Genomic DNA, 55129 nt, shown 5'->3' on the forward strand with positions numbered 1-55129 from the left:
GTGCATGTGCTGGATCTTGCATTGGGTGGGACTGGGGTGATCCCAGTTCTCGTAGTCGCCTTGTTCCCAGCGACGGTGCGGTACGATGAACACCGGCAGGTCGAGGGCGCGGACCGTGCGGTCGAGGGTGCGCAGGTTGTCGAGCAGGCCGACCTGCTGGGCGACCGGCTCGAGCAGCGGGAAGATCTTGCCGCCTTCGGACAGAAAATCGTTGTAGGGATCGACCAGCAGGTAGGCGGTTCGAGCCAGAGGGTAGGTGGTGTTGGACATGACGAATGCTCCAGTGAAATGGGCTGAGCGATGCCATCGGCTTGCCTTGGCAGTGTGTAGATATGATAATCATAGTTACTTGAAAAGAGGCAAGCCCGTATGGCGTTAAAAAAGACTAGCCCTGAAACCTTGTGTCCGATTGCCCGGGCCGAGGACATCGTCGGCGATCGCTGGACCGTGCTGGTGTTGCGCGAATTGTTCATGCGCAATCATCGCTACGATGAAATCCAGGCGCAGACGGGCGGCACCCCACAGATGGTCGCGGCACGCCTGAAAAGCCTGGAGGCTGACGGGATGGTCGAGCGCCGCGCCTACAGCGAGCGGCCGCCACGCTACGAGTACCACCTCACGGCCAAAGGGCAGGCGTTCTATTCCGTGGTCCTGGCCTTGCGTGCCTGGGGTGAAACCTGGTGCAAGTCGCCGCAAGAGGGCCTGGCCGTGCGCTATACCCACCAGCGTTGCGGGCAGCCCGCCGGGCTGGGACCGCTGTGCGATCATTGCGGTGAGCTGTTGCGTCGGGATGAACTGGCCAGCGAGCCGAGCGCGGCCTATGCCCTGGAGCGCCAGGAACGACGCGAGGCCTTCAAGCGCGGGCCGGTCGGCAAATCCGCGCAGTGAAGTCGGCGTCTTTTACTATTCGTTGCACTGATAGTGATCATCATCCATCACAAGTTCTGTTGTGGCCGGCAAACAGGGAACATGGCGTGCATTGAAAACGCTTATCCGGAACCCTGTGATGAAGATGTTGACTCGACTGGCGCTGGTCGCCCCCTTGCTGCTCTCGGGGTGTGCCTCTGCCCCCAATGACCCGACACTGACGCTGCAGACGAAAAAGGCACCGGCGGATTACGCCCACTGTGTCTTGCCGAAACTGCAGGAAGACGCGTTGAGCGCAACGATCTCGCAAACCCAGCGCAGCTATCGAATCGTCGTTTCGAGCAAAGTCGCCGCCGACGATGTGCTCGAGGCGTACAAGGCCTCGAACGGCGGCAAGGTGTTCCTGTACGAACGCACGTTACTGGCCTCGACGTTCGGGCCATCGCGCCTCGAACGTGCGGCCCAGGCGTGCCTTTAAGCAAGCCCCTGCATCTGGCCTCTTCCCCCCCGCATCGGCGCGCTGCAATAGCGCGCCGAAGCTGTCTGGCATTGGGTTTCCCCCGGGTTTTTTTCCAACTGATCGAACGTTCAATTGTGTTGCATCGGGCACGTTCGTCTCGATATAGTGGCCAAATAATATCAACTATAAACAAGCCGTCAGCACAGCTGTGGCACGCTGTGCTGGCTGACGTACCGCTCATTCGAGAATGCTCATGCCTAATCGCTCCCTGCACTTCAAGCTGTTCTGGACCGCGTTGATCGGCACCGTCGTCGTCATGGCGCTGCTCCTGGGTTCCATTGCCTATATCGCCTATGGCAACTCCGTCAAGGAAACCTCTGCCCTGGTCGAGACCATCGTCAAGGCCAATGCCAAGGAAGTGGAAGTCGAACTCGGTGCCGGGTTTACCGTGGCCGAGTCGCTGGCCAGTGTCGCCACGGCGATGCAGCAGCAACAAGTCGACCGCAAGACCGCCGATGCCCTGACCCGGCAACTGTTCGAAGCCAACCCCAGGCTGGCGGGGCTCGGCCAGTATTGGGAAGCCAATGCCTTCGATGGCAAGGACAGTGAATTTGCCAACCAGCCGCACCACGACGCCTCGGGCCGTTACCTGACCTACTGGAACCGTGCAGGAGGCACGGTGAAAGCCGAGGCATTGAGCGGCTACGTGCCGGAAAACGCCGACAACCAGTATTACTACCGGCCGCTGCACACGCGTCAGCCCTGGGCTTCCGAACCCTTTGCCTACAGCGGCGGCAGTGGTCAATCGGTGATGATGGTATCGATCATGGTGCCGCTGTTGCAGGGCGGCAAGGCGCTGGGTGTGGCCGGGGTGGACATTCCGCTGGAAAGCATCAACCGCCAGCTCTCGACCATCGATGCCTTCAAGGGCTATGGCGCCCTGGTTTCCAGCGACGGCCTGTATGCCAGCCATCCCGACGCCAAGCGCCTGAGCAAGCCGGCCGACGAGTTGCCGAGCGCCGCCAGGGACGCGATCAAGGCGGGCCGCTCCTACAGTTTCCAACGCGATGGCTGGGGCTATGTGCTGCAACCGGTGCGGATCGGCAAGGCGCCGAACAACTGGGCGTTGATGGTTGCCTATCCGCTGGCCGAAGCCATGGCCGGCATCAATCACTTCCTCTACACCGCGGTGGTCATCGGTCTGGTGGCGTTGCTGGTGCTGGCCATTGTGCTGTGGCATCTGTTGGCGTGGCAGATTCGGCCGTTATCGGGCCTGACGGTCGGCATCCAGGCCTGGGGCGGCGAGCTGGGCCTGCGTTTCCAGCAGCGCAGCGGCGATGAAACCGGCAAGCTGGCGGGGGCGTTCAACCAGTTCATCCAGCGCCTGGGGGACCTGGTGGGATCGATCCGCCAGAGCAGCACCACCTTGATGCAGATTTCCAATCACCTGGGCGACACGACCCAGGCCGTCGCCGAACGGGCAACCTCGCAACACACCGCCACCGAGGAGATGGCCAGCGGCGTCACGGCGTTGGCGCATTCGGTGACCGAGATGTCCCAGCAAGCCGAAGACGTGGAGCAACTGGCGCGCAACACCGAAGTACTGACCACCAACATTTCCGGGGAGATGAGCCAGACCCTGGCCGGCATTACCCACATCGACCAGACCATGGACGTGGTGGCCGGCGCGGTGGGCGACCTGGAAAAACGCTCACAACAGATTGCCGGGATCATCGCGGTGATACGCAGCATCGCCGACCAGACCAATCTGCTGGCCCTGAACGCCGCGATTGAAGCGGCGCGAGCCGGGGAGCAGGGACGTGGGTTCGCCGTGGTGGCGGACGAGGTGCGGCAACTGGCGGAACGTACCAGCCGCTCGACCGGTGAAATCGGCGAGATGATCGGCGCCATCGGTTCGGATGTGCGCAACACCGTGGCCAATGTGCAGCAGGTCGGCGAAGCGGTGCGCCAGGGCGTGGTGCAATTGACTACTTCGGCCCAGGGTGTCGACCAGATCCGTCAGCATGCCCAGGACATTCTCACGCGCATCAGCGAAGTGGCGCGCCAGACCCAAAGCCAGGCGGCGACGGGCGAGCAACTGTCGGTGGCGATCCAGGGCGTCAGCCGGATCTCCGAGCAGAACGACCACGCGATCCGCAGCCTGCTCGAACAGTCGGTGCAACTGCGCGATCAGGCCGGGTCGCTGAGCCAGCAACTTACGCAATTCCGCGATTGAAAAAGACCTGAATTTTACGGCTGCACTTGTACCCCTGTAGGAGCGAGCATGCTCGCGAAGAACGTCCGGACAACGCGTCCATTCAGACAGCACGCGTTATCATTGACGTCCATCGCTAGCATGCTCGCTCCTACAGCGGGCTGCCGTGCTGCTACGCAGCGTCAACTCAAACGGCAACACCACATGCCGCTGAGCCAGCGGTTTCTTTTCGATCAGCGCAATCAACATCTCGACGGCTTTCTGGCCGAAGACTTCGGCAGGTTGCGCGATGGTCGTCAGCGGTGGGTCGCAGTACGCCGCGAAAGGAATGTCGTCAAAACCTACCAGCGAAATGTCCTCGGGCACCCGCAAACCCTGTTGCTTGATGCGTTTCAATGCGCCGATAGCCATTTCATCGTTTTCGCAAAACAGTGCAGTGGGGCGCTCGGGAAGCTGCAGCATCGTGGCTGCGCCGTCATCACCGGCCTTCAGACTGAAATCACCGTGACAGATCAGCGCCGGGTCGCTATCGATGCCGGCCTGACGCAAGGCATCCTGATAACCGGCCACGCGATCGCGGGTCAGCGGGCTGCTTTTCGGGCCTTTGATCAGGCCGATGCGGCGGTGGCCCAGTTCGATCAGGTGTTCGGTCATGGCCTTGGCGGCCGCGCGATTGTCCAGGCTGATGGACGGATGTCGGCCGCCTTGAATCACCTCGCAGGCGTTAACGATGGGCGGCAACTCGGCGTTGGGGAAGGGCGCTTCGAAGGGGTCGTAGGCGCGCAATTGAATCACGCCGTCGGCCTGATGGTTGTACACCAGCTCGGCGAATTCCCGTTCGATCTCCTCGCGGCCCTGGGTGTCGCACAGCAGCAGACGATAATTGGCCGCCTGGGCCGCCTGTTGCGCGCCGCTGATGACCCGGGCGAAAAAAGTGTTGGCGATGGCCGGCACCAGAATCACCAGGTTGCCGGTGCGCCGGGAGCGAAACTGCACCGCCATCAGGTTCGGCCTGTAGCCGGCCTTTTCCACAGCCGCGTTAACCTTGTCCCGCGTTTCGGGCAGCACACGCTCAGGCGATTTCAGGGTTCTGGACACCGTGGCCACCGAGACGCCGGCCAGCCTGGCTACTTCACGGATATTGGACAAAGTCACCTCGTTATCGAACCGCGCGGCCGGCGAGCTTAACGCAGTTGGCCATGGGGCGGAATGTTCATCGATTCTAATCCCGGGTTTGACAGGCGCCCAAACTGAGCCTAAATTTCCGCCACGATGTAACCGGTTACATCATGACCGGATTGTCCGATCAAGACAGAGATAATTGCGATGAGCGCTGCAGTGCCAAAAATAAGAATGGGATTCGTCGGGGGCGGCGAGGGCGCCTTCATCGCTCAAGCCCACCGTCAGGCCGCCGGGCTCGATGGCCGTTTTGAGCTGGTGTGCGGCGCTTTCAGCCGCGACCCGCAAAACAACCGGAACACCGGCGCGGTACTGGGCTTGCCGGCCTCGCGCTGCTACAGCGACTGGCAACAGATGATCGAGGCCGAGCGTGCGTTGCCCGCCGAGCAGCGCATGGAGCTGGTGGTGATCGTCACGCCCAACCACTTGCATGCACCGGTTGCCAGCCAGGCGCTGAGCGCGGGCTTTCATGTGTTCAGTGAAAAACCGGCGGCACTGAACCTGGCCGAATTGCTCGCGCTCAAGGACGTGGTCGAGCGCAGCAACCGCCTGTACGGCCTGGCCCACACTTATCTGGGTTATCCGATGGTCTGGCAGGCGCGCGACATGGTGCGCAGCGGCGTGATCGGCAAGGTGCGCAAGGTCATTGTCGAATATCCCCAGGGCTGGCTCAGCCAGGATGTGGCCGGGCAGGGCAACAGGCAGGCGCAATGGCGTGACCGACCCGAACAGTCCGGTTTGGGCGGCTGCATCGGTGACATCGGCACCCATGCCTTTTCCCTGGCCGAGTTTGTCGCCGATCAACCGATCCAGCAGCTGTGCGCGATGTTGGGTGTGCACATCGCGGGCCGTCAGCTGGACGATGACGCCTCGATGCTGTTCAAGATGGCTGGCGGCGCCAGCGGCGTGTTGATCGCCAGTCAGGTCTGCGCAGGCGAGGAAAACCCGCTGAAGATCCGCGTCTATGGCGACAAGGGGGGGCTGCAATGGCGGCAGGAAGAACCCGCGAGCCTGATCCACCGCGCCCTCGATCAACCCATGCGCATCTTGCGTTCCGGCGTCGGCCAGCCGTGGCTATGCCAAGCCGCCAGCCAGCGCATGCGCTTGCCGGCCGGGCATCCCGAAGGCTACCTCGAGGCCATGGCCAATCTCTACGGCGACCTTGCCCGCGCCATCCGTGGCGAGGTTGCGGGGCACGATGCACCGGGGGTACCCGGGATCGACATCGGCCTGCGCGGCATGGCGTTCATCGAAACCGTGATCGCCAACCACCGTGGCGACGCCAAGTGGACCGAACTGGTCTGCACCCCATGACTCTGGAGACTGCCGTGACTGACACTGCCCCAACCGGCCTGCGTGGCCCGGGGATTTTCCTCGCGCAATTCATGTCCACCGAAGCGCCCTTCGATACCTTGGCCAACATCGCCCGGTGGGCGGCATTCCAGGGTTACAAGGCCATTCAATTGCCGACGCTGGGCACACAATTCATTGACCTTGCGCGCGCCGCCGAAGACCAGGGCTACTGCGACGAATTGCAGGCGGTGTGCGCCCAGGCAGGCGTCGAAATCAGCGAGCTATCGACGCATCTGCAAGGCCAGCTGGTGGCGGTGCATCCGGCGTTCGACACGCTGTTCGATGACTTCGCACCGGCACATTTGCGCGGCCAGCCCCAGGCACGCACCGACTGGGCCATCGATCAATTGAAGCTGGCGGCACGTGCCAGCCAGCGCCTGGGCCTGAAAGCCCACGCGACCTTTTCCGGCGCGCTGCTCTGGCCCTACATCTACCCATGGCCGCAGCGGCCGAGTGGCCTGGTCGAGCAAGGTTTTGCCGAATTGGCCAAGCGCTGGTTGCCGATCCTGGACTGTTTCGAAGAGGCCGGCGTCGACCTTTGCTACGAGATTCACCCCGGCGAAGACCTGCACGACGGCGCTTCATTCGAGCGCTTCCTGGAGGCGGTCGATCACCATCCCCGCGCGGCGATCCTGTATGACCCGAGCCACCTGCTGCTGCAGCAAATGGATTACCTGGGCTTCATCGATCGCTACCACGAGCGCATCCGCATGTTCCACGTCAAGGACGCCGAGTTCCGGCCCGATGCCCGTTCCGGTGTCTACGGCGGCTATCAGGGCTGGGTCGAGCGGCCGGGGCGTTTCCGCTCACTGGGCGATGGCCAGATCGACTTCAAGTCGATCTTCAGCAAGCTGACCCAATACGATTTTGCCGGGTGGGCCGTGCTGGAGTGGGAATGTTGCCTGAAGGACTCCGCGCAGGGCGCCGCAGAAGGAGCGGCGTTCATCGAGCGACACATGATCAGCAAGACCCGGAAGGCGTTCGACGATTTCGCCAGTGTGTCCTCCGACGCGGCGTTCAATCGACGACTGTTGGGGCTACCTGACGCCTGAACACCTTCTCTCGCACAAAAACAACAATAAGACGGAGACTTTCATGACCACGATGACCACGATGACCGCGCGGCTAAGCGCAATGATGTTCCTGCAGTTCTTTATCTGGGGTGGCTGGTTCGTCACCCTCGGGACCTTTCTCGCCAGTAACCTGGGCGCCACCGGCGGGCAGATCGGCATGGCGTTTTCGACCCAGTCATGGGGGGCGATCATCGCGCCGTTCGTGATCGGTTTGATCGCCGACCGCTTCTTCAACGCCGAGCGCATTCTGGCGGTGTTGCACCTGGTGGGCGCGGTGTTGCTGTATCAATTGTATCGGGCGCCGGACTTCAGCACCTTCTATCCGTACGTGCTGGCCTACATGATGATCTACATGCCGACCCTGGCCCTGGTCAATTCCGTCGCGTTCCGCCAGATGAGCGACCCGGCACTGGAGTTTTCGCGCATCCGCGTGTGGGGCACCCTCGGCTGGATCGTCGCCGGCGTGGTGATCAGCTTTGTGTTTGCCTGGGACTCGCAAGCGGCGATTTCGTCAGGCGGGTTGCGCAACACCTTCCTGATGTCGGCGATTGCGTCACTGCTGCTGGGCCTCTACAGCTTCACCTTGCCGCGCACCGCACCGCTCAAAGGTGAATCGACCGGCGGCCTCAAGCAGATGCTCGGGCTCGAGGCCCTGGGTTTGCTCAAGGATCGCAGCTATCTGGTGTTCTTCATCGCCTCCATCCTGATCTGCATTCCGCTGGCGTTCTACTACCAGAATGCCAACCCGTTCCTGGCCGAGATCGGCGTGACCAACCCCACGGCGAAAATGGCCATCGGGCAGGTCTCCGAAGTCTTGTTCATGCTGCTTCTGCCGCTGTTCATCCAGCGCTTCGGGATCAAGATTGCGCTGCTGGTGGGGATGCTGGCGTGGGCCTTGCGCTACCTGTTGTTCGCCTACGGCAACAACGGCGACCTGGCTTTCATGCTGTTCACCGGCATCGCCTTGCACGGCATCTGCTATGACTTCTTCTTCGTTTCCGGACAGATCTACACCGACGCCAAGGCTTCGCAACGCTTCAGGAGTTCGGCCCAGGGTTTGATTACCCTGGCGACCTACGGCCTGGGCATGCTGATCGGTTTCTGGGTGGCGGGGCAGGTGACCGACCACTACGCCGCGACGGCGGGCGGCCATGACTGGAAAAACATCTGGCTGTTCCCGGCCGGGTTTGCCTTGGCGATCTTTGTGTGTTTTGCCCTGGCGTTCAAGGGACGACAGGCGGTGGCGGTGCAAACGACGATCTGACCCGTTGGAGCCATCGCAGGCCCAGGTTCTCACGATGGCTTCTTTCTCGCTGTTGGGTCAGCTGGGTACAGGGTCTCGATACTGGACGACTATTGGTTGGTGGATCCGCAGACGGGGGCAGTGCACTACCACTACATGCTGACATCGCAATGACAGCTGATTGGACGCCCAAATTAAACCGACGCAAATCCATGTAGGAGCAGCCTGGGGCAGTTCAGGATAGAACGGCGAATAGTACGCACAAACGCCGAGGTGCCTTGAGCGGTTACTCCGGCAGTCCGGCCAGCCGCAGGCCATCGGCGAGCCGGGCGAAATCCTCGGGCCGCTGGATCGGTAGCCAGTCCTTGAGGTTGGAGACACGCAACGAGGGGTCCAGTTCGTGCAGGCGTTGCATCGCCAGTCTGGCCTTGTCGGTGTGACCGTTCAGGGCATGACTGGCCGCCACCAGGACTGCTGGTGGGAGCAGGCTGGGCAGGTTGCCCAGGGCTTTTTCCGCCCAGTCTGCAGCCGCATCGAAGTGCCCGGCAAAGAAGTGCGCCAGCGCCATGCCGACCTGCATCCTGAACATTTCCGGGTCCAGCGGACTCAATCGAAGGGCATGGTTCAAGTCCTTGATCGCGGCGTCTGTTTCGCCGTGCAGCGCGCGCAGGATGCCGCCCAGGTACCAGGCGGGGGCGAGGTTGGGGTTGAGCAGGCGCGCCCTGTCGAGCAACGCAATGCCGCCGTCGACTTCACCGGCCAGATGGGCCAGTGCATGTCCGCCCCGAGTCAAGGCGACCGCATCGTCGCGGCCGAGCGATACCGCCAGACGCGCCAGCCGTATGCCCTCGGCGATCTCGGCCGGGCGATCGCCCATCCAGCCATTGAGCTTGCGCCAGAAGTGGCACCAGGCAGCCATGCCATAGGCCGAAGCAAATTCCGCATCGAGTTCGATAGCGGTGTAGAACATCGGCAGCGCGTCCTCGATGGCTTCCCGGCCGCCGCTGTGCAGCTTTGCCATGGCGCGCAGGTAGTAGTCGTAGGCGTCCAGGCTTTCCGTCGGCTTGCGTTTGGCGCGCTCGATTTCTGCCCGTTCAAGTTGCGGCGCGATGGCGCCGACGACGCTTTCGGCGATCTGGTCCTGCAACTCGAAGATATCGTCGAGTTGGCCTTCGAAGCGCTCGGCCCAGATATGCATGCCGCTCGTGGCGTCGATCAGTTGCCCGGTGATGCGCACCTTGTTCGCGCATTTGCGCACGCTGCCTTCGAGCACGTAGCGCACGCCAAGCGCCTGGCCGACTCCCCTGGCATCCACCGCCCGGCCCTTGTAGGTGAAGCTTGAATTGCGCGCGATGACGAACAGCCAGCGGATGCGCGACAGCGCGGCGATGATGTCTTCAACCACGCCGTCGGCGAAATACTCCTGTTCGGGGTCGCCGCTCAGGTTCTGGAAGGGCAGGACGGTGATCGAGGGTTTGTCAGGCAGAACCAGGGCGGGGGTTGGCGCTGGCGCTTGCTGCAGGGCCGTGGGCGAGAGCTGGCCTGTATCAGGTAGTCGCGCCGGTTCGCCAGTATCGACCTTGACCAAGCCGACGAAGCGGTAACCCTTGCGCGCGACCGTGCGTACCAGGCGCTGCTCCTCGCCGGTATCACCGATGGCCTTGCGCACCGCATTGATGTGGCTGGTGATCGTCGATTCAGAGACGATCCGGCCGTTCCACACCGCCTCTAGCAACTCGTCCTTGCTGAGGACGCGCTCGGGATTGCCGACGAACAGCAGCAATAGATCGAAGACCTGTGGCCCGACAGCCACGACCTGTCCGCACCGGGTCAGCTCCCGGCGTTGCGGATCGAGTACGTAGTCTTCAAACGAGAATGGCAAGATCTGCATCCCTTGATAAAGCGCCCCGACTCCGTGTCCCAGGCGAATGATGATGAGTACCCGATGCCGATGATACGGCAGCTCAACACCTGCTGCACCGTCTGCCCCAAGGGCGGCTGGACAGACAGCAGCTTCTATGGACGTAAATCCAAGGCAAACCCAAGCCCGGCCCAAGGACTTGTCTCACACGCGCGGGCAATCTCCCTCTACCGACGCAATGTTTGCAGTCGACAAGTGGAGAACGCCCATGAAGATCGTCGTCATCGGAGGCTCCGGCCTCATCGGATCGAAACTTGTGAATACCCTTGGCGAGCGCGGCCATGACGTGCTCGCTGCCAGCCCGAGCACGGGGGTGAACAGCATCACCCGCGAAGGCCTGGCCGAAGCGATGGATGGCGCCGATGTGGTGGTCGACGTCGCGAACGCGCCGTCCTGGGAGGACCAGGCCGTGCTGGATTTCTTCGAAACCTCGAGCCGCAACCTGCTGGCCGCCGAAGCCGCGGCCGGGGTTCGCCATCACGTGGCCCTGTCGATCGTGGGCAGTGAACGCCTGCCAGAGAACGGCTACTTCCGTGCCAAGGTCGCCCAGGAAAACCTGATCAAGGCCTCGGGCATTCCCTACACCTTGCTACGCGCCACGCAGTTCTTCGAGTTTGTCGGCGGCATCGTCCAGTCGTTCGCCGTCGGCGAGGAGATTCGCGTTTCGCCGGCGCTGATCCAGCCAATCGCCTCCGACGACGTGGTGGCGGCGCTGGCCGATGTGGTGCTGGCAGCGCCGGTCAATGGCACGGTCGAAGTCGCAGGGCCCGAGGTCATGCCGACCGACGACCTGGCCAGGCGCTTCATGCGGGCAACTCAGGACCACCGCAAGGTCATGCCGGACATCAACGCGCGCTATTTCGGCTCGGTGCTCGACGACCGATCGCTGACCGCCAGCAAGGACGCGCGCCTTGGCGCGATCCGCTTCGACGACTGGCTCGCCCAATCGACCAAGCGCTAACGGTTCGCGCCATCCCATCCCGACCCCACGAAGGAGCAATGCCATGTTTAGCCAATTTATATTCGCCGCGGTTTTCGCCGCACTTTCGATCAGCGCCGTGTCGGCCGCCGAGCCGCCCGCCGGCAAGGTGACAGTGGTGTTCGACCGGCCCATCCCCAACATACCTGGCAAGAGCATGAAGGGCGTGGTCGTCGAGTATGGGCCGGGCGCCGCCTCACCGGCCCACACCCATCCGCAAACGGCCTTCATCTATGCAACGGTACTGGAAGGTGCGTTTCGCATCAAAATCAAAGGCCAGCCGGAAAAAATCTACAAGGTTGGCGAAAACTTCGTAGAGGAGCCGGGCTCCGTGCACGAAGTCAGCGCCAACGCCAGCGCCACCGAACCTGCACGCCTGTTGGCCGTGTTCGTCCTCGACACCGATAAAACGCCGCTGGTCACACCCATCAAGAAGTGAGCCGGTCACCCGCTCACGCACCCTCGACAGCCAGGCGGCACAGCGCTGCCGCCCCGTGGCTGGCGCAGTTGCAGGCATAACACAGGAAATGAACATATGAACGCGCTCCAGGACAAGTCCGCCATCGCCGCCGGCGCAAGTACCGGGACCCCTGTCGTCGTGGCCCGGCGTAGCAAGCGCAAGGCGCTCGGTATCTTGTTGTGCGTGGGCGCCGTGGCGGTCGTGGCGGCCTGGGGCGCCCTGGCATTTTCCAGCGGCGTGACCTCGACCGACAACGCCTATGTCCGCGGCGACGTGACCTCGCTCGCCGCCAAGGTCGCCGGCTATGTCACGGCACTGGAGGTGGGGGACAACCAGGCCGTGCGCGCCGGTGACGTATTGTTCCGCATCGATGACCGCGACTATCGCGCCAAACTCGCGCAAGCAGTGGCCAATGTCAGCGCCGCCCAGGCGCGCCTGAGCCATGTCGACGCACAAATCCAGCTGCAACGGGCGTTAATTCGCCAGGCCGAAGCCCAGCGCCGTTCGGCCAGCGCCGACATGAACCTGGCCACCAAGACCCACGAGCGCAGCCGCAAGCTGATCGTCAGCAACGCGGTCAGCCAGGCCCTGGTGGATGAAACCGGTACCGCGCAATCCAGGGCCGCCGCATCGGTATCGGCCGCTGCGGCAACGGTCGAGGCGCAGCAGCAACACATCGCCGTGTTTGTCGCGCAAAGAGAGGCGGCGGTGGCGGCCGTGACCCAGGCGGAGGCAGCACGCGAGCTTGCCCGGATCGACCTTGAGCACTCCGTGGTGCGCGCGCCCGTGGATGGCGTGGTCGGTAACCGGCAGATCCGTCTCGGCCGCTTCGTGACGCCGGGGGTTTCCCTGCTCGATATCGTGCCAGTCAACGATGTGTGGGTCGTGGCCAACTTCAAGGAAACCCAGCTCGAACATATCCGCCCCGGCCAGCGCGTGCGCATTAGGGTCGATGGCTACCCCGACGCGGCACTGGACGGCGTGGTCGACAGCTTTGCACCGGGCAGTGGCGCGGCGTTCAGCTTGCTGCCGCCGGACAACGCCACCGGCAACTTTGTGCGCGTCGTGCAACGGGTTCCGGTGAAGATCCGCCTGGCCGGCAATCCACTGCCGGGGCGCATCGTGCCTGGCCTGTCGGCGCGGGTGGAGGTGGCGCAAGGGGAAGGTTCATGAATACCCTTGCCAAGGCCACTTTGAATAGCGGGACGTCCACCGGCGTGCTGCTCATGCTGGGCATCGTGCTGGCCGCGCTGACGGAGGCGATCGCCGGCACGGTGCTGGCGCTCGGGCGCAGCGATATTATCGGCGACACCTATGCCACGCCTGACGAGTTCGCCTGGCTGGATGTCGGCTACATTGCACTCAAGCTGATCGGGTTCATGACCGCGCCTTGGCTGATGCAGCGTTTTTCTGCGCGCCACGTGCTCATCGGCGCCACCCTGGCCATGGGCCTGGCGTGCTGCATGGCCGCCTGCATCGCTCAGCTGGAGCTGCTGATCGCGCTGCGCCTCATTCAAGGCTTCGCCGGTGGCGCCCTGTTGGTGGCGGGGCAGGCGATCATTTTCCGCGCTTATCCGCGTTCGCTGCAGCCGATACTGCAAGCGCTGTTCGCCATGGGCGCCGTGGTCGCGCCCGGCACCCTCGCACCGGCCCTGCAAGGGTGGATGATCGACAACCAGTCCTGGACCTGGATTTTTTTCAGCGTGGTGCCGCTGGCATTGGCGGCGAGCGGTATGTTGCTCATCGCCGCCCACCCCATGCCCGCCAAAGTGCGGCAACCGGGCTTTGACTGGCTGGGCTTGTGCCTGATCTCTGTGACCCTGTTGTGTTTCACCTACGTGCTCAGCCAGGGCAGCCGGTGGGACTGGCTCGAGGAGCCGCGCATCCAGTGGCTGACGGCCGTCGGCAGTGCTGCGCTGCTCGCCTTTCTCGGCCAGCAAGTGTTGGCCAAAGGCCGGGGGCTGTTCGATTTCACGGTGTTCAAGTCCAGCGATTTCACCTTTGCCTTTTTCGTCAGTTTCGTCGCCGGTGCCGCGTTGTTCGGCAGTGCGTACCTGATCCCGGCGTTCGCCCTGTCTGTGCTCGCGTTTACGCCGACCGATGCCGGCTTGCTGCTGTTGCCCAGTGGCGGTTTGTTTGTCGGCTCGCTGCTGATCGCAGCCATTGCCTTCAAATTCGCACGCGTTCCACCGGTTGCGACCGTGCCCTTTGGCATCCTGCTGATCATGGCGGCGATGTGGATGCTGTCCGGATCCACCAGCGAAAGCGGCAGCGACGACATGATGGCGGCCATCCTGCTACGCGGGCTGGGCCTGGGCTTGCTGTTCCTGTCGATCACCCTGATTGCGTTCAGTAACCTCAACAGCCGCAACCTTGCCGCGGGCATCGGCCTGTTCAATACGGGGAGGCAACTGGGTGGCTTGATGGGCGTCGCCGGGCTGCAGACCCTGATCGAGCACCACATCGTCAGCAATGTCGCGGTAATCGGCGCCAACGTCACCCCTGGGGGGAGCGCGCTGATCGAACGGCTGATCGCCAGCACGGCAATGCTGGCGGGCAAGGGCATGGATCAGCTGGCCGCCGCCCGGGGCGCGACCAGCCTGCTGGGCAAGGCGGTGTCGGGGCAGGCCACGGTGATTGCCTTCGATACAGCGTTTTTCACCGTTGCCCTGTTGTTTGTCGTGGCCGCGCCCATGCTGGTTGGCATCAAGATTGGCCTGGGCCACTACGACCGGCATCGCCGCTCAATTGAAGTGGGGGTTAGAACAGAATAAAAGCAGAGGCCGTTGTTTGATTCAGGTTGATATTATCGACTTCCAGTACTTCATATTCCGCGCGGACACCGATGTTGCGAAATACATCAACTTCAACGCCGGCACCGTAGGTCAGGTTGACGCCCGTATCGTCATCGGCGGCATTGCCGTCAGCATCCCAGGCATGCGCACCGACACTGCCAAAGATTCGCACCCGCTCTCCCAGCGGAATACCGAGATGGGCGCTGGCCTGGACAGATTTGCCGTCGAAGTCCAGATTCTTGTCCTTGAACTGGCCAAGATCCACGAAGGCGCCTTCAAAGGCCAGATAGCTGTTGAGACGATAACCTGCAAAAACCTTATAACTGTTGTCTTCATCGCTCAAATGGGTTTTGTCGGTTTCAATGTTACTGACGCCAGCGCCAAGGTATAAACCCTTGTCATCGGCGAGCGCCTGAAAAGACAGCAGCGAAAGCAGCGAAACGAAGCCAAGGTTTCGAAGTAGCATATGAGGTAGGGTCCTTACACAGGTTGTGGGTTATGAGATGTAGGGCGTTAATAAGCGTTAATCATCCAGGCTAAAGCGACACCCAATAGGTAGGCGGCAAGGCACAATATGATTTTCTGTTTGAGTGGCAGCGTATTAAACCGATAGCGCATGCTTTTCCCCTTGGGTAGACATAAACAATCCTGGCTGTTGCGCAAGTGAGCTGAAAGTCATTGATTGTTATTTATTGACCGCTGAAAGCTTGGGACTGTTACGCCTGGCCGTTTCCGAGGGTGTTTCACCATAGGCCTCCTGATACGCCTTTGAGAAGCGGCTCAGATGATGAAAATTCCAATACATTGCGGTTTCAGTGACCGTCGGCCAGGTATTGCGGATCAAGTCTCGGCGGACATGGGCGAGTCTGAGATTCCTGATGTAGGCGATCGGCGAAGTCCCGAATGTTTCAACGAAACCATGATGCAAGCTGCGAGTGGTGGTTTTCAGTTGTTTTACCAGCACCTTCATGTTCAGCGGTCTGTTGGTGTTTTGATGAATGTACTCAATGGCCTCCGTCGCGATCTTCCTTCTGGTCGGGGGCTTGAGTGCGCAGCGGCCAACCGGTGTCAGGGCCCGTAACAGTGCAACCAGCAATGCACCGTCAGCGGCTGATTGTTCATGGCGGCCGCGTTGTTTAAAATCTGGCTCATTAATGTCAATCAAATGAGCGTTGAGGACTTCAATGGCAGATTGCACTAATTTGAAATTGGCAACCTGAAAGTGGTGCGCCGTTCGATGTGCAAGTACGTCGATCAATGAATGGTTTTCCACGCATTGTGCGTAATGCTCTAACGTCGTGGTCAGGGTAAAAAGAGTTTCATTCGGCTCGCAGGTGTAGTGCACGGGCTCGCCGCTATACAACACGATGATTTCGTTAGGCCGCAATTGATGGTTGTTGACAGTGGGACGACCTACAGTAGTCCGGGAAATGGCCAATGTTATGCAGCCATGAGGAACAGAGCCGATCAGAGTTGCGGCTGAATCAAACTGCAGTCGACTGCATGGGCGCCTGCACCCATCAATGAGTTTTTGCTGGCGAAAGCTGGCTTCGTGCTTAGAGGGGGCGAGGCTCATCACGTCGATGACTCCCGCATGAGCTCCAGTGCCGCAGTAAAGACGTACGTGTCGCTCGTGGTTGAGTCCACCAGGCTCTGAAGTTTGCACGGCTCTATTTTCGAGCCAAAGATCGCTGTCTGGCTTGCCGAACCGAGGGCTGCGGCATCAAAGGCAAAAAAATCATCCACGCGATAATCGGTGCAAATCTTGTAACTGGATTGCTCTTCGGCCAGCTTGTTTTCGTTGCTTTCAATGTGCGTCAGGTCGGCGTTATAGAGTGCCTTGTCATCGGCCCAGGCCTTGAGTGAAAGCAATACACCAAAGGATACGCTTGCGAGGTTTTTAAGCAGCATTGAGGTGCTTTCCTTGTTGATGATTTTTCAGGCAGTGCAGTGTGTTAGCCGCATTACTGTCACGGCGTGGCCATCGGATAGTCCTGTGCTCACGAGGCTTGTTAAAGTCAAAAATCCATATTTTCAAACGGGAGTCAGCGAAAGCTCATCGCCCTCGTTGTTTTGTGGTGGGGGAGGCAGCGTGTTATCAAACGCTCCTTCACCTTCATTACGCTCATTCTCGGAATAGATTTTCAGGTGTTTCAATTTGATTTTTTCGTTCGGGCTGAGTTCTATCTCGTAGAGCTCGATTTCCGTGCTGCCAATGGCGTATTCATTGTGTGCCATTGAATGAAAAGGAATGGCGGCGAGAGAAAGGACTGCCAGGATCTTGGTCATCATTGAATTGACGGCTCGCGAACACTATAAAGGCGGGATCTTGATGGGGGAGGGTGCTTGATTCAAATCAGTAATTATTATTTTTATTGTTACGTGATTGGCTGCAGATTGTTCAGTGATTCATGCAGCGCAAACGGCCAATATCATGTACATAGAAGCACACGCTGTTTTTATTGGAGGTAGGGAGTAATTCGTAGTTCAGGATGGTGCCTTCCTGTAGAACGAATTGACGTCTGAAAAACAGATCCGGCGTTTTTTCAATGGCGAATAATTCGTTGTCCTGGCTAAGCTTGACGTTGTTGATTTTTATCTGCACATGATGATTGCTTTCCCGGATCACCTGCGCCGAAATGGTCGCGTTACGGATTTTACCGTTCAGGCTTTCCAGGGTGGTTTGTGTCAGTCGACCGTGCCCGATGGTCAGATACTCTTCAGTGTTGAGTTGGTTCGAATCCTCAAGCCATTGTCGGGTAATGGTTTGATAACTGATATTTTCCATGTAGTGAGAGGGCGCATACATCAAGGAAAAGACACAGGCGGCGTTGATGATTGCTAGTAGAACCCAGTGGGCAGTAGCAGATGTCATTGACTTCATAAGGTGGCTTCCAGACATTGCCGGATCATCAGTGCGAGTTCTTTTTGTTCGCTGTTCAATTGCAGGTTCGCAGTACTGAGGTCCGGACGAATGCACGAAACCGAGTAGTTTGATTTAAACAGGTTCAGCCAGACCTCGCCTTTAATGTTGGGCGGAAGTTGTTGAACCTGCGTCACCGAAAGATCCCTCAACGCCTCGGCCTCTGCCACGCTTTGGCCTACCGCATGGATGGCCAGTTCATGATGTTTTGCGCTGGACACTTCTATTTTCGTTGTGTCGAAGCCAGAGTGGAAACCGGTGAAGGCACACACTCCCAAGGTAACGACATAGCCGACCAACTGGGCTTTTGTAATATAAGTTGATGTTCTGGTTTTTTCTGCGGGTACTGGCAGAGTATTTATGCCCTGAGGTGCCAGCGCTTCAATGGGGGGCACAGGCGCCGCTTCATCTGAAGGCGTCGGCAAGTCTGAATGAGCATCCACTACATAGAGACGGTTGAAGCAATAGCCTCTGCGCGGAACCGTCATCACTATTTCGTGATCTCGACTGTCGTTGAGCAGGTTTCTAAGAGAGAAAACGGCCTGGTTCAAACTGCCGGAGGCAACGACACGATCATTCCAGGTGTAATCGATGATCTCCTCGCGGCTTTTGGTCTGGCCAGGCTCCATGAGCAGCAGGTCCAGTAGGCGCGATTCGGCTCTACCTATCGTAGTGCTTTGAACTTCTCCATGGGTCGTGGTGATGGTAAGCAAGGCGGTATCTGGATCGAAAAGGGCCATGGCACCATTTTTCAATGTGAAGGCGTAGCGCATGGGTATCCTCCGTTCAGGTGGTTCTGGCTGAGTATAGAGACGGTTTTGACTGGCCGGATTTGACCGGGTGCATGCTTTTCGGGAGTGAACGGCTATAAGCGGGGGCGGTGATGATGCGCGGATCGGGTGATCTGCGCTATCCGAAAACTGCAAGGCAGGGCGGTTAAAAGCCCAGCCTTGCAGGTCTTGGAACGGTGTCGATCAGCCCTGGCAGAAGCGGATCCGGTTGCCGAACGGATCATAGACTTCCAGGACTTGCCCCCAGCCCTGCTGGACAATATCCGGGCGTCCGTAGCCGTAGCGCTTGGCCAGTAACTCTTCGCGAAGCAGTTCGATATTGTTCATCGGGACAAACACTGTCGAACCCGGGCTGGCATCGCCATGGTGTTCGGAAAGGTGAAGTTGCAGGCCGTTGCGGCTGATGCCCAGGTACAACGGCAGATCGGCTTCGAACCGGTGCTCGAATTCGACGCTAAAGCCCAGGAAATCGAGATAGAACTCACGGGCCTTGGCTTCGTCGAACATCCGCAATATGGGAATGGGCTTGTCGAATGTAACCGTGGGCGTGGGCTGGGGGGCTGCCGGGTCAAGCATTGCAGATGCCGTGTTCCAATCCTTGTAGCCCAATTGCTGCGCGACCAGTTCCAGCGCGGTGGAGTGAGACAGGCTCTGATTGCGTTCTTCCAGCGAGGCGCGCAATTGTTTGGCCATCTGCTTGGCTTGTTCGATTGAAAACATCGTTGCTCCTGTAGCCGAGATGCCTTGGTGCTCGCGTTGCCAAACCTCGACCGTCAAGAGATACGACAGGGTTCGTTTGAGGAAGCGATGCTTTCACCTTTCCCATCAGGAGCGAGCGGCGGGCAGCATTGGCCCGGTGCCGATATTACATAGCAGGTACTGAGTCGGGAAGTCCTGCGGGGCATGTGTATCGCTGTGTATCCAGCCCCGCCGTTCGCAGACTGGCTTACAAATGCCCCGCCAACCGGATACATCCGGGATACACGGTTGCAGTCAAATAGCCCTGCCTTAGCGAGAAAGCAACCGCGCCTCGCACCACGGCTTATTGCCCTTGTGGCATAGACCTTCGCGGCTCGGCCGCACACAGTATCCGGAGAATCACCATGTCCCGTATGTCGAACAAATCCCGTATTGGCCTGATCGCTGTTGCACTGGCCGGCAGCCTCAACCTCGCTTCGAACGCCTTTGCCGCAGACGCGCTGCCCCAGGGCTACCAATTGGCCTCGGCGGAAAAAACCAGTGAAGGCAAGTGTGGCGAAGGCAAGTGTGGCGAAGGTAAGTGTGGCGCTGAAGAAGCCGGCGCCAAGGTGACCAAGGCTGGCGAAGGCAAGTGCGGTGAAGGCAAGTGCGGCGATGCATCGTTCGCCCGTACCGACACCGACGACGACGGCCGCGTTTCGCTCAAGGAACTGCTGACCGTAGCCCCGCAGGGCGGTGAAGAGTTCAAGGCCATGGACACCAACAACGACGGTTTCCTCTCCGAAGGCGAGGTCTACAAATTCCGCACCAATCAGTTCACTTCCAATGGCAAGAAAGTGCCTACGGAGTTGTTTACCCAGATGAGCAAGGCCAAGAGCTGATTACGCGATTAGCGGTGAACAACCTCCCTGGGATTTTCCCGGGGAGGTTTTTTTGTGTACACCTGAAAGACAATCATCGGCAGCGATGACGCCTTCGCCGGCAAGCCGGGCTCCTACAGATTTTGCACCCGCCACCAAGTCGAAACCACAAGTCTATGGCGTGACCTTCAGTCAAAGGCACTGCGGTAGGCAAACAGCCCAGGCATACCGCCAGTCATCACAAACAGCAGATTGCTGCCCGTCGGGTAATCACCCCGCCGTACAGCCGCGAGCAGTCCGGCGAAGGCCTTGCCGCCATAGACAGGGTCAGTGAGCAAACCTTCCCGGGACGCCAGCAGGCGCACTGCTTCGAGCATCGCTTGAGTCGGCGCGCCATAGGCATCGCCGCGTTGGCTGCCATCCACGCGAACCGGCGGGTCGGCCAGCGTTGTGGACGGGTCGAGCAGCTGTAAAACCTGGCGGGTTTTTTCCAGGGTCGTGGTCGTGGCCTGCTCCTCGGTTGCCAGCACCGAGTAGCCGAGGATTTGCGTCGATGCGCCAGCCAGGGTGACGCCGGCCAATAGCCCTGAGTGCGTGCCGGAGCTGCCATTGGGCACGATGATTTGCTCGAAATGCACGCCCAGCGCATCCGCCTGGCGCAGGATTTCGCCCGCGCAGGCGGCGTAACCCAGGCTGCCCCGGGGGCTGGACCCGCCGAGGGGCATCACAAAGGGTTTCCTGCCTTGGCCCTTGAGCGTGTCGACCAACTGCGCCGCATAGGTATCAGGCAAGACACCCCGAGCCAGTCGATGGACCTTCGCGCCAAACAGTGCATCCAGCAACACATTGCCGTTGTGGCAAAAATCGTCATCGGTGCGCACGGCCGAGGGCGTCAGGATCAGCTCGCAGGCCAGGCCATGACGGGCCGCCACGGCCGCGGTCAGCCGTGCATGGTTGGATTGAAATCCGCCCCAGGTCACCAGTGTGTCGGCACCTTCGGCCAAGGCTTCGCCGAGCAGGAACTCTAGTTTGCGCAGTTTGTTGCCACCGCCGCCGAGACCGGTCAGGTCGTCGCGTTTGACGAAGAGGTGGCAGCCATTGAGTTGAGGCAAGCCGCTCAAGCGGGACAGTTTCTGGATCGGGGTCGGGCCTTCGAGCAGGGCCACCCGTGGGTACGCGGCCAGCGCGGCATCAAGATGATTCAAGTCGTGGGGCATGAAGGTTCGCTCGTGGAGTGGAAGGTACTCGGTGGGCTTGGACGCCATCGGCCACTGTAAAAAGCGGCTGCTTGAAGATAAACCGCTGGCAAGGCATTACAGTTGATACATCATGTAATAAATTCAGGTATCTCTATTGCAGATGTCTGTGATCTTAATAATTCGTTATCTGAGATATCTTGCCGCGAGATAAGGTCTGCCCGACTGACATTCACCAGCGGAGCACGTGGCCTCATGAATTACGCCGACCGTAACCTTGCCTATTGGCGTCGCAACCTGGCTGTTTGTGTGTTCGGCTCGTTCACCACCCTGGTGAGCCTGAGCATGCTGCTGCCGTTCCTGCCGCTCTATGTGCAACAACTGGGCGTCACCGGGCAGGCCGATGTGGTGCAGTGGTCGGCCGTAGCGTTTGGCGCGACGTTTTTTGGCACGGCGATTACCGCGCCACTCTGGGGCCGGTTGGCGGATCGTTTCGGGCGTAAACCGATGCTGGTCCGCGCGGCCATTGGCATGGCCATTGTGATGTCGCTGATCGGGCTGGCGCGGGACGTTACCGATCTGGTGGTACTGCGCCTGATCGCCGGGCTCATCGGCGGTTATGCCTCGGCTTCGATCGTGATGATCGGCTCCCAGGTGCCACGGGAAAAAGCCGGTTGGGCGCTGGGGGTGCTGTCGACGGGGGCGTTGTCCGGCAACCTGATCGGGCCGTTGGTGGGGGGATTTCTGCCGCAGCTGGTGGGTATCCGCGGCACTTTTTTTGTGGGTGGCGCGATGATCGCGGTGGCGGCGATCACCACCATCGTGCTGATTCGCGAGGATTTCGATCGTAGTACGGACGGGGCCCGACGCGAGAAAAAGCTTTCGGTCGAGGGGGCCGGTTCTCGCTGGCCGATCATTGGCGCATTGCTGATGACGGCCATGATGGTGCTGCTGGCCAACATGTCGATCGAACCGATCATCACGGTCTACATCGGTCATTTGGGCGTTGCCTTTGATGATCAGGCGCGGATCGCCGGGGTGGTGATGGCCTGTTCGGCGCTGGGCAGCATCCTGACCGCCGCCAGGCTCGGTGCGCTGGCCGATCGTGTCGGCAGCTGGAACGTGATCATCGGTTGCCTGGTGCTGACCGGCATCGTCATGGTGCCCCAGGCATTCGTCACGCAATGGTGGCAACTGGCGGTGTTGCGGGGGCTGATGGGCATGACCATTGCCGGCCTGCTGCCCGCCATAGCCAAGCTGATCCGGCAATCGGTCGAGGATCACGACACTGGAAAAATCCTCGGCTATCTGCAATCGGCGCAATTCTCCGGGCAGGTGATCGGGCCCCTGATCGGTGGCCAGATCGGTGCGCATTTCGGGTTGCACCACGTGTTTCTGGTGACCGGTGCGCTGCTGGTGTTGTGCGCGGGGATCAACGGCTGGGTGAGAAGTCGCGCGGCAAATCCACGAACAGTGGATTCACCAAAAACGATCAACTAGATCATTATTGATCATTTTACATGATTGTGTGCCGGGCATAGGTTGAAGGGGCACAGATACCGCAGCCAGTGGCGGATCGAGTCTGAATCTGAGGCTGTGGAACAACAATAACGCTACCACTGCTACACGGAGTCAACGTGAACCATGCAACCGAATCAGCCAGAATCCGCAACCATCCCCGGTACAAGGAGCTCGTCTCGCGGCAGCGAACGTTCGTCGCCAGCCTGACCGCGGCAACCCTTGTCCCGTACTTCACGTTCATCCTCGTCGCCGCCTTCGCGCCCCAGCTGCTGGCGACCAAGCTTTACGCGACCAGCGTCATCAGCATCGGTTGGCCTTTAGGCGCCGTGTTCATCGTCGGGGCCTGGTTGTTCACCGGGCTCTACATCCATCGCGCCAATGGTGAGTTCGATGACCTGAGCGCACAAATCCGCGCGGGGGCCATCGTATGAAACGCCTCCTCATGAACCTCATCCTTCCCGTCCTGCTGTGCGTATTCGCGGCTCGCGCCATGGCCGGTGACGTCATCCAGAACGTCGAAAAACAACCGATCAACATCACCGCCATCAGCATGTTCCTGGTGTTCGTCGTGACGACCTTGGGCATCACGTACTGGGCCGCCTCGAAAACCCGATCCATGGACGATTTCTACACCGCCGGCGGTGGCATCAGCGGTTTCCAGAACGGTCTGGCACTGGCCGGCGACTACATGTCGGCGGCGGCGTTGCTGGGGGTCACCAGCATGATCTTCTTCAACGGCTTCGATGGCGTGCTGTACTCGATAAGTTTCTTTGTCGCCTGGCCCTTGCTGTTGTTTCTGTTCGCCGAGCGCATCCGTAATCTGGGGCGCATCACCATTTCCGATATCGCCTCTTTCCGCCTCGACCAGAACCGCATCCGCACGATGACGGCCTTCGGTTCGCTGACGGTGGTGTGCTTTTATCTGGTGGTGCAGATGGTGGGGGCAGGGCAGTTGATCCAGCTGCTGTTCGGTCTGCCCTACAATTATGCGGTGATTGCCGTGGGGCTGTTGATGGCGGTCTACGTCACCTTCGGCGGCATGGTCGCTACCACCTGGGTGCAGATCATCAAGGCCGGGCTGCTGCTGGTGGGCGGGACGCTTCTGGCGTTTCTGGCGTTGAGCAAATTCGGTTTTTCCTTCGACCTGTTGTTCGAAAAAGCCGTGGCCGCGCACCGCGATGGCGAGCGAATCCTGCTGCCGAGCAAACTGGTGGCCGACCCGCTGTCGCTGATCTCGTTGGCGCTGGGACTGGTGTTTGGCACCGCCGGCCTGCCGCACATTCTCATGCGCTTCTTCACCGTGCCGGACGCCAAGCAGGCGCGCAAATCGGTGTTCGTCGCCACCGGCTTCATCGGCTTTTTCTACCTCATCGTCGCAGTGCTGGGCCTGGCAGCCATCGTGATCGTCGGGCAAGACCCGGCCTTCTACGAGTCCGGCAATCTGGCGGGCACGTTGATCGGCGGCTCCAACATGCCGGTGATGCACCTGGCCAAAGCCGTGGGTGGCGACCTGCTGCTGGGCTTCATTTCCGCGGTGGCGTTCGCGACGATCCTGGCGGTGGTGTCGGGGCTGACCATGGCCGGCACATCGGCGATCTCCCACGACTTGTACGTGATGGTGGTCAGGAAGGGTAAAGCCCAGGCCAGGGACGAGCGCCGTGTATCGCGCATTGCTTCGGTGGGCATCGGCATCGTTGCGGTGGTGCTGGGGATTCTGTTCAAGGATCAGAACATTGCCTTCCTGGTCGCGCTGACCTTCGGCGTGGCCGCCTCGGTCAACTTCCCGATCCTGGTGCTCTCGATGTACTGGAAAGGGCTCACCACCCGGGGGGCGTTGATCGGCGGTGTCGCCGGGCTGGTAAGTGCGGTGGGGCTGGTCATTCTCTCGCCAGCGGTGTGGGTCAAGGTGCTGGGCAATGCCGAGGCGATCTTTCCCTATGACTACCCGGCGATCATCTCGATGAACGTGGCGTTCCTGTTCACCTGGCTGGGCTCGGTCACTGACCGCAGCCATGGCGCGGTGCTCGAGCGCGAGCGTTTCGATGATCAGTTGATCCGCGCCCAGACCGGGCTCGGCGCCGCGCAGGCGGTCAACCACTAAGACCTTCGCGGTCCATCCTTTCCTGATTTGCGCATTCTGCAAAAGGAGTCAGCCATGCAACTACGAGACAATGGCCTGAGATTTTCACCCATCACCGTCGCCCTGCACTGGGTCGTGGCTTTCGCGCTGCTGGCGATTTTCGGCCTGCAACTGTTGATCGGCCACGCCTCCAGCGAGGCGCAGCAACTGGCGCTTGGCAGGGTACAAAACCTGCTGGGGCTGATCCTGTTCCTCGTCTCGTCCTACCGGTTCTGGGCGCGGATCACCTCCTATCATCCGCTGCCGGTGGGCACGCCGAACCCTATCGAAGTGATCATCAGCCGCTCGGTGGCGGTGTCGCTGGCCCTGGCGATGGTGCTGTTGCCGATCGCGGTATGGGCTTCACGGGCCGCCGCTGGCGAGGTCGTCGAACTGCCCGGCGGATGGTGGATTCCGAGCATCCTGCCGGCCAACCAGACGTTGAAGCATGTGGTCGATGTGCTGTTCGACGTTGGTGCCTCGGCGTTCCTCGCCGGTCTGGCACTGCATGTTTTCGGCGCGGTGAAGAATCACTTTCTCCTGAAGAACAACACGCTCAAGCGGATGCTGGGCAAACATGTGGAGCTGTGAGTCATGAAACAGGACAAAACCGGTTTTTCGGGTAATGTCGTCACCCGACTCTGCGGCGTGAACTACCCGATATTCCTCGGCGGCATGGCCGCCATTTCCGGCCCGCAACTGGTGGGGGCCGTGGCCAACGCCGGGGGCATGGGCGTGCTCGGTGGCTTGCGCCTGCCACCCTTGGCCTTGCGTCGCTGGATTGAGCAAACACGGGCACTGACCGACCGCCCCTTCGGGGTGAACCTGGTGCCGCAGTTCGGCGGGCCGGATGTGTTCGAAGCGCAGTTCCAGGTGATCCTCAAGCAAAAGCCCAAGCTGCTGTCGCTGTTCTATGCCGAGAAATATGCCGCCGACATGATTCCCCGGGCCAAGGACGCCGGGCTGCTGGTAATGGTGCAAGCGGGGACGGTTGAACTGGCAAGGATCGCCATTGCCCAGGGCGCGGACATCATCATCGCCCAGGGCAGTGAAAGTGGCGGGCACCTCAATCGGGGCACGATCGGCATCATGCCGTTGTTGACGTCGATCCTGGCCGTCGCCGAGGGCAAGCCGGTGCTGGCCGCCGGTGGCATCACCCACGGCGACGATGTGCGCGCACTGATGTCGCTTGGTGCATCGGGGGTGGTGGTGGGCACGGCGTTCATTGCCACCGATGAGTCCAACGCCCATCCGCTGTACAAGCAGAAGATCGTCGAGGCGACTACCGATGACACCGAGTACCGCACCGGCTATTCCTTCGGCTGGACCTACGGCACGCCACACCGGGTGATCCCCAATCGGGACAAGTGGAACCTGCTGCGCTTGATCGGCGGGGGTGCCCGGGCGATCGACAAACCGCGAATGGCACAGAAGCTGTCGCTGTATGCAGGGCAGGGGGTGGGCAAGATCCACAGCGTCGTGCCGGCTGCCGAGCGGGTGGTGGAGCTGGCTCGTGGTCTGTCGCCGATCACCCGCCTGGCGTTCGGCGAAATCAGTCGTGCTACCGCGTTGGGCTGAATGACCGATGGCCCTTGTAGGAGCCAGCGATGCGGCGATCCGACTTGCCGGCGAAGAACGATATCGCGGTGTGGCAGATACACCGCAGCGCCCGGTTCGCGGGCAAGCCTCGCTCCTACAGGGCGGTCGCAGGCTTGGCGATCTGTTGTTGCGCCAAGCCGATGAATGCGCTCATCGCCGAGGTGATCATCGTATCGTTGCGGCGAATGAACACCGTGGAGACATTGGCGAACTCCGGCGGCAGGGTGTGCCAGCGGATGGCATGGCGCACGCTGCAATTTTCCGCGATGGCCTTGGGCAGCAAGGTCACGCCCATGCCCGCCGCCACGCACGAGAGGATGCCGTCGAGCGTGCCCAGTTCCATGATCTGGTTGGGCACCAGTCCCACCTGGTAGAACCAGTTTTCCAGGGTCGAGCGATAGAAGCAGCCGGTGCGGAACACCAGCACGGTCTGCTGGGGCATTTTCTCGATCAGTGCCGGCAGCGTTTCGAACTGGTTGCTGCTGACCAGCACCAACTCTTCGCAGAACACCTCTTCCTGGGCCAGCGCCGAGTTCTGGTGGAAGCCGCCGACGAAGGCGCCGTCGAGGCGATGAGATTCAATGGCCTTGATCAACTCGACCGTGGTGCCGGTCAGCAACGACAACTGCACGTCGGGATACTGCTCGCGGTAGCGAGTCAGCACTTGGGGCAAGCGAATGGCCGCGGTGGTTTCCATCGAGCCCAGGCGCAGCAGCCCCGTCGGGCTGCCGGTGTCCATCAGGGCGCTGCGGCTCTCGTCGGTGAGTTGCAGGATGCGCCGCGCGTAGCCGAGGAACGTCTCGCCCGCCGAGGTGAGTACCACCCCGGATTTCTTGCGCACGAACAGCTCGCGATTGAGTTCGGCTTCCAGTTCCTTGACGCGCATGGTGACGTTGGACTGCACGGTATTGACCTGCAACGCGGCGGCGGTGAAGCTGCCCAGTTCGGCCACGGCACAGAAAATCTTCAGTTGGCGCATTTCCATGATCGTCACCACCCATCAGAAAAAGTGATTCTTGACATGCTCAACGATCACTTTACGGTCTTTCCCGGTGATTAGTAAAGTGGCCGAAATCAGATAATGATCGCAGGTCTTCCCATGACACCGACTTCGAAAATCGACCAGGTATTCGCTGGAGGCCTGGGGGTGTTGCAGCCCGAAGGGCAGCGCACGGGCATCTTCAAGCAACCCCAGGCAGGCCCGGTGCGCGTGGAGTTGCACGGCATCGTCGGCGACCAGCACGGCGACACCCGGGTGCACGGCGGCCCGGAAAAGGCCGTGCATCAGTATGCGGCGCAAAACTACCAGCGTCTGGCACAGGCCTTTGCGCCCAGTGCCGCGCAATTGGTCGCGGGGAGTCTGGGGGAGAACATTTCCGCGTGTGGGCTTTCAGAGCTCAACGTGCACATCGGCGACGTGTTCCGCGTCGGCAGCAGCCTGTTGCAGGTCTCCCAGCCGCGCAGTCCCTGCTGGAAGATCAACCATCGTTTTGATGCCGAACACCTGTCGATGTTCGTCGCCCGGGAGCGGATCACCGGCTGGTACTACCGGGTGCTCGAGCCGGGCTTGCTGCAAGCGGGGGACCGCATTGAGTTGCTGGAACGGCACAACGAACGCTTTTCCATCGACCAGTTCTGGCAGGTGCAATTGTCGCACCGGCCGCTGATCGACGATTTGCTGGCGCTGGCGGCGACCCCTGGCCTGGCCGCGGACTGGAAGCGCCGGCTGGGCGAGCGGGCGAAGTGGCTGCTTCATAAAATATGATCCATAAGATCATTAATCATCATTTTACATGATTTGTCGGCGGGCCTACCTTGGCCATGTCGGGAGCGCTCAACAGCCCCCCGGCCTGACAACAACAAGAGATGGCTCTTATCCACCACCAGGGGACACCCGCCATGAGCACGCAGCCTGCAGACATCGCACACTACATTCACGGTCGCCTAACGCCAGGGACTTCCAGTCGCTCGCAGTCCGTCACCAACCCCGCCACCGGTTCAGTGATCGGCAAGGTGGCCCTGGCCAGCGCATCTGACGTCGACGCCGCGGTGCAGTCGGCCGCCGCCGCATTCCCGGCCTGGTCGGCGACGCCGCCACTGCGCCGCGCGCGCATTCTGTTCAAGTTCCTCGCGCTGCTCAACGAGCACCGTGACACCCTGGCCCGGATGATCACCACCGAACATGGCAAGGTCTTCACCGATGCCCAGGGCGAAGTGACGCGCGGCATCGAGGTGGTCGAGTTCGCCTGCGGCATCCCGCAACTGCTCAAGGGTGACTACACCGAGCAGGTCTCGACCAACATCGACAACTGGACCCTGCGCCAGTCCCTGGGCGTGGTGGCGGGTATCACGCCGTTCAACTTCCCGGTGATGGTACCGATGTGGATGTTCCCGGTGGCCATTACCTGTGGTAACACCTTCGTGCTCAAGCCGAGCCCGATCGATCCTTCGCCGGCGTTGCTGATCGCCGAACTGTTCAAGGAAGCCGGGTTGCCGGACGGTGTGTTCAATGTGGTGCAAGGGGATAAGGAAGCCGTGGATGCGCTGCTCGACCACCCTGAAGTCAAGGCTGTGAGCTTTGTCGGCTCGACGCCAATCGCCAACTACATCTACGAGACCGGTGCTCGCCACGGCAAGCGTGTGCAGGCGTTGGGCGGGGCGAAAAATCACATGGTGGTGATGCCCGATGCCGACGTCGAGCAGGTGGTCGATGCGCTGATCGGCGCGGCCTTCGGCTCTGCCGGCGAGCGCTGCATGGCGATCTCGGTGGCGGTGTTTGTCGGCGATGTGGCCGACAAGGTCATCCCCAAGCTGGTGGAGCGCACCCGAACGTTGAAGATCCTCGAGGGCATGAACCTGGCCGCCGAAATGGGCCCGATCGTTTCCCGAGTGGCGCACCAGCGCATCACCGGCTATATCGAGCAAGGCATCGCCGAAGGCGCCGAGATGCTGGTCGACGGCCGAGATTTTGATGGTTCACAGGCCGGTGCCGATTGCGCCAAGGGCTTCTGGCTCGGTGGCACGGTGTTCGACCATGTCACCCCCGAGATGAAGATCTACCAGGAGGAAATCTTCGGTCCGGTGCTGGCGTGCATGCGGGTCAAGGATTTTGCCGAGGCGGTCGATCTGGTCAATGCCCATGAATTCGGCAATGGCACCGCGTGCTACACCCGCGACGGCCACATCGCCCGTGAATTCGCGACCCGTATCCAGGTGGGCATGGTCGGCATCAACGTGCCGATTCCGGTGCCGATGGCGTGGCACGGTTTCGGTGGCTGGAAGCGCTCGCTGTTCGGTGACATGCACGCCTATGGCGAAGAGGGCGTGCGTTTCTACACCAAACAGAAGTCGGTCATGCAGCGCTGGCCGAACAGCATTGCCAAGGGCGCCGAGTTCGCCATGCCGACCTCCAAGTAGACCTTCACGCGTTTTCGGGTTGGAGGGCGTGCAAGCTCGGGCTTGCACGCTGTCCAGCGCAGAGTTCCAGCGTTCACTTTCATCCGTCAGGTCCAGGTGCTGCCATGTCCAATCCTCTGTTGTCCCTGTTGAGCATCCAATTGCCGATCATCCAATCGCCGATGGTGGGCGTCTCCACTCCCAGGCTCGCGGCGGCGGTGTCCGATGCTGGCGGGTTGGGTTCCATCGGCATTGGCGCGAGCAATGTCGAGCAGGCGCGGAAGATGCTGCGCGAGACGGCGGCGCAGACCGGCAAACCCTTCAACGTGAATGTGTTCTGCCACCAGCCCGCTGTCCGGGATGCCGAGCGGGAATCGCGGTGGCTGCAATTTCTGGCAGGGTTTTTCGCCGAATTTGGCGCTGAGCCACCCGTGTCGCTGCGGGAGATCTACACCTCGTTCGTTGAAGATGCCGAGATGCTGCAGATGCTGCTGGAGGAAAAGCCGGCGGTGGTCAGCTTCCATTTCGGCCTGCCTGCACAACCGGCCATCGATGCACTCAAGGCCGCCGGCATCCTGCTGCTGTGTTCGGTCACCAGCCTGGCCGAAGGGCTGGCGGCGCAGCACGCCGGGGTGCATGCACTGGTGGCCCAGGGTTACGAGGCCGGCGGGCATCGCGGGGTCTTCGATCCGCAGCAGGATTTGCAGATGGGCACCCTGGCTTTGGTGCGTGTATTGGTCGATGCCTGCCGGCTGCCGGTGATCGCTGCAGGCGGGATCATGGACGGCGCAGGCATTAATGCCGTCATGCAGTTGGGCGCCAGTGCCGCGCAGTTGGGCACAGCGTTCATTCTCTGCCCGGAATCGTCGGCGAACGGCGCCTATCGGGAAGCGCTCAAGGGGCCGCGCGCGCATCAGACGCGCGTCACCAGCGTCATCTCCGGCCGCCCGGCCCGGGGCATGGTCAATCGCAACTTCACCAGCCTCGAAGGGGCAGGCATCGCCTTGCCGGACTACCCGCTCACCTATGACGCCAACAAGGCGCTCAATGCCGCGGCGGCAGCCCGGGCCAATAGCGATTTCGCCGTGCAATGGGCCGGGCAGGGGGCACCGCTGGCGCGGGAATTGCCAGCCGCGGCGTTGGTGAAGCTGCTGGTGGCCGAGATGCAATACTGAGTGCAGCCCTGTCATGGTTTTGTTGTAACTTGGGCGCCAGGACTGAATCGGTTGGCAAGGAATGAACCATGACATTGACGACCCAAAGGTTGGTTGACATCGCGATGACCAACCCGATAAACGCGCTATTGGCCTCACGTTTGCCTGCGCTCGGCCTGGATCAATGCCTGCTCACGGCAGGCTGCCTGTTCCAGGCGGTATGGAATCAACAGGCGCAACGCGACCCTGCGTGGAGCATCAAGGATTACGATGTTTTCTACTTTGACACCGACCTGTCCTGGGAAGCCGAGAACGGGGTCATCCAGCGGGCCCGACATCTCTTCCAGGATCTCGGCGTCAACGTCGAGCTCAAGAACCAGGCGCGCGTGCACCTTTGGTATCGTCAGCGCTTTGGCGGGGCTTACCCAAGGCTTGAATCGGCCAGGGACGGGATTGATCGCTACCTGGTGGCAGGCACTTGCATCGGCCTGGATGTCGCCACCGGCGAGGTCTATGCCCCCTACGGGTTGGCGGATGTAGAGCAGGGCGTGCTACGCATCAATCCGGCAAACCCCAGGCCTGAGCTGTTTGAGCAGAAAGCGAAAAGTTATCAGGTTCGCTGGCCTTGGTTGAGGATTGTGTAAGGCGGGGGGCAGAGTTGCGGCGGGTGAATCGGCCACATGGGCAATCCGGATCTCACGATTTCTCAAAACAGTAAACGGTGCACGGCAACCCCTGGATCAACAGCCGGTGAACGGTGAATCGGTCTTGCGTGACCTCAGGTATCACGGCCGCCCAGAACAGCCGTGCCGGCTGGTTCGCCTCGACGTGGAAAATCTGCCATCGACCCGGGTGGCTGTTCAACAGGGTGGACACGATAAACCTGGCGACACCCTGGCCCCGAAAGCGCCGAGTGACGAACAGGTAACCGATGTTGTAGCGGGCATCGGGCACGTGGATTTCGTCATCCACGGTGACGAACCCGGCCAATTCCCCGTCGACCCGGATCAGAAATGCCTGGGTCGTGGGTTTTCGCCAGTAGTCCGAGAGCGGGGTGAGACTGTAGAAGCCATGCTCACCCAATGCCAACGGCAGCCACTCGCTGAAGTCATAGGTGTAGAACTGCATCAGGTTTTCAATGGTCTGCAGCTCATCGCGCAGGGCCGCGTGCAGTTCGATCGAGATCATCTGAAAGGTTCCCGCCAATGGCTGTGCAAGACAGGGTCAGTATGGCCCAGGCCTTTCAGTTTCGTGGACAAGGGGTGACGGTACCCACCTCAGATCGAACGCTGATTGAACCGGGCGATGAGCTGGTCGGCCGTCTCTTTGCGTTCAGAGTAGCGATCCACCAGGAACGCTTGACGGTCGCGCAGCAGCAGAGTGAATTTCACCAGTTCTTCCATCACGTCGACGACCCGGTCGTAGTACGCCGACGGCTTCATCCGGCCCGCCTCATCGAACTCCCTGCAGGCCTTCGCTACCGAGGACTGGTTGGGGATGGTGAACATGCGCATCCAGCGGCCCAGCACCCGCTGCCGTTTGCCCAACGCGCCACATGCAGGGCGGCCCATTTGAAGAAGCCGACTCCATCCAGCAGCAGACTGATAACGATGATGGCGATAAAGGTAGCGGTGGCGTTCCGGACGATGGCTCACACCGCGGGAATATCCTGCAGCGACACGGCCCCCACCGCTAACTCGATCAGCGCACCGGCAGAGGCACTCCAGCCGACGCCGAGCCCCTTGGGTTGCCAGATGACCAGTATGAGGGTGAAGACAAATACAGAAGCGGCGACCAGCATTGAAAACTCACTCGATCAGGGGGGCAGCAACAGGCAGCATCACGCACAGGACGTCCGTCCATGGCCTGCAGGCGCGAAGCATTGTTCTGCAGCCAATCGCAATTGGCCTGCAAGGTGACCTGCAAGACTTCATGCACCCAGGCGGGCAGGTCCGGATTGAGACGGTAATCAACCCACTGCCCCTGACGTCGATCGAGTAGCAGACCGCTGCTGCGCAGTTGCGCGAGATGGCGGCTGATCTTCGGCTGGCTGTCGTCCAGGGCGCACATCAGCTCGCAGACACAGCTCGCCCTGGTTGGCGATCAGCAGGGTGGCGCGGGCACGGGTCTCGTCAGCCAGGCTCTTGAATACCTCGGGAGGGGTGATCATTGCGGTTGTCTGTTATATATGGAAAAAAATATACGGATATCCATATGTGATGCGCAAATAAAGAATCGATCACCACTACGTCAAATGGCACATAACGACGTTCAACCTGCCGTCCCGGTCGAGGTGATAGCGCTGCAGATCCTGCGCCAGCAACAGCTTGCCGGTGTAGTGCGCTGCGGCTTCCTTGTAGATATCGTCGATGGACGGACTTCGCTCGAGATTGTCCTGGTAGCGTGCACTGAAGTGGGTCAGAACCAGATTGGGAATGCCTGCCAACTCGGCAAAGCGCGCGACGGCGGCGGCACTGCTGTGCCCGTAAGCCTCCTGATTGTGATCGATCAATGCCTGGGTGAAGGTTGCTTCATGTACCAGCACATCGGCACCGTCGGCCACCTCTGCCAACAGCTCGGGGGTATCGTTATCGCCGCAGATGATAATGCGTTGGGCAGGGCGCGCAGGGCGCAAATATTGTTCGGCGCGAAACACTCTTCCGGCGTACTCAACCTCATGCCCATGGGCCAACTCGCCCCACAGCGGCCCACGGGGAATCCCTTCGGCCTCCAGGCGTTGAGTATCCAGTCGCGGATGAGGATCGGATTCGGTAAAAACAAAGCCCCGGCTCGGAACGCGATGGGAGAGGGCTACGCTGTTGACCTGGACCGTTGCGTTTTGCCAGCCATCGAAGGTTTCGCTCGCATGCAGATGCAATTCAAAGGGCAGCCAGGACTTGCTGACGGTCAGGCTCAGGCGCAGCCAGGGATGGAGTGCAACCGGCATCACGATATCGAGTGGTTCGACACGTCCCGACATGCCGGCGCTGGCCAGCAAGCCCGGCAAGCCGAAGCAATGATCGCCATGTACATGAGTGATGAAGCACCCGCGCAGCTCTTGCAAGGACAGCGGGGTGCGCATCACCTGATGTTGCGTGGCTTCACCGCAATCCACCAGATACCAGCCCCTGCCGGAAGATTCCATGAGGGCGGTGCCACTCACATTTCGATTTCGGGTCGGAACGCCTGATGAAGTACCCAGAAATATCAGATCCATGGCCGACTCTGCATTCGACGGTTTTGATGAGGTGCGCCCGGTTCATCCACCGCTGACTTTCCAGTGTTTGACATCATCGGCGAACATCATTTGCTTCATCTCATGGGCGATGCCATAGGCCAGGGATTCGTGTGCAGCGATGACTTTTTCTTCCGCTGAAAGGCAATGGAAAATGTCCAGCTTGGTCTCTGCCTCCGCCGTTTCGAGGGTGAAAATCTTCACGTAGCGCGCAAGGTCGTTGTCGAGGCTCGACAGGTATTCACGCAGGCGCTGATGGTCGACCGATTTTTGGCTGAAGTACCAGTTCATCGGGTGAATCAAAAAGCGCGAGTGGGGCGAGGTGATACGCCGGCCTGCCGCCAGGAACATGATGATGCCCATTGACTCGATGTTGCCTGCGTTGATTGCGCACAGCGGTACCGGCAGTGACTTCAGGAAGGTGTAGAGGGTGAAGCCAAAGTTGGTGCTACCCCCACACGTCGACAGATTGAGGAGCAGGGAGGTGGCGCCTTGTTCGATGGCTTCGAGGCAACAGTCGCGGAAGCGCTCAGTCGTTCCCTGATCGATCTGGCAATGAAAATGCACGATGTGTTCAGTCATCGATTGATTACCTGTGAGGCATGCAAGACTTCTATGCGTTATCAAGTCTAGTAAACATCGGGCATCTGATCTTGAAACTGTTGCAGATGGCCCCGCCTCATGAGGCTCTCGCCGTCCATCGAATGCGCCCGTTTTCGATGGAACCAAATGCCCGAATCCACTCGTCGCGAGCCCGATATTTCCGTTCAAACTTTCTGTTTTGTGCGTCATCCGACGTATACGGGCCCAAGCTCGTGCCAACGATGTAGAGGTGAATGAAAATGGCCAATACAGGAAATAAAAATCCCGGCAGCGACTGGGACAAAACTAATGAAGCCGGTAAAAAAGGCGGTCAGGCTTCCGGAGGACAACCCTCTCGCGATAGCGATCGCATGTCCGGAGGCGGGCAAGGCAATCGCGGAGGCGAATTTGCCGACGATAAGGAAAACATGTCCAAACCAGGCCAAAGAGGCGGCCAGGCTTCAGGTGGACAACAAGCCAACAGGGCTGACCAATCGTCCAACACTGGGCAAGGAAGCGGACGCGACAGCAATCTTGATCGCGATCAATCCGACAAGGGACGCAATGACGGTGGGATGAGCGGAGGTGGAGGCCGCAAGCCCTGATGCGGTCTGACCCACCAAGCCCCGTACCCCTCGGGGCTTGGTTTTGATCGTGCCGAACGAGAATAATCGTTCGAGTCATGCATTCCTTTCAGGAATGCATGACATAAAATTAATGAATTTTTATTATTGTCGGGGTTTCTCAAGCCTGGTGCCCCGCTGATTGTCGCGGGCAATCAGTATGCGTATGCCAGGCAGCCGTTACTGCTTGCTGCCTGGGGACAACGTTACTTGATCTGCACAAGGACCGGGCCTTCCGTCACGATCGGCGGGTCCGCGTGGATATCCGATGCATTTTTCTGAATCCACTCACGTGCAACTTTCAAGCTCGCATCGCTGCCGGCCTTGTCCGTGCAAACAGTCACCGACGTACCACCATCACCGGTATTGAGCAGCGTGTAGCTTACGAGACCAGGCACTGTACGCAGGGCGGCTTCGACGTCGGTTTTGCGCTCCTCCAATCGCTCGAAAAGCCGCTTTGCTCCAGCACCCAGGTAGGTTCTTATCACCGCATACATGATCGCCTCCCTTGGGAGCACCCAGGTTTCAATTCCCCCCCGATTCATTAAGCTTAGCCACAGGCCGGCGGCAAGCGAGATACAACGACCACCGGCGGTTTAACCCGTCGAACCCGTTTCTTCACGTCTGATCCATCGTCTCAACCACCCCCTGGTCCTCACCCAGGAAGCCACCGCTTTGATGCTGCCAAAGCCGCGCGTAGGTGCCGTTTCTTCCCAGCAACTCAGCGTGAGTACCCTGTTCGATGATGCGTCCCTCGTCCATGACAATGAGTCGATCCATGGCCGCAATCGTCGACAGCCGATGGGCGATGGCGATGACGGTCTTGCCCTGCATCATTTCATCGAGGCTTTCCTGGATGGCGACTTCGACTTCCGAGTCCAGGGCACTGGTGGCCTCGTCGAGCAACAGGATGGGGGCGTTCTTGAGCATCACCCGGGCGATGGCGATGCGTTGACGCTGGCCGCCCGAAAGCTTGATGCCGCGCTCACCCACCAGGGTGTCATAGCCGGTATGGCCTTGCCGATCGCTCAGTTGGCTGATGAAACCGTCGGCCTGGGCATTGGCCGCTGCGCTACGCACCTGGGCGTCGGTCGCGTCCGGGCGGCCGTAGGCGATGTTGTCGCGAATGGAGCGGTGCAGCAGGGAAGTATCCTGAGTGACCATGCCGATAGCGGCACGCAAACTGTCTTGTGTCACCTGAGCGATGTCTTGCCCGTCGATGCGAATCACACCGCTGTTGACGTCATAGAAACGCAGCAGCAGGTTGATCAGGGTCGATTTTCCTGCACCGGAACGGCCCACCAGGCCAATTTTTTCGCCTGGGCGGATGTTCAGGCTCAAGCCGTCGAGCACCTGGCGTTCGCCGTTGTAGTTGAAGCTCACGTTGTCAAAGCTCACCGCGCCGCCAGAGGGCACGAGCACACCGGCGTTCGGCGCATCCTGCACCTTGGGGCCGCGGGTCAGGGTAGCCATGCCGTCCTGCACGGTGCCGATGTTTTCGAACAGCGAGGTCATTTGCCACATGATCCAGTGCGACATGCCATTGATACGCAACGCCATGGCAGTAATCGCCGCCACCGCCCCTGCGCCGACTTCGCCCTGGTGCCAGAGCCACAGGGCATAACCGCCGGCTGCCATGATCAACGCCACCACCAGTGCCTGGTTGACGATCTCGAACTGGCTGACCAGGCGCATCTGGCGAAAACCTGTTTGCTTGAAATCCTCCATCGCCGCGCGCGCGAAGTGCGCTTCACGATTGGAGTGCGAGAACAGTTTCACGGTAGTGATGTTGGTGTAGGCGTCTGAAACACGCCCCGTCATCGACGATCGCGCGTGGGCCTGCTCCTGCCCGACTTGCCCCAGGCGTGGCACAAAGTACAGCATGGCCAGGCCGAACAACGCGACCCAGGCAATAAAAGGCAGCATGAGTTTCAGGGCGAAGCCGCCGGCCAGTGCGATGATTGCAATGAAGTAGACGCCGATTCCGGGTGCGATTTCGATGAGGGTGAACAAAACTTCGCGCACGGCCAATGCCGTCTGCATCACCTTGGTGGTGACCCGGCCAGAAAACTCATCGGAAAAGAAGGAAAGGCTTTGGCGCAGCATCAGCCGATGGAAATCCCAGCGCAGCCGCAACGGCAGGTTAATCGCCAATATCTGGTGCTGCACCATGGTGCGAAGCGCCACCAGCCCAATGCTGGTGAGCAACACTATCGCGATCCCCCACAGCACCGAGCTTTCCTGCCTGTTTGCATCGCCACCGGCCTGCCAGGTCGAGAGCAGATCCACGACCTGCCCAAGAAAGGAAAACAGCCAGGCTTCGTAGATCGACACACTGGCACTGAGCAGCGCCAGCGCAAGGATATAGCCGCGAGCTCCGCGCGTGCAGGCCCACAGGAACCGCATCAGGCCGACAGGCGGAGGTGGCGCTTCGTCGGGGGGAAATGGATCGAGCCTTCGTTCAAACACGCGAAGCATTGTGGTCTCCGAAATGATCTGGGTGAGGGGATTCTGCCATTTAATGGGTATTTTGAGGGTTTGCAGGTCAGGGCGCCGGGGGATGAAGGGCCCTGCATCTAAAGCGCTGGGTGGAACTTTTACAGATGTAAAGGGGTGAAGGGTGTAAAGGAGTGTAAAGGGGACGCCCATTAGCCTGGATCAGAGTCCAGCTAATGGGGGTGATCCTTGTCTCACGGCAAGTGTCAGTTCAATGGCAGCTCGGTTGTCATCAAACTGAGAGTGGCTGTTCACCGTTGCCGTTTACGAACAACCAGAGGTTGAAATTTCGCTGGCGAAAGAGCCCGTGGTGCCGGTATCGACCTGGGCCGATGGGCTGACAGACATCCGTGCGCCGGCAGACAAGCTGCTGTTGATCCGGGGAATGTGGCACAGGGACGATTGCGCGCCCATGCTCATGCGCACATTCGCCACGTCCGCAGTGAAGGGCAGCGGTTTTTTGTTGAAGGTGCCGCCCATAGCCAGGTCAAGCACCAGTTCACCCGTCTTGCCCTCGATCTGGATGTCAGTGCCCATGCTGCCTGCCACCGTCAGTCTGGACGGATCGACGGCACACGCAGGGGCCACGATTTTAACCCCTGCTTTGCCTGTCAGCCCCGTCAGTGGTTCGCTGATATACAGCGTGATGTCCAGCGCAGGGGAGGCGAGGCGAACATTTTCCGCTGCGTCATTCACCAGCAATAACGCCTTGTCGTTTGTCGTCACCTGGAGCGTGTTCAGCGTATCGGCAGGGCCTGAGACCACCATTGATGGCGTTGCAGCGCATTTGATCGACAGGTTGATGCCCTGTCGGGCTTCAACGCTGCTGAAAGCGGTCAGGGCAAAGGTTTTTTCCGCGGCCAGTGTAGCGCAGCTGGTCGTGCTGGCCAGCAGCGCAAGCATCAGCTTCATCGTGTCCATGTTGTTCATACAACCTCCTTGTTTCACAGAAGTGCCGATAGGGAAAGCCAAACCCAGAAACGAGCTGATAGAGCCCGATAGGGTTGCCAGCGCTGTCCACGCCCGACTAAAACCACTGTGGTTTTGAGTTGGCAGGTAGCGCGAAACGCCAGATATTGTAACGTTCGGCGCGCTGCACGCCAGTGGTAACGGTATCGGGCCAGTACACTCGATCACTGGTTTCAATCAGGCGCGTCACCCCGGTCACCGGATCGACAAGGTTGGGTGCAGCGGCTCAAACGAGGCCGCCGTTGACGCGCAGGACTTGCCCATTGACCCAGGCCGAATCAGGGCCAGCCAAGAAGGAAACGACGCGGGAAATGTCCTCTGGTTGAGCCAGGCGCTCCAGCGGAGGCATCTTGGCGAAGGTCTGGATCTGTTCTTCGCTCTTGCCGTGCAGGAACATGTCGGTCGCGACCGGGCCCGGTGCCACGGCGTTGACGGTGATGTTGCGACCGCGCATTTCCTTGGCGAACACCTGGGTCAGGGATTCCACCGCCGCTTTGCTGGCGATGTACACGGCGTAGCCCGGTAGATTCATGCCGACGGTGCTGCTGGAGAAGTTGATGATCCGGCCGCCGCTGTTCAAGCGAGTCGCGGCTTCACGCAGGGTATTGAAGGTGCCACGAGCGTGGATGTTGAAGTTCTGGTCGAACAGTTCGTCGCTGTGTTGTGCCAGTGGCAGCACCTTGAGGATGCCGGCGTTGTTCACCAGCACATCGACCTTGCCCAGTTGTGTTTCGGTTTCGTCGAACATCCGACGCACGTCGTCAACGTTGGCGACATCTGCCTTGATCGCTATGGCCTGGTGGCCGGCCTGGCGCAGTTCCACCACCAGTTTCGAGGCTTCGCTGGCGCTGCTGGCGTAGTTGATGGCGACAGAGAAACCTTCGCTGGCCAGTTGTTTGGCGATGACCGCGCCAATGCCGCGGGAGGCGCCGGTTACGATGGCAACTTTCGACGTGTGAGTCGTCATGGCGGTGATTCCTTCGAAGTTGGGTTGTTTGCTCGGTATGAAGCAAGATTCACATGTTTACTTCAGGTGATAAATGCACGAGATTTGGCTTTACTGTTCAATAATCGCCAACAATCGAAGGCCAGGAACTCAACGTGGATCAAGTCAAGGCGATGAAGGTGTTTGTGCGGATCTACGAGCGCAGCAGCTTTACGTTGGCCGCGGACGACCTGAACCTGCCACGCGCGACGCTGACCCACACGTTGAATCAGTTCGAAGCCTGGCTGGGCACGCGATTGCTGGAGCGCAGTACCCGCAAGGTGCGCCCGACGCTGGATGGCGAGACGTACTACCTGCGTTGCGTGCAGTTGCTGGCGGAACTGGAAGAGGCCGAACTGGCGTTCCGCGGCGTGGCGCCGAAGGGAAGGTTGCGGGTGGATTTGCATGGCACCCTGGCCAAGCACTTCGTGATCCCGGCGTTGCCGCAGTTCATGGCCCGTTACCCGGACATCGAGTTGTCCATCAGCGAGGCAGACCGCTTTGTCGACCTGATCGCCGAAGGCGTCGACTGCGTGCTGCGCGCCGGCACGCTGGGCGACTCGGCGCTAATCGGCAAACGTGTTGCCAACTTGCGCCAGATCACCTGTGCCAGTCCTGCGTATCTACGCAAATACGGCGAACCGAAAACCCTCGACGACCTGAAGAATCACCGCGCGGTGAAATACGTTTCACGCACTACCGCCAAGTTGTTTCCATTTCAATTCATGGTCGACGGTGAGCTGAAGGAAGTGGCCATTGACGGCGCGCTTTCGGTGTTCGGCGCGCAGATCTATGCCGCATCGGCGATTGCCGGACTGGGCTTGATCCAATGCCCGCATTACCGAATGGAAACGCAGATTTCTCAGGGCCTGGTGAAGGAAATCCTCAACGACCTGCCTCCGCCGTCGATGCCGGTTTCAGTGCTGTACCCACACAACCGCCATATGTCACCACGGGTGCGGGTATTTGTGGACTGGTTGGGCGAGATATTCGCCAAGGCACTGTGAGGTCGAGCGCTAGGCGCCAGGATAGCGAGCAAGCGCTGGCATTAGACTGAGAGACTTCCCGCTCTTGCTACGAAGACGTTGCAGATAGGCTCAGGCGATCGGAATCAGATGGGTTTATTTACGCAATCACAGCTTCTAGCTGGGTCTGAATACCTGTCAACGCTTCGTACATTCCATGTCCCCTATGTCAATGGGCCGTCAGGTAGGGATGTATAAGGAAAATTCAAGACCTGCAGCGGTTAAATGGAGCCGCAAACTGCTTACATTGTGCTTACCGCAGTTTTTTGCACAAAAAAATGCCTCCATGGGTTGGGGGCATTTTCGTAACGTGGAGGCAAGCTTTTCGCGTCATTGTGGGGGAGCGAAATTGGCGTAAGCGCTTGTTTTATATTGGAAACCCCAGAAACGACAAAGCCCTGAATAATCAGGGCTTTGTCGTATAAAGATGGCGGAGGCGATGGGATTCGAACTCATGGACCTGTTACAGTCGACGGTTTTCAAGACCGTTGCCTTAAACCACTCGGCCACACCTCCGTTTGTGTTGCGGGCGCCATAATACCTGAATGAAACACACTGTCAAACTCTCTGCATAGCTTGTTACAGGGCGTCTGTTATGATCTTTGCGACTGAACGTTTCAAACCAACAGGAGTGTCGCCATGCGCGAACAGGATTACGCAGTGAATAACAGCGTGCAGGCTGAGCAGCTAGAGGTTAGCCGCGTCCTGCGCAACACATATGGCTTGCTGGCACTGACGCTCGCCTTCAGTGGTGTGATGGCGTACGTTGCCCAGCAGATGCGTGTCGGCTACCCGAACATTTTCGTGGTACTGATCGGCTTCTACGGCCTTTTCTTCCTGACCAACAAACTCCGTGACTCCGCCTGGGGCCTGGTGTCGGCCTTTGCCCTGACCGGTTTCATGGGTTTCCTGCTCGGCCCGATCCTCAACCGTTACCTGGGCATGCAGGGCGGCGCTGAAGTGGTCAGCTCGGCCTTTGCCATGACAGCACTGGTGTTTGGCGGCCTGTCGGCCTATGTGCTGATCTCGCGCAAGGACATGAGTTTCCTCAGTGGCTTCATCACTGCGGGTTTCTTCGTGTTGCTGGGTGCGGTGGTTGCCAGCTTCTTCTTCCAGATCAGCGGCCTGCAACTGGCGATCAGCGCGGGCTTCGTGCTGTTCTCCTCGGTCTGCATCCTGTTCCAGACCAGCGCCATCATCCACGGCGGCGAGCGCAACTACATCATGGCCACCATCAGCCTGTATGTATCGATCTACAACCTGTTCGTCAGCTTGTTGCAGCTGTTTGGCATCATGAGTCGCGATGATTGATCGCCAGCCATGATTGAAAAAACCCGCTTCGGCGGGTTTTTTTATTCTTGGCAAATCGAGCGTCGGCTATGCCATTGGCGGCAAGCGCCGCTTGACCGGGGTTTTCTTGACGATGGCGGTGTTGGTTTCGGCGTGGGTGTTGAGGCGGTCGAGCAGGGTGTCCAGTTGTTCCATCGAACGCACGTGCAGGCGGGCGATGAAGCAGTCGTCACCGGTGACCTTGTCGCATTCGGTGAACTCGGGAATCGCCATGATCTGCCGCTCCACTTCCTGCAACTGGCCGGGCAACGGGCGAACGCGCACGATGGCCTGGAGTTGATAGCCGAAGCATTTCGGGTCGATTTCCACGGTGTAGCCCTTGAGTACACCGCGCTCTTCGAGACGACGCAGGCGCTCGGCCACGCTGGGCGAGGACAGGCCGCTGATTTGCGCCAGGGCCTTGAGCGAACGTCGCGAGTCTTCCATCAAGGCGGTGATCAGCACTTGGTCGATGTCATCGGTCATGGCAAAACCCCTATTAGGCAATTAAGCAAAATCGCCTTCGCATTAAAGGCAGATTTCGAGTTTAGCCTGATTTTTGTGCTGGAGAAGCGTCCCGGTGGATTGGCATACTTTGCCCATCAACCACAGGAGTCTGATGATGGACAACTCGATACGTCGCGGCTCGTTCGAAATGACCGCCGCCATGCTGATCTCCGGGACCATCGGCTGGTTCGTGCTGGTGTCCGGGCAACCGGTGCTGGACGTGGTGTTCTGGCGCTGCCTGTTCGGGGCCGGTGCGCTGCTGCTGATTTGCGCGGCGTTCGGCTTCCTTCGCCCTGGCATCCTGACCCGCACCACTTTCCTGTTGGCGGTGCTCAGCGCAGTGGCGATCGTCGGCAACTGGGTGCTGTTGTTCGCCTCCTATTCCCGCGCCTCGATTGCCATCGGTACCGCGGTGTATAACGTGCAACCGTTCATGCTGGTGGGGCTGGCGGCGGTGTTTCTCAACGAGAAAATTACCCTGCAGAAACTGGCCTGGCTGGGCGTTTCGTTTCTCGGAATGCTGGCGATTGTCAGTGCACATGGCGGGGAGGGCGAGAGCGGTAACGAGTACCTGATTGGTATCGTTCTGGCCTTGGGTGCTGCGTTCCTCTACGCGATCGCCGCGTTGATCATCAAGCGCCTGACCGGTACGCCGCCGCATCTGATCGCGTTGGTACAGGTCAGCACCGGTGTGGTGCTGCTCGCGCCATTCGCGCACTTTTCGGCCCTGCCGCAGGAACCGAGTGCCTGGGGTAGCCTGGTCACCTTGGGCATCGTGCATACGGGCGTGATGTATGTGTTGCTGTATGGCGCGATTCAGAAACTGCCAACCGCGCTGACCGGCGCGCTGTCGTTCATCTACCCGATCGCGGCGATCTTCGTCGACTGGTTTGCCTTCGGCCATCACCTGGAACCGCTGCAATGGATCGGGGTGGCGGCGATCCTGCTGGCGGCTGCCGGCATGCAACAGGGCTGGAGCCTGAAGTTTCGGCGGACCGTCACCCCGTAAGGCGCTTCAGATGTTCCAGCGCGGCGCGGTCTTGGCCAAGCGCTGGCGCATCTGGCCGATGTTGGCCAGCGGCGCCAGGAATAGACCGCGTAGAGCGGCAGGGCGAAGGGTGGATGCCGGTGGTCAGCAGGATCGTCGCCAGCAACCCGAGCGACACGCGCATCGCATGGATCATCCGCGCGTGGCGATAGCGCCGGTACGGGTCCAGCAGCGGACGCAGTAACCGGCGTAGTAGCGGTGGCAGGCGAAGAGCCGTGGATGCGCTCAGGTCGGCTCTCCTCAGAAGATGTAGTCAGTGGTCAGGAAGCTCGAGCTGCGGCCACTGATGATCTCGCTGATGAGATCCTTGTTGGTCTCCTGGAACTTGGTCGCCACCAGCGTGCGGATCGAAAACACCCGCAACGCGTCATGCACCGACAAGGTGCCCTCGGCGGAGTTTTTCCGGCCGTTGAAGGGGTAGGTGTCCGGGCCGCGCTGACACTGGGCATTGAGGTTGATGCGCCCGACCTGGTTGGCGAAGGTGTCGACCAGCCTTCCGACCGCCACCGGATTGGTGCCGAAGATGCTCAGTTGCTGGCCGAAGTCCGATTCGAGGACGTAGTCGATCACCGTGTCCAGGTGACGATACGGCACGATCGGCACCACCGGGCCGAATTGTTCTTCCTGGTAGACTCGCATCTGCGGCGTCACCGGGTACAGCACTGCGGGGTAGAAGAACGACGCGCGAGCCTCACCGCCATGGGGGTTGACCACTTTCGCACCTTTGCCCACGGCATCGGCCACCAGTGAGTGCAGGTAATCGACCTTGCCCGACTCCGGCAGCGGCGTCAGCGCCACACCGCTGTCCCACGGCATGCCGGGTTTGAGCGTGGTCAGTTTGGCGTTGAATTTTTCGATGAAGGCTTCGACCACGTCTTCGTGGACAAACAGGATCTTCAGGGCAGTGCAGCGCTGGCCGTTGAATGACAGGGAGCCGGTGAGCGCTTCAGTCACCGCATTGTCCAGATCCACTTCCGGCAGAACGATGCCGGGGTTTTTCGCATCCAGGCCCAGTGCCGCGCGCAAGCGATGAGGGCGCGGGTGCAATTTCTTCAGGTCGCTGGCGGCCTTGTTGGTGCCGATAAAGGCGAAGATGTCGATGTTGCCGCTGGCCATCAGCGCACTGACCGTCTCGCGCCCGCTGCCATAGATCACGTTGATCACCCCGGCCGGGAAGCTGTCGCGGAAGGCCTCCAGCAATGGGCGGATCAACAGCACGCCAAGCTTGGCCGGCTTGAACACCACGGTGTTGCCCATGATCAGCGCCGGGATCAGCGTGGTGAAGGTTTCGTTCAGCGGATAGTTGTAGGGGCCCATGCACAGCGCCACGCCCAGCGGTACGCGACGGATCTGGCCGAGGGTGTCCTGTTCCAGTTCGAAGCGGCTGGAGCGACGGTCGAGTTCTTTCAGGGCATTGATGGTGTCGACGATGTAATCGCAGGTGCGGTCGAACTCTTTTTCTGAATCCTTGAGGTTCTTGCCGATTTCCCACATCAGCAACTTGACCACGGCCTCGCGCTGTTCACGCATGTGCCCGAGGAAGGTTTCGACGTGCTGGATGCGCTCGGCCACGCGAATGGTCGGCCACAAACCCTGGCCGCGATCATAGGCGCGCACGGCGGCATCGAGGGCGGTCAAGGCGGTGGCGGCATCCAGCAGCGGCGTGCTGCCGAGAATGACTTGTTCGTCGCCGCCAGGGCCACTCAGGTACACCGGGCTGCGGACCTGGGCGAGGGGACCAGGCCAGGTTTTCAACACGCCGTCGACCAGGTACTCACGTTGTTCGACCTGGCCGTCGAGACGGTATTTTTCCGGGATGCTGCCGGCGTCGGGAAACAGGTTGCCAAGAATCTGTGCGGTCGTCATGTCGCTACCCCGTGTGTAATGTCAGCCGTGCGCGTATGGCTAGCCGTTGAAGAATCCAGTTCAAGGGTTATACGCCTTGTTGATGGTTTTTTTTAACTGCAATCGAGCGCTGATGGGCAGAATAGAGGGGTGAAGGTGTGGCTGTTGTGCTTCAAGCGTAGACCGCAATCGGCGTTGGGTGAAACGCGATCTTTTGACCTGGGAACACACAATGGCCGATGTCGGGGTTAAACTTCGCGCTCTTTCATAAGGAGTTCACATGAGTCACTACCAGCCGGGCATTCTCGCCACCCCTGTTCCGCCTCTCGCTCGTCACATGTTCTTCGCCCTGGAATCGGCCGCGGCACTCCCGGCCGCGCTGGACAAGCTTGCGCAACTGGTGGATGGCAAATCGGCAGTGGTCGGCTTCGGTGAGTCTCTGGTCAAGGCTCTCGACGGACATATCGAAGGCTTGCGGGCTTTTCCGGCGCTGACCGGTGTCGGCGTCGACAACCCGTCGACGCAACAGGCGCTCTGGTGCTGGTTGCACGGGGTCGACCGTGGCGAACTGCTTAACCGCAGCAACGCTTTCGAGGCGGCTTTGGCCCCGGCCCTGCGCCTGGTGCAAGTGACCGAGGGTTTCCGTCACCGTGACGGCCATGACCTGACCGGCTACGAAGACGGCACTGAAAATCCCCGTGACGAAGCCGCCGCGGCCGCCGCGCTGGTGGGTGAGGGCGCCGAGGGCATGGTGGGCGGCAGCTTCGCCGCGCTCCAGCAATGGCAGCACGACCTCAAGGGCTTTCGTGCGATGCCGTCCCATGAGACGGATAACATCATGGGCCGCCGCCTGAGCGATAACGAAGAACTCGACGACGCGCCGATCTCTGCCCACGTCAAACGCACCGCCCAGGAGAGCTTTGCCCCTGAGGCGTTCGTGGTTCGCCGCTCGATGCCCTGGATCGAAGGCGAACGCGCCGGGTTGATGTTCCTGGCCTTCGGTTTTTCCCTCGATGCCTTCGAAGTGCAGCTGCGGCGCATGAGCGGGCTGGAAGACGGAATCACCGACGGTTTGTACCGCATCAGCCGGCCTATTACCGGTGGCTACTACTGGTGCCCGCCGCTGAAAGATGGTCGATTGGACCTGCGGGCACTGCGTTCGCAGACTAACGTCGGTTGAACCCGGTTCGCCTGTAGGAGCCAGGCTTGCCGGCGACCCAGGTGCTGCGGTGTGTCTGTTGCACTGCGTTACCGTTCTTCGCGGGCAAGCCTCGCTCCTACAGGTAAGCCGCGGGAGCCGCGCGCTGCGGTGTGTCAGGTAGGCCGACGCATCTAACCTTATGCCCAAACAGTATTTCTCAAGGCAGGTTTTAGAACTCTAAGATCACGTCATAACTCGTTATGACAAGTGATCTTCATGACCGATAACGTTCTATCTCTCAGTAGCGTACCTCTGCACACCCAGCTGCGCGATGTGTTGCGTGCGCGCATCCTCGACGGTGAATATCCGCAGGACAGCCAGATGCCTTCCGAAAGCGAGCTCGGCGCGCTGTTCAAGGTCAGTCGCATCACCGTGCGCCAGGCCCTCGGCGATCTGCAGAAGGAAGGGCTGATCTTCAAGATCCACGGCAAGGGTACCTTCGTCGCCAAGCCGAAAACCTTCCAGAACGTCAGCACCTTGCAAGGCCTGGCCGAGTCCATGACCGGGCGCGGCTATGAGGTGATCAACCGCTTGCGCAGCTTCAAGTTCATCGCCGCCGACAAGCTGGTGTCCGAACGCCTGCAGGTCGCCGAAGGCGAGACCGTGGCGCAGATCAAGCGGGTTCGCCTGATCAACCGCGAGCCGATTTCCCTGGAAATCACCTACCTGCCCAAAGCCCTTGGCGAGCGCCTGGAGAAGGCCGATCTGGTGACCCGCGACATTTTCCTGATCCTGGAAAACGACTGCGGCCTGGCCCTCGGTCACGCCGACCTGGCCATCGACGCGGTACTGGCGGACAGCGACTTGACCCAGGCGCTGAACGTCGAGGCCGGCTCGCCGATCATGCGCATCGAGCGCCTGACCCACGACGCCGAAGGCCGCCCAGTGGACTTTGAACACCTTTACTACCGTGGCGATGCCTTCCAGTACCGCTTGCGGATCGACCGGCAAAAAGTGGCGCAGGCATGACCCGAACGACTCTTGAACAGGAATACGACATCGTCGTGATCGGCGGCGGTACCGCCGGCCCCATGGCGGCGATCAAGGCCAGGGAACGCAACCGCGACCTGCGGGTGTTGTTGATCGACAAGGCCAACGTCAAGCGCAGCGGCGCGATCAGCATGGGCATGGACGGCCTGAACAACGCGATCATTCCCGGCCACTCCACGCCGGAGCAATACACCAAGGAAATCACCATCGCCAACGACGGCATCGTCAATCAGGCCGCGGTGTATGCCTACGCGACCCACAGCTTCGAGACTATCGAACAGCTGGACCGCTGGGGCGTGAAGTTCGAGAAGGACGAGACCGGCGACTACGCGGTGAAAAAGGTCCACCACATGGGCGCCTACGTGCTGCCGATGCCGGAAGGCCACGACATCAAGAAGGTCCTGTACCGTCAGTTGAAACGGGCGCGGGTCAGCATCACCAATCGCCTGGTCTGCACCCGTTTGCTCAAGGACGAGGAGGGGGCGGTCAACGGCGTGATGGGCTTCGATTGCCGCACGGCCGACTTCCATGTGATCAAGGCCAAGGCCGTGATCCTCGCCTGCGGCGCCGCCGGGCGCCTGGGGTTGCCGTCCTCGGGTTACCTGATGGGCACCTACGAAAACCCGACCAATGCCGGCGACGGTTATGCCATGGCCTATCACGCAGGAGCTGAACTGGCGAACCTGGAATGCTTCCAGATCAACCCGCTGATCAAGGACTACAACGGCCCGGCCTGCGCCTATGTCACGGGGCCCCTGGGTGGCTACACCGCCAACAACAAGGGCGAGCGCTTCATCGAGTGCGACTACTGGAGCGGCCAGATGATGTGGGAGTTCCACCAGGAGCTGGAAAGCGGCAACGGCCCGGTGTTCCTCAAGCTTGATCACCTGGCCGAAGAAACCATCCAGAACATCGAAGAGATCCTGCACAGCAACGAGCGGCCGAGTCGCGGTCAGTTCCACGCCAATCGCGGCACCGATTACCGCACGCAGATGGTCGAGATGCACATCTCCGAAATCGGCTTTTGCAGCGGACATTCGGCGTCGGGAGTGTGGGTCAACGAGAAGGCCGAGACCTCGGTCAAGGGCCTGTATTCGGCGGGGGACATGGCCGCGGTGCCGCACAACTACATGCTCGGTGCGTTCACCTACGGCTGGTTTGCCGGCACCAACGCGGCAGACTTTGTCGCCGGACGCGAGTTTTCAGCACTGAATGCCGAGCAGATCGACATCGAAAAACAGCGAGTCTACGCACCGCTGGACCGCGAACACGGGCTGCCGCCGGCCCAGGTCGAGTACAAGCTGCGGCGCTTCGTCAACGACTACCTGCAGCCGCCGAAAGTGACCAGGAAGATGCAGATCGGCCTGCAACGTTTCAGCGACATCCAGCGTGACCTCGACCAGATCAAGGCCCACAACGCCCACGAACTGATGCGCGCCATGGAAGTCAGCATGATCCGCGATTGCGCCGAAATGGCCGCACGCGCTTCGCTGTTCCGCGCCGAAAGTCGCTGGGGGCTTTACCACTACCGGGTCGACCACCCGCAACGCAACGACAGCGACTGGTTCTGCCATTGCCACCTGAAGAAGGGCGAAAACGGCTTGATGACCAGTTTCAAGAAAGCCGTCGAGCCTTACATCATCCCGCTGGACGCCGATGAAATGCAGGCCTACGACCGGTTGCGGGTCGGTGCCGATGCGGCTTGAAGCCGTCAACAATAGAGAGACTGAAAATGGCCTATCAACCCCAGGAAATCTTCTTCCGCTCCAACGCGCCGGTCACAGTCGATGAAGACCTGTGCATCGCCCACAAGGGCTGCACCGTGTGCGTCGACGTCTGCCCGATGGACTTGCTGGCGATCAACCCGGTCACGCAAAAGGCCTACATGGCTTTCGATGAGTGCTGGTACTGCATGCCGTGTGAAAAGGACTGCCCGACCGGAGCGGTGAAAGTCGATATCCCTTACTTATTGCGCTGAATGACAGGACGCCATCGTCGGAACGCCACCCGGAGCAAGCTCGCTCCCACAGTGGATCGAGGCCAGTCGCAAGTTCTGCGTACACCAGAAAAACCTGTGGGAGCGAGCTTGCTCGCGATGAGGCCAGTCCGAACAACCCACAACGCCACCCGGTAACCCCCGGACGCTTGCTTCAAGACACCCCTCGTTTCCCACCACGCCCTGATCGTGGCGGAGACGAACATCCAATAAATGATTCGAGGGGAAACACTCATGATGTTGCGTGCAGCTTTGGCCGGTCTGGTACTGGCTTCATTCACCCTGTCGGCGCAGGCGGAGACCATCCGCATTGCCATCGGCACCCAGGACACCACCATCAACTGTGCCGCCGGCGGCCTGTTGATCCGCGAACTGGGCCTGCTGGACAAATACCTGCCCCACGACGGCCCCTACAAGGACGCCAAATACGAGGTGCAGTGGAAGAACTTCACCAGTGGCGCGCCACTGACCAATGAGATGGTCGCCGGCAAACTCGATTTCGGCGCCATGGCCGATTTCCCTGGTGCGTTCAACGGCGTGGCGTTTGAAACCGCCGGCAAGCACAGCCTGTTCATCAGCGTGCTGTCGGGCAGCACCAAGGGCAGTGGCAACGGCATCGTGGTGCCGAGCGCATCGGGCGTGCAATCACTGGCCGAGCTCAAGGGCAAGACCATTTCCGTACCGTTCGCGTCCACCGCCCACGGCATGTTGCTGCGCGCTGTGGCGGCCCAGGGCTGGGACCTGCTCAAGGACGTGAACATCATTGCGCAGCCACCGGAAGTCGCCGGTTCCGCGTTGCAGGCCGGCAAGATCGACGCTCATGCCGACTTCGTGCCGTTCGCCGAACTGTTCCCGAGCCGCGGGTTCGCGCGCAAGATCTACGACGGTTCCCAGGCGGGCGCGCCAACCTTCCACGGTGCGCTGGTAGACCAGGCCTATGCGAAGAAATACCCGGAAATCGTCGTCGCCTATCTGCGCGCAAGCATCGAGGCCAACCAGCTGCTTGCCGCCGAGCCCGAGAAGTACAGCGAGCTGATCGCCAAGGTCACCGGGGTCGATGCCGAGGTCAACTACCTGTTCCACGGCCCGCTCGGTGTGCAGACCCGCGACCTGACCTGGAAACCGGAATATCGCCAGGCCGTCGGCACCGCCATCGACACCCTCAAGTTGTTGAAGAAGGCCGATCGCGGTCTCGACCTGAATACCTTCATCGACGACCAGTACATTCGCGCCGCGTTCAAGGCGTCCAACCTGGACTACAGCGCGCAGTTGGCGAATTACCAGCAAACACCGCTCAAGGCCGTCGATGCAGCCAGTGGCCAGGCCATCACCGACTTCAGCCACGTGGCCGAGATCTGGGTGCGCGGCGAACCGAAAGTCCGCCAATACGCCTCGGCGCAAGCAGCCTTCACCGCGTTGGCCGTGTTGAAGCAGGAAGGCAAGAACATCCGCGCGGTGTATGCCCAGGCCAGTGACAGCGGGATCAAGTTGCTGGCCGACCAGGCATGGTTTGCCAGTGATGCCAAGGGGCAACTGAGTGCGTTCCTGCTCAAGGGCCAGGCCCAGCAATTCGCCACGGCCCAGGGCGGCAAGGTGTTCGACTTCACGGATGCCACGGCGCAGGCCTTAGCGAGCCGTTGAGTTCGGGATCGTTCCCACGCTCTGCGTGGGAATGCCGCCAGGGACGCTCCGCGTTCCGCTTTTGAATGTGACGCAGAGCGTCACGGGATGCATTCCCACGCAGAGCGTGGGAACGATCAGAGGTGATACATGTTTGCACGCTGGATACCCAGAGCCGCCTCCTTGCTGCTCTGCCTTTTGTTCTGGCAACTCGCCGCCAGCCACCACTGGAACCTGGGCCTGGTGACCTTCGCCAACGTCCCGACCCCGCTTGCCGTGATTGAAGCGGCGCTGGGCCTGGGTGACTCCGGCAAGCTCGCCCGGCACCTTGGCAGCAGCCTCAGTCGGGTCTTCGCCGGTTACCTCGCGGCGCTGGTCATCGGCGTTGCACTGGGCCTGGCCATCGGCCGCTCGAAATGGGCCGAAGACCTGTTGCTGCCACCGCTGGAAGTGCTGCGCCCAATCCCCGCCGTGGCCTGGATTCCCCTGGCGATCCTGATGTTCCCCTCGTCCGAGCTGTCGATGGTCTTCATCACCTTTACGGGCGCCTTGTTCCCGATCCTGCTCAATACCGTGCACGGTGTCGAAGGCGTCGATCCACGGCTGATCGCCTCGGCGAAAAGCCTCGGGGCAGGGCGACGGGCGATGCTGCTGGAAGTCATTGTGCCGGGGGCCGCACCGAGCATCATCACCGGCCTTTCCATCGGCATGGGCACGTCGTGGTTTTGCCTGGTGACCGCCGAGATGATCTCCGGCCAATACGGCATCGGCTATTACACCTGGGAGTCCTACACCATCCAGAACTACCCCGACATTGTGGTCGGCATGTTGCTGATCGGAATACTCGGGATGGGCAGCAGCCTGCTGATCAAACGCCTGGGCGGTGTATTCACGCCCTGGCATCGACCACGAGGAAAAGCCTGATGAGTGTGTTTCAACAGCCTGAAGGGCGGATCGATATCCGCGGTTTGTCGATCAGCCTGGGCGAGGGCAGTGCCGCTTTTGAAGCGGTGCAGGGCATCGATTGCCAGATCGAACCGGGGCAGTTCGTGTGCATCCTCGGGCCGTCCGGTTGCGGCAAGTCCACCTTGCTTGGCGCGCTGGCCGGCCACCTGCAACCACGCGCTGGCAGCCTCAAGGTTGATGGCGCGGCGGTGTCCGGGCCGTCGCCGCAACGCGGCATGGTGTTTCAGCAGCACACACTATTGCCCTGGCGCACGGTGCGCGACAACGTTGCGTTCGGCCTGAAAATGCGCGGCATCGGTAAAACCGAACGCCACGAGGCCGCCGATGAAATCCTTGCCCTGGTGGGCCTTGAAGGCTTCGCCGAGCGCTGGCCGGATCAGTTGTCCGGTGGCATGCAACAACGGGTGGAGATCGCCCGGGTGCTGGTCAATCGCCCGCGTTTGTTGCTGATGGACGAGCCCTTTGGTGCTCTTGATGCCCTGACCCGCTTGAACATGCAGGAACTGCTGCTGGACATCTGGACGCGCATTCGCACCACCGTGGTGTTCGTCACCCATGACATCGACGAGGCGCTGTTCCTCGCCGATCGCTTGCTGGTGATGAGCACGCGCCCCGGTCGGATCATCGAAGACCTGCGCCTGGATTTCCCTCGCCCACGCACCACCGAACGGGTGACCAGCCACGAATTTTCCCGCTTGAAACGTCACTGCCTCGAACTCCTGCGTCACGAAGACGGTCGGCAGCTGCCACGCCTGAACCCTCTCGGACTTCCCCCAGAAAACAAACTGCCGCGATTTGCCCTATGACCTCACTATTCGATGTAACCGATAACGATGACATTCTTGCCCTGCAACCACGCCTGACTGACGACGATGCCGGCGTGCGCCGCATCGCCCTGATCGAACTGGCCGACCTGGAAGAGCCGGACGGCCTGCTGTGGCTGGTCAACCGACTGGCCGGGGACCCGGCCGAAGACGTCCGTGCCGAAGCCGCGCGGTTGCTCGAAGCCTGGGAAGACACGCCTGTGGTCGAGGCGTTGTGCCAGGCGCTGACCGATCCATGCGCAGCGGTGCAAGCCGCCGCCGCGCAAAGCCTCAGCCTGCTCAAGAGCGAAGCGGCGGGCGGGGTGATCCTGCCGTGGACCGGGCATGCCGACATCGGCGTGCGCATCGCCGCGTTCAGGGCCTTGCGCGAGTTGCGCTACCCGCAGGCGGCCCCGGCGGCGCTGGTTGCATTGAGCGATCAGGAGGCCAATGTCCGCCGTGAAGCCGTCGGCGTGCTGGGTTGGCTCAAACAACTCGACGCCTTGCCGGCCCTGGCGCGGCTAGCCAGGGCCGACCCGGACACCGAAGTGCGCCGCGCCGCCACCGGAGCACTCGGCCTGGCCTCTGACGCACAGGTGCTGCCGGCCCTGCGCCAGGCCTTGCAGGACCAGGCCTGGCAAGTGCGCGAGGAAGCCGCCACCACCCTGGGCAAGGTCGGCCATATCGACGCCGGCCCGGCATTGGTCCAGGCCTTGAGCGACGATTACTGGCAAGTCCGCCTGCGCGCCACCCGCAGCCTTGGCCGCTTGCGTTACGCCCAGGCACTAGACGCGCTGATCGAAACCCTCGGTCACCACATCAGCAACCTGCGCAAGGAAGCCGCCCTGGCCCTCGGCGAATTGAATGAAAAAGGCGCCATCGCACCGCTGCAGGCCGCGCAAGACGATGGTGATCCGGAAGTGCGCAAGGCGGTGCGCATTGCCCTGAGTCAGCTGCAATGAACCCGGTGGCAGTGGGCAACTCCCGCGGCCGGCAGCAGCTGCGCTTGAACTGGCCGGATGGCCGCGAGCAGTGGCTGGACCATGCCGAGTTGCGCCGCCAGTGCCCGTGTTCGCAGTGCCGGGCGTTTCGCTTGCGCGGGATGACGCCGTTGGTCGACGCCCGCGTCCGGCTGATCGAGGTGAATTCGCAGGGGTATGGGTTGCAGTTGGTGTTCAGCGATGGGCATGAGCGGGGGATTTATCCGTGGGCCTATCTCGCCGGGCTTACTCGGTGAATGGAATGCCGCTTTCGCTGGCAAGCCAGCTCCTACAATTGATCGGTGCCGCATCCAATAGTGTGGTTGCCTGCGTCCTTGTAGGAGCTGGCTTGCCAGCGAAGGCAATCTGAAATTCAGCGCAAGATTCAAAGGCCAAATCGCCAGCAAGCCGATTCCTACAGAGTGGGAACTCAGAAGGATTTGCTGACGCTCGCCACTACCGTTGCGCTGCACACATCGTCGAAGCCCCAGTTGCTGGCACACTGGCTCTTCGACAGGTCGGTGTCGATGTAGCTCAGGCCCAGCAGCACGCCCGCCAGTTCGTGGGTCAGCTTGATCTCCCACTCACGGTACGAGTCTTGAGCCTCACCTGAGCGTGAGTACAGGTGTGGATCCTTGAAGTCCATGTCGCCGTAACGCAGTTTCAGGCCGACGTCGTAGGGCAATACGGTTTCGTAACCGACATAGCTGTAGAGCGAGTTCTGCTTGCTATCGATACCCGGCGCATCGGCGGAGTAATAGGCCCCGAGTTTCACCCCGTAGACGCTGAGAATGCCGTAGGCCTCGCTCTGGTTGAACTGGCTTTCTTTCGGGTAAGCATATTTGAGGTAGCCCACGTCGAGGCTGACGTCATCGGTGGCCTGCCACAACCAGCCGGCGTAGTAGTCGACCTCCTGGCGGGTTTTCAGGCCACCGCCAAAGTCGACGTTGGAAGTCCATGCGCCCAGGTACAGGCCGCTGCTGTGGGCCAGGGTCGCGCCGGCTTGCAGTGCCGGGTCGTTCTGGGTCTGCGAGATGCCGCGGGTGCGGTAGTCGCTGGCCAGGGTCACGTCCAGCAGCAGGGCGAAATCATCGTTCAAGGGCATGGCCTGGCTGCACAAAGGCAG

General features: G+C 60.6%; 54 protein-coding genes, 1 tRNA gene and 7 pseudogenes (2 of these 62 running past the window's edge). 35 read left to right on the forward strand and 27 right to left on the reverse strand.

The annotated features are described in order from the left end of the window. A protein-coding gene (locus ACIO0C_RS06875) for an isochorismatase family cysteine hydrolase (protein WP_401309478.1) crosses the window boundary here: on the reverse strand, positions 1-270 show its 5' portion. Its footprint begins 354 nt before the window's first position; 270 of the gene's 624 nt are visible here — the first part of the coding sequence; its start codon is at positions 268-270; its stop codon lies off the left edge, out of view. Between the two features lie 99 nt (positions 271-369). Between ACIO0C_RS06875 and ACIO0C_RS06880 the strand changes: the two genes are divergently transcribed. The 4 genes and pseudogenes from ACIO0C_RS06880 to ACIO0C_RS06895 form a co-directional block, all read left to right on the forward strand. Further along, complete coding sequence (locus ACIO0C_RS06880; protein ID WP_401309481.1) at positions 370-888, forward strand: winged helix-turn-helix transcriptional regulator; 519 nt, start codon at positions 370-372, stop codon at positions 886-888. Between the two features lie 118 nt (positions 889-1006). Next, entirely contained in the window at positions 1007-1345 is a 339-nt protein-coding gene (locus tag ACIO0C_RS06885; protein ID WP_401309483.1) for a hypothetical protein, read from the forward strand. A gap of 463 nt (positions 1346-1808) precedes the next feature. Continuing rightward, positions 1809-2702 (forward strand): annotated as a pseudogene (locus ACIO0C_RS06890) (cache domain-containing protein); the annotation flags it as partial. 324 nt (positions 2703-3026) lie between these two features. Next, a pseudogene (locus ACIO0C_RS06895) lies at positions 3027-3563 on the forward strand (methyl-accepting chemotaxis protein); the annotation flags it as partial. A 99-nt stretch (positions 3564-3662) separates the two neighbouring features. Here ACIO0C_RS06895 and ACIO0C_RS06900 read toward each other — a convergent pair. Continuing rightward, positions 3663-4691 carry a LacI family DNA-binding transcriptional regulator gene (locus ACIO0C_RS06900; RefSeq protein WP_401309486.1) on the reverse strand — a complete coding sequence of 343 codons (1029 nt, stop codon included), beginning with the start codon at positions 4689-4691 and terminating at the stop codon, positions 3663-3665. A gap of 177 nt (positions 4692-4868) precedes the next feature. Here ACIO0C_RS06900 and ACIO0C_RS06905 point away from each other — a divergent pair, with 177 nt between their 5' ends. Genes ACIO0C_RS06905 through ACIO0C_RS06915 form a run of 3 tightly spaced genes read left to right on the forward strand, consistent with a single transcriptional unit; the run spans position 4869 to position 8411 of the window. Beyond that, positions 4869-6035 (forward strand): Gfo/Idh/MocA family protein, encoded by a 1167-nt coding sequence (locus ACIO0C_RS06905; protein ID WP_401309488.1) that lies wholly within the window; start codon positions 4869-4871, stop codon positions 6033-6035. Beyond that, entirely contained in the window at positions 6032-7126 is a 1095-nt protein-coding gene (locus ACIO0C_RS06910) for a sugar phosphate isomerase/epimerase family protein (protein WP_401309491.1), read from the forward strand. Before ACIO0C_RS06905 ends, ACIO0C_RS06910 begins: the two co-directional genes overlap by 4 nt. Positions 7127-7178: 52 nt before the next feature. Continuing rightward, positions 7179-8411, forward strand: coding sequence for a nucleoside permease (locus ACIO0C_RS06915; protein ID WP_401309773.1), 1233 nt, complete (start codon positions 7179-7181; stop codon positions 8409-8411). A gap of 265 nt (positions 8412-8676) precedes the next feature. On the opposite strand, the gene ACIO0C_RS06920 is transcribed toward ACIO0C_RS06915, so the two are convergent. Continuing rightward, on the reverse strand, positions 8677-10272 hold the full coding sequence (locus ACIO0C_RS06920) for a winged helix-turn-helix domain-containing tetratricopeptide repeat protein (protein WP_401309494.1): 1596 nt from the start codon (positions 10270-10272) through the stop codon (positions 8677-8679). A 247-nt stretch (positions 10273-10519) separates the two neighbouring features. Here ACIO0C_RS06920 and ACIO0C_RS06925 point away from each other — a divergent pair, with 247 nt between their 5' ends. The 4 genes from ACIO0C_RS06925 (at position 10520) to ACIO0C_RS06940 (ending at position 14524) form a co-directional block, all read left to right on the forward strand. Next, positions 10520-11272: an SDR family oxidoreductase gene (locus ACIO0C_RS06925; protein WP_401309496.1), complete on the forward strand. Its 753-nt coding sequence runs from the start codon at positions 10520-10522 to the stop codon at positions 11270-11272. Positions 11273-11315: 43 nt separating this feature from the next. Next, a complete protein-coding gene (locus tag ACIO0C_RS06930; protein ID WP_401309498.1) occupies positions 11316-11729 on the forward strand; it encodes a cupin domain-containing protein in 414 nt (137 codons plus the stop codon). A 96-nt stretch (positions 11730-11825) separates the two neighbouring features. Continuing rightward, positions 11826-12923 (forward strand): HlyD family secretion protein, encoded by a 1098-nt coding sequence (locus ACIO0C_RS06935; RefSeq protein WP_401309501.1) that lies wholly within the window; start codon positions 11826-11828, stop codon positions 12921-12923. Beyond that, on the forward strand, positions 12920-14524 hold the full coding sequence (locus tag ACIO0C_RS06940; RefSeq protein ID WP_401309504.1) for a DHA2 family efflux MFS transporter permease subunit: 1605 nt from the start codon (positions 12920-12922) through the stop codon (positions 14522-14524). The genes ACIO0C_RS06935 and ACIO0C_RS06940 overlap by 4 nt, the downstream gene beginning before the upstream one ends. On the opposite strand, the gene ACIO0C_RS06945 is transcribed toward ACIO0C_RS06940, so the two are convergent. The 7 genes from ACIO0C_RS06945 to ACIO0C_RS06975 form a co-directional block, all read right to left on the reverse strand. Next, the gene (locus ACIO0C_RS06945) at positions 14511-15011 is read right to left on the reverse strand and encodes an outer membrane beta-barrel protein (RefSeq protein ID WP_401309507.1); all 501 of its coding nucleotides are present in this window, start codon (positions 15009-15011) and stop codon (positions 14511-14513) included. The two genes, ACIO0C_RS06940 and ACIO0C_RS06945, sit on opposite strands and share 14 nt — an antisense overlap. 219 nt (positions 15012-15230) lie before the next feature. After that, positions 15231-16121 (reverse strand): helix-turn-helix domain-containing protein, encoded by an 891-nt coding sequence (locus tag ACIO0C_RS06950; protein WP_401309510.1) that lies wholly within the window; start codon positions 16119-16121, stop codon positions 15231-15233. Beyond that, complete coding sequence (locus ACIO0C_RS06955; RefSeq protein WP_401309513.1) at positions 16121-16456, reverse strand: hypothetical protein; 336 nt, start codon at positions 16454-16456, stop codon at positions 16121-16123. The genes ACIO0C_RS06950 and ACIO0C_RS06955 overlap by 1 nt, the downstream gene beginning before the upstream one ends. 123 nt (positions 16457-16579) lie before the next feature. Then, positions 16580-16837 (reverse strand): hypothetical protein, encoded by a 258-nt coding sequence (locus tag ACIO0C_RS06960; protein ID WP_401309516.1) that lies wholly within the window; start codon positions 16835-16837, stop codon positions 16580-16582. A gap of 109 nt (positions 16838-16946) precedes the next feature. Then, the gene (locus ACIO0C_RS06965; protein ID WP_401309519.1) at positions 16947-17429 is read right to left on the reverse strand and encodes a hypothetical protein; all 483 of its coding nucleotides are present in this window, start codon (positions 17427-17429) and stop codon (positions 16947-16949) included. Then, positions 17426-18241 (reverse strand): transcriptional regulator, encoded by an 816-nt coding sequence (locus tag ACIO0C_RS06970; protein ID WP_401309521.1) that lies wholly within the window; start codon positions 18239-18241, stop codon positions 17426-17428. Before ACIO0C_RS06970 ends, ACIO0C_RS06965 begins: the two co-directional genes overlap by 4 nt. A 201-nt stretch (positions 18242-18442) precedes the next feature. Further along, on the reverse strand, positions 18443-18979 hold the full coding sequence (locus tag ACIO0C_RS06975; protein ID WP_401309524.1) for a glyoxalase superfamily protein: 537 nt from the start codon (positions 18977-18979) through the stop codon (positions 18443-18445). A 383-nt stretch (positions 18980-19362) separates the two neighbouring features. On the opposite strand from ACIO0C_RS06975, the gene ACIO0C_RS06980 reads away from it, so the two are divergent. After that, a complete protein-coding gene (locus ACIO0C_RS06980; RefSeq protein WP_401309527.1) occupies positions 19363-19839 on the forward strand; it encodes a hypothetical protein in 477 nt (158 codons plus the stop codon). Between the two features lie 167 nt (positions 19840-20006). Here the strand turns inward: ACIO0C_RS06980 and ACIO0C_RS06985 are convergent, their stop codons facing one another. Then, positions 20007-21035, reverse strand: coding sequence for a D-cysteine desulfhydrase family protein (locus tag ACIO0C_RS06985; protein ID WP_401309530.1), 1029 nt, complete (start codon positions 21033-21035; stop codon positions 20007-20009). A 234-nt stretch (positions 21036-21269) separates the two neighbouring features. Here ACIO0C_RS06985 and ACIO0C_RS06990 point away from each other — a divergent pair, with 234 nt between their 5' ends. The 5 genes from ACIO0C_RS06990 to ACIO0C_RS07010 all read left to right on the forward strand — a co-directional run bounded on the left by ACIO0C_RS06990 (position 21270) and on the right by ACIO0C_RS07010 (position 26232). Continuing rightward, complete coding sequence (locus ACIO0C_RS06990; RefSeq protein WP_401309533.1) at positions 21270-22514, forward strand: MFS transporter; 1245 nt, start codon at positions 21270-21272, stop codon at positions 22512-22514. Between the two features lie 137 nt (positions 22515-22651). Continuing rightward, entirely contained in the window at positions 22652-22966 is a 315-nt protein-coding gene (locus ACIO0C_RS06995; protein WP_401309535.1) for a DUF485 domain-containing protein, read from the forward strand. Then, complete coding sequence (locus tag ACIO0C_RS07000; RefSeq protein WP_401309537.1) at positions 22963-24636, forward strand: cation acetate symporter; 1674 nt, start codon at positions 22963-22965, stop codon at positions 24634-24636. The genes ACIO0C_RS06995 and ACIO0C_RS07000 overlap by 4 nt, the downstream gene beginning before the upstream one ends. Before the next feature lie 54 nt (positions 24637-24690). Continuing rightward, positions 24691-25245 (forward strand): cytochrome b, encoded by a 555-nt coding sequence (locus ACIO0C_RS07005; protein ID WP_401309540.1) that lies wholly within the window; start codon positions 24691-24693, stop codon positions 25243-25245. A gap of 3 nt (positions 25246-25248) precedes the next feature. Beyond that, positions 25249-26232: an NAD(P)H-dependent flavin oxidoreductase gene (locus tag ACIO0C_RS07010; RefSeq protein ID WP_401309542.1), complete on the forward strand. Its 984-nt coding sequence runs from the start codon at positions 25249-25251 to the stop codon at positions 26230-26232. A 115-nt stretch (positions 26233-26347) separates the two neighbouring features. Here the strand turns inward: ACIO0C_RS07010 and ACIO0C_RS07015 are convergent, their stop codons facing one another. Beyond that, positions 26348-27238, reverse strand: a complete 891-nt coding sequence (locus ACIO0C_RS07015) for a LysR substrate-binding domain-containing protein (RefSeq protein WP_401309545.1) — start codon at positions 27236-27238, stop codon at positions 26348-26350. A gap of 114 nt (positions 27239-27352) precedes the next feature. On the opposite strand from ACIO0C_RS07015, the gene ACIO0C_RS07020 reads away from it, so the two are divergent. The 4 genes from ACIO0C_RS07020 (at position 27353) to ACIO0C_RS07035 (ending at position 31447) form a co-directional block, all read left to right on the forward strand. After that, positions 27353-28018 carry an MOSC domain-containing protein gene (locus tag ACIO0C_RS07020; protein WP_401309548.1) on the forward strand — a complete coding sequence of 222 codons (666 nt, stop codon included), beginning with the start codon at positions 27353-27355 and terminating at the stop codon, positions 28016-28018. A gap of 134 nt (positions 28019-28152) precedes the next feature. Further along, the gene (locus tag ACIO0C_RS07025) at positions 28153-29670 is read left to right on the forward strand and encodes a CoA-acylating methylmalonate-semialdehyde dehydrogenase (protein WP_401309551.1); all 1518 of its coding nucleotides are present in this window, start codon (positions 28153-28155) and stop codon (positions 29668-29670) included. A 104-nt stretch (positions 29671-29774) separates the two neighbouring features. Further along, positions 29775-30824, forward strand: a complete 1050-nt coding sequence (locus ACIO0C_RS07030; protein WP_401309554.1) for an NAD(P)H-dependent flavin oxidoreductase — start codon at positions 29775-29777, stop codon at positions 30822-30824. 68 nt (positions 30825-30892) lie between these two features. Then, positions 30893-31447 (forward strand): nucleotidyltransferase family protein, encoded by a 555-nt coding sequence (locus ACIO0C_RS07035; RefSeq protein ID WP_401309556.1) that lies wholly within the window; start codon positions 30893-30895, stop codon positions 31445-31447. 52 nt (positions 31448-31499) lie between these two features. Here ACIO0C_RS07035 and ACIO0C_RS07040 read toward each other — a convergent pair whose 3' ends face one another. The 6 genes and pseudogenes from ACIO0C_RS07040 to ACIO0C_RS07065 all read right to left on the reverse strand — a co-directional run bounded on the left by ACIO0C_RS07040 (position 31500) and on the right by ACIO0C_RS07065 (position 34620). Then, on the reverse strand, positions 31500-31991 hold the full coding sequence (locus tag ACIO0C_RS07040; protein WP_401309559.1) for a GNAT family N-acetyltransferase: 492 nt from the start codon (positions 31989-31991) through the stop codon (positions 31500-31502). Positions 31992-32080: 89 nt separating this feature from the next. Then, positions 32081-32335, reverse strand: a pseudogene (locus ACIO0C_RS07045) (arsenical resistance protein ArsH); the annotation flags it as partial. Continuing rightward, positions 32332-32604: pseudogene (locus tag ACIO0C_RS07050) on the reverse strand (ArsB/NhaD family transporter); the annotation flags it as partial. The pseudogenes ACIO0C_RS07050 and ACIO0C_RS07045, both read right to left, overlap by 4 nt. Positions 32605-32630: 26 nt before the next feature. Continuing rightward, positions 32631-32973: pseudogene (locus ACIO0C_RS07055) on the reverse strand (metalloregulator ArsR/SmtB family transcription factor); the annotation flags it as partial. Between the two features lie 75 nt (positions 32974-33048). Continuing rightward, positions 33049-34020: an MBL fold metallo-hydrolase gene (locus ACIO0C_RS07060; RefSeq protein ID WP_401309561.1), complete on the reverse strand. Its 972-nt coding sequence runs from the start codon at positions 34018-34020 to the stop codon at positions 33049-33051. Between the two features lie 42 nt (positions 34021-34062). Continuing rightward, complete coding sequence (locus ACIO0C_RS07065) at positions 34063-34620, reverse strand: ATP-dependent Clp protease proteolytic subunit (protein WP_008063693.1); 558 nt, start codon at positions 34618-34620, stop codon at positions 34063-34065. A gap of 254 nt (positions 34621-34874) precedes the next feature. On the opposite strand from ACIO0C_RS07065, the gene ACIO0C_RS07070 reads away from it, so the two are divergent. Together ACIO0C_RS07070 and ACIO0C_RS07075 are read left to right on the forward strand one after the other, a co-directional pair. After that, positions 34875-35225, forward strand: coding sequence for a stress protein (locus ACIO0C_RS07070; protein WP_401309564.1), 351 nt, complete (start codon positions 34875-34877; stop codon positions 35223-35225). A gap of 138 nt (positions 35226-35363) precedes the next feature. After that, a pseudogene (locus ACIO0C_RS07075) lies at positions 35364-35453 on the forward strand (SAM-dependent methyltransferase); the annotation flags it as partial. On the opposite strand, the gene ACIO0C_RS07080 reads toward ACIO0C_RS07075, so the two are convergent. From ACIO0C_RS07080 to ACIO0C_RS07095, 4 genes are all read right to left on the reverse strand, one after another. Further along, complete coding sequence (locus tag ACIO0C_RS07080) at positions 35450-35740, reverse strand: hypothetical protein (protein WP_401309567.1); 291 nt, start codon at positions 35738-35740, stop codon at positions 35450-35452. The pseudogene ACIO0C_RS07075 and the gene ACIO0C_RS07080 overlap by 4 nt on opposite strands. A gap of 121 nt (positions 35741-35861) precedes the next feature. Further along, positions 35862-37721, reverse strand: a complete 1860-nt coding sequence (locus ACIO0C_RS07085) for an ABC transporter ATP-binding protein (protein WP_401309570.1) — start codon at positions 37719-37721, stop codon at positions 35862-35864. Between the two features lie 282 nt (positions 37722-38003). Continuing rightward, positions 38004-38669, reverse strand: coding sequence for a GIN domain-containing protein (locus ACIO0C_RS07090; RefSeq protein WP_401309573.1), 666 nt, complete (start codon positions 38667-38669; stop codon positions 38004-38006). 265 nt (positions 38670-38934) lie between these two features. Next, positions 38935-39675: an SDR family oxidoreductase gene (locus ACIO0C_RS07095; RefSeq protein WP_401309576.1), complete on the reverse strand. Its 741-nt coding sequence runs from the start codon at positions 39673-39675 to the stop codon at positions 38935-38937. A gap of 134 nt (positions 39676-39809) precedes the next feature. Between ACIO0C_RS07095 and ACIO0C_RS07100 the strand changes: the two genes are divergently transcribed. Further along, positions 39810-40700: a LysR family transcriptional regulator gene (locus tag ACIO0C_RS07100; protein ID WP_401309578.1), complete on the forward strand. Its 891-nt coding sequence runs from the start codon at positions 39810-39812 to the stop codon at positions 40698-40700. 446 nt (positions 40701-41146) lie between these two features. Here the strand turns inward: ACIO0C_RS07100 and ACIO0C_RS07105 are convergent. Next, positions 41147-41234, reverse strand: a tRNA-Ser gene (locus ACIO0C_RS07105). 123 nt (positions 41235-41357) lie between these two features. Between ACIO0C_RS07105 and ACIO0C_RS07110 the strand changes: the two genes are divergently transcribed. Then, positions 41358-42029 carry a Bax inhibitor-1/YccA family protein gene (locus ACIO0C_RS07110; RefSeq protein WP_045057637.1) on the forward strand — a complete coding sequence of 224 codons (672 nt, stop codon included), beginning with the start codon at positions 41358-41360 and terminating at the stop codon, positions 42027-42029. Positions 42030-42095: 66 nt separating this feature from the next. Here the strand turns inward: ACIO0C_RS07110 and ACIO0C_RS07115 are convergent, their stop codons facing one another. After that, positions 42096-42533, reverse strand: a complete 438-nt coding sequence (locus tag ACIO0C_RS07115; protein ID WP_272602465.1) for an Lrp/AsnC family transcriptional regulator — start codon at positions 42531-42533, stop codon at positions 42096-42098. 136 nt (positions 42534-42669) lie between these two features. On the opposite strand from ACIO0C_RS07115, the gene ACIO0C_RS07120 reads away from it, so the two are divergent. Continuing rightward, positions 42670-43563 carry a DMT family transporter gene (locus tag ACIO0C_RS07120; protein WP_401309582.1) on the forward strand — a complete coding sequence of 298 codons (894 nt, stop codon included), beginning with the start codon at positions 42670-42672 and terminating at the stop codon, positions 43561-43563. A 109-nt stretch (positions 43564-43672) separates the two neighbouring features. On the opposite strand, the pseudogene ACIO0C_RS07125 reads toward ACIO0C_RS07120, so the two are convergent. Continuing rightward, positions 43673-43774: pseudogene (locus ACIO0C_RS07125) on the reverse strand (FUSC family protein); the annotation flags it as partial. A gap of 68 nt (positions 43775-43842) precedes the next feature. After that, the gene (locus ACIO0C_RS07130; RefSeq protein ID WP_401309585.1) at positions 43843-45468 is read right to left on the reverse strand and encodes an NADP-dependent glyceraldehyde-3-phosphate dehydrogenase; all 1626 of its coding nucleotides are present in this window, start codon (positions 45466-45468) and stop codon (positions 43843-43845) included. 259 nt (positions 45469-45727) lie between these two features. On the opposite strand from ACIO0C_RS07130, the gene ACIO0C_RS07135 reads away from it, so the two are divergent. From ACIO0C_RS07135 to ACIO0C_RS07175, 9 genes are all read left to right on the forward strand, one after another. Then, positions 45728-46627, forward strand: a complete 900-nt coding sequence (locus tag ACIO0C_RS07135; RefSeq protein ID WP_401309588.1) for a Dyp-type peroxidase — start codon at positions 45728-45730, stop codon at positions 46625-46627. 237 nt (positions 46628-46864) lie between these two features. Further along, a complete protein-coding gene (locus ACIO0C_RS07140; protein WP_401309591.1) occupies positions 46865-47617 on the forward strand; it encodes a GntR family transcriptional regulator in 753 nt (250 codons plus the stop codon). Further along, positions 47614-49344, forward strand: coding sequence for a fumarate reductase/succinate dehydrogenase flavoprotein subunit (locus ACIO0C_RS07145; RefSeq protein WP_401309594.1), 1731 nt, complete (start codon positions 47614-47616; stop codon positions 49342-49344). The genes ACIO0C_RS07140 and ACIO0C_RS07145 overlap by 4 nt, the downstream gene beginning before the upstream one ends. Before the next feature lie 26 nt (positions 49345-49370). Further along, positions 49371-49616, forward strand: a complete 246-nt coding sequence (locus tag ACIO0C_RS07150; protein WP_401309596.1) for a ferredoxin family protein — start codon at positions 49371-49373, stop codon at positions 49614-49616. Positions 49617-49868: 252 nt separating this feature from the next. After that, on the forward strand, positions 49869-51275 hold the full coding sequence (locus ACIO0C_RS07155; protein WP_401309599.1) for an ABC transporter substrate-binding protein: 1407 nt from the start codon (positions 49869-49871) through the stop codon (positions 51273-51275). Positions 51276-51404: 129 nt separating this feature from the next. After that, entirely contained in the window at positions 51405-52178 is a 774-nt protein-coding gene (locus tag ACIO0C_RS07160) for an ABC transporter permease (RefSeq protein ID WP_401309602.1), read from the forward strand. After that, positions 52178-53026 carry an ABC transporter ATP-binding protein gene (locus tag ACIO0C_RS07165; protein ID WP_401309604.1) on the forward strand — a complete coding sequence of 283 codons (849 nt, stop codon included), beginning with the start codon at positions 52178-52180 and terminating at the stop codon, positions 53024-53026. The genes ACIO0C_RS07160 and ACIO0C_RS07165 overlap by 1 nt, the downstream gene beginning before the upstream one ends. Continuing rightward, positions 53023-53985, forward strand: a complete 963-nt coding sequence (locus ACIO0C_RS07170) for a HEAT repeat domain-containing protein (protein WP_401309607.1) — start codon at positions 53023-53025, stop codon at positions 53983-53985. The genes ACIO0C_RS07165 and ACIO0C_RS07170 overlap by 4 nt, the downstream gene beginning before the upstream one ends. Continuing rightward, complete coding sequence (locus ACIO0C_RS07175) at positions 53982-54260, forward strand: DUF971 domain-containing protein (protein WP_401309609.1); 279 nt, start codon at positions 53982-53984, stop codon at positions 54258-54260. Before ACIO0C_RS07170 ends, ACIO0C_RS07175 begins: the two co-directional genes overlap by 4 nt. A 173-nt stretch (positions 54261-54433) precedes the next feature. Here the strand turns inward: ACIO0C_RS07175 and ACIO0C_RS07180 are convergent, their stop codons facing one another. Further along, a protein-coding gene (locus ACIO0C_RS07180; protein WP_401309611.1) for a TorF family putative porin crosses the window boundary here: on the reverse strand, positions 54434-55129 show its 3' portion. Its footprint extends 42 nt past the window's final position; the window shows 696 of its 738 coding nt (coding positions 43-738); the start codon falls outside the window, past its right edge — the gene reads right to left on this strand; the stop codon is at positions 54434-54436.

The organism is Pseudomonas sp. NPDC087336 (genome assembly GCF_044744285.1).
GTDB lineage: Bacteria > Pseudomonadota > Gammaproteobacteria > Pseudomonadales > Pseudomonadaceae > Aquipseudomonas.

Bases quoted from the DNA above. Each gene is read 5' to 3' on its own strand.
- ACIO0C_RS07060 (WP_401309561.1), bottom strand. From the start codon at position 34,020: ATGGATCTGATATTTCTGGGTACTTCATCAGGCGTTCCGACCCGAAAT.
- ACIO0C_RS06990 (WP_401309533.1), top strand. From the start codon at position 21,270: ATGAATTACGCCGACCGTAACCTTGCCTATTGGCGTCGCAACCTGGCT.
- ACIO0C_RS06975 (WP_401309524.1), bottom strand. From the start codon at position 18,979: ATGTTTTCAATCGAACAAGCCAAGCAGATGGCCAAACAATTGCGCGCC.
- ACIO0C_RS06970 (WP_401309521.1), bottom strand. From the start codon at position 18,241: ATGCGCTACGCCTTCACATTGAAAAATGGTGCCATGGCCCTTTTCGAT.
- ACIO0C_RS07110 (WP_045057637.1), top strand. From the start codon at position 41,358: ATGCGCGAACAGGATTACGCAGTGAATAACAGCGTGCAGGCTGAGCAG.
- ACIO0C_RS07030 (WP_401309554.1), top strand. From the start codon at position 29,775: ATGTCCAATCCTCTGTTGTCCCTGTTGAGCATCCAATTGCCGATCATC.
- ACIO0C_RS07140 (WP_401309591.1), top strand. From the start codon at position 46,865: ATGACCGATAACGTTCTATCTCTCAGTAGCGTACCTCTGCACACCCAG.
- ACIO0C_RS07115 (WP_272602465.1), bottom strand. From the start codon at position 42,533: ATGACCGATGACATCGACCAAGTGCTGATCACCGCCTTGATGGAAGAC.
- ACIO0C_RS06955 (WP_401309513.1), bottom strand. From the start codon at position 16,456: ATGCTGCTTAAAAACCTCGCAAGCGTATCCTTTGGTGTATTGCTTTCA.
- ACIO0C_RS07020 (WP_401309548.1), top strand. From the start codon at position 27,353: ATGACACCGACTTCGAAAATCGACCAGGTATTCGCTGGAGGCCTGGGG.
- ACIO0C_RS07035 (WP_401309556.1), top strand. From the start codon at position 30,893: ATGACATTGACGACCCAAAGGTTGGTTGACATCGCGATGACCAACCCG.
- ACIO0C_RS06935 (WP_401309501.1), top strand. From the start codon at position 11,826: ATGAACGCGCTCCAGGACAAGTCCGCCATCGCCGCCGGCGCAAGTACC.
- ACIO0C_RS07095 (WP_401309576.1), bottom strand. From the start codon at position 39,675: ATGACGACTCACACGTCGAAAGTTGCCATCGTAACCGGCGCCTCCCGC.
- ACIO0C_RS06930 (WP_401309498.1), top strand. From the start codon at position 11,316: ATGTTTAGCCAATTTATATTCGCCGCGGTTTTCGCCGCACTTTCGATC.
- ACIO0C_RS06985 (WP_401309530.1), bottom strand. From the start codon at position 21,035: ATGCCCCACGACTTGAATCATCTTGATGCCGCGCTGGCCGCGTACCCA.
- ACIO0C_RS07070 (WP_401309564.1), top strand. From the start codon at position 34,875: ATGAAAATGGCCAATACAGGAAATAAAAATCCCGGCAGCGACTGGGAC.
- ACIO0C_RS07010 (WP_401309542.1), top strand. From the start codon at position 25,249: ATGAAACAGGACAAAACCGGTTTTTCGGGTAATGTCGTCACCCGACTC.
- ACIO0C_RS06880 (WP_401309481.1), top strand. From the start codon at position 370: ATGGCGTTAAAAAAGACTAGCCCTGAAACCTTGTGTCCGATTGCCCGG.
- ACIO0C_RS06960 (WP_401309516.1), bottom strand. From the start codon at position 16,837: ATGATGACCAAGATCCTGGCAGTCCTTTCTCTCGCCGCCATTCCTTTT.
- ACIO0C_RS07015 (WP_401309545.1), bottom strand. From the start codon at position 27,238: ATGGAAATGCGCCAACTGAAGATTTTCTGTGCCGTGGCCGAACTGGGC.
- ACIO0C_RS07130 (WP_401309585.1), bottom strand. From the start codon at position 45,468: ATGACGACCGCACAGATTCTTGGCAACCTGTTTCCCGACGCCGGCAGC.
- ACIO0C_RS07160 (WP_401309602.1), top strand. From the start codon at position 51,405: ATGTTTGCACGCTGGATACCCAGAGCCGCCTCCTTGCTGCTCTGCCTT.
- ACIO0C_RS06905 (WP_401309488.1), top strand. From the start codon at position 4,869: ATGAGCGCTGCAGTGCCAAAAATAAGAATGGGATTCGTCGGGGGCGGC.
- ACIO0C_RS07120 (WP_401309582.1), top strand. From the start codon at position 42,670: ATGGACAACTCGATACGTCGCGGCTCGTTCGAAATGACCGCCGCCATG.
- ACIO0C_RS07145 (WP_401309594.1), top strand. From the start codon at position 47,614: ATGACCCGAACGACTCTTGAACAGGAATACGACATCGTCGTGATCGGC.
- ACIO0C_RS06940 (WP_401309504.1), top strand. From the start codon at position 12,920: ATGAATACCCTTGCCAAGGCCACTTTGAATAGCGGGACGTCCACCGGC.
- ACIO0C_RS07150 (WP_401309596.1), top strand. From the start codon at position 49,371: ATGGCCTATCAACCCCAGGAAATCTTCTTCCGCTCCAACGCGCCGGTC.
- ACIO0C_RS06980 (WP_401309527.1), top strand. From the start codon at position 19,363: ATGTCCCGTATGTCGAACAAATCCCGTATTGGCCTGATCGCTGTTGCA.
- ACIO0C_RS07040 (WP_401309559.1), bottom strand. From the start codon at position 31,991: ATGATCTCGATCGAACTGCACGCGGCCCTGCGCGATGAGCTGCAGACC.
- ACIO0C_RS07000 (WP_401309537.1), top strand. From the start codon at position 22,963: ATGAAACGCCTCCTCATGAACCTCATCCTTCCCGTCCTGCTGTGCGTA.
- ACIO0C_RS06945 (WP_401309507.1), bottom strand. From the start codon at position 15,011: ATGCTACTTCGAAACCTTGGCTTCGTTTCGCTGCTTTCGCTGCTGTCT.
- ACIO0C_RS06910 (WP_401309491.1), top strand. From the start codon at position 6,032: ATGACTCTGGAGACTGCCGTGACTGACACTGCCCCAACCGGCCTGCGT.
- ACIO0C_RS07065 (WP_008063693.1), bottom strand. From the start codon at position 34,620: ATGACTGAACACATCGTGCATTTTCATTGCCAGATCGATCAGGGAACG.
- ACIO0C_RS07085 (WP_401309570.1), bottom strand. From the start codon at position 37,721: ATGCTTCGCGTGTTTGAACGAAGGCTCGATCCATTTCCCCCCGACGAA.
- ACIO0C_RS06915 (WP_401309773.1), top strand. From the start codon at position 7,179: ATGACCACGATGACCGCGCGGCTAAGCGCAATGATGTTCCTGCAGTTC.
- ACIO0C_RS07155 (WP_401309599.1), top strand. From the start codon at position 49,869: ATGATGTTGCGTGCAGCTTTGGCCGGTCTGGTACTGGCTTCATTCACC.
- ACIO0C_RS07170 (WP_401309607.1), top strand. From the start codon at position 53,023: ATGACCTCACTATTCGATGTAACCGATAACGATGACATTCTTGCCCTG.
- ACIO0C_RS07090 (WP_401309573.1), bottom strand. From the start codon at position 38,669: ATGAACAACATGGACACGATGAAGCTGATGCTTGCGCTGCTGGCCAGC.
- ACIO0C_RS07165 (WP_401309604.1), top strand. From the start codon at position 52,178: ATGAGTGTGTTTCAACAGCCTGAAGGGCGGATCGATATCCGCGGTTTG.
- ACIO0C_RS06885 (WP_401309483.1), top strand. From the start codon at position 1,007: ATGAAGATGTTGACTCGACTGGCGCTGGTCGCCCCCTTGCTGCTCTCG.
- ACIO0C_RS07135 (WP_401309588.1), top strand. From the start codon at position 45,728: ATGAGTCACTACCAGCCGGGCATTCTCGCCACCCCTGTTCCGCCTCTC.
- ACIO0C_RS06950 (WP_401309510.1), bottom strand. From the start codon at position 16,121: ATGAGCCTCGCCCCCTCTAAGCACGAAGCCAGCTTTCGCCAGCAAAAA.
- ACIO0C_RS06965 (WP_401309519.1), bottom strand. From the start codon at position 17,429: ATGAAGTCAATGACATCTGCTACTGCCCACTGGGTTCTACTAGCAATC.
- ACIO0C_RS06925 (WP_401309496.1), top strand. From the start codon at position 10,520: ATGAAGATCGTCGTCATCGGAGGCTCCGGCCTCATCGGATCGAAACTT.
- ACIO0C_RS07025 (WP_401309551.1), top strand. From the start codon at position 28,153: ATGAGCACGCAGCCTGCAGACATCGCACACTACATTCACGGTCGCCTA.
- ACIO0C_RS07175 (WP_401309609.1), top strand. From the start codon at position 53,982: ATGAACCCGGTGGCAGTGGGCAACTCCCGCGGCCGGCAGCAGCTGCGC.
- ACIO0C_RS07080 (WP_401309567.1), bottom strand. From the start codon at position 35,740: ATGTATGCGGTGATAAGAACCTACCTGGGTGCTGGAGCAAAGCGGCTT.
- ACIO0C_RS07005 (WP_401309540.1), top strand. From the start codon at position 24,691: ATGCAACTACGAGACAATGGCCTGAGATTTTCACCCATCACCGTCGCC.